40 protein-coding genes and 4 pseudogenes (1 of these 44 cut by a window edge) are annotated in these 57,671 nt (G+C 65.8%); 23 read left to right on the top strand and 21 right to left on the bottom strand.

Going from position 1 to position 57,671, the window contains the following annotated elements; translation table 11 throughout:
• Positions 1 to 32: 32 nt before the first annotated feature.
• From HT579_21795 to HT579_21765, 7 genes are all read right to left on the bottom strand, one after another.
• Positions 33 to 701 carry a hypothetical protein gene (locus HT579_21795; GenBank protein QKS31327.1) on the bottom strand — a complete coding sequence of 223 codons (669 nt, stop codon included), beginning with the start codon at positions 699 to 701 and terminating at the stop codon, positions 33 to 35.
• Positions 698 to 1,405 (bottom strand): hypothetical protein, encoded by a 708-nt coding sequence (locus tag HT579_21790; GenBank protein ID QKS31326.1) that lies wholly within the window; start codon positions 1,403 to 1,405, stop codon positions 698 to 700. The genes HT579_21795 and HT579_21790 overlap by 4 nt, the downstream gene beginning before the upstream one ends.
• Positions 1,406 to 1,414: 9 nt before the next feature.
• Positions 1,415 to 2,005 carry a hypothetical protein gene (locus HT579_21785; protein QKS31325.1) on the bottom strand — a complete coding sequence of 197 codons (591 nt, stop codon included), beginning with the start codon at positions 2,003 to 2,005 and terminating at the stop codon, positions 1,415 to 1,417.
• A 304-nt stretch (positions 2,006 to 2,309) separates the two neighbouring features.
• Positions 2,310 to 3,890, bottom strand: a complete 1,581-nt coding sequence (locus HT579_21780) for an AAA family ATPase (GenBank protein ID QKS31324.1) — start codon at positions 3,888 to 3,890, stop codon at positions 2,310 to 2,312.
• Positions 3,890 to 4,123, bottom strand: a complete 234-nt coding sequence (locus HT579_21775) for a hypothetical protein (GenBank protein QKS31323.1) — start codon at positions 4,121 to 4,123, stop codon at positions 3,890 to 3,892. The genes HT579_21780 and HT579_21775 overlap by 1 nt, the downstream gene beginning before the upstream one ends.
• A 156-nt stretch (positions 4,124 to 4,279) precedes the next feature.
• On the bottom strand, positions 4,280 to 4,804 hold the full coding sequence (locus tag HT579_21770) for a JAB domain-containing protein (GenBank protein ID QKS31322.1): 525 nt from the start codon (positions 4,802 to 4,804) through the stop codon (positions 4,280 to 4,282).
• A gap of 77 nt (positions 4,805 to 4,881) precedes the next feature.
• Complete coding sequence (locus tag HT579_21765; protein QKS31321.1) at positions 4,882 to 6,201, bottom strand: integrase family protein; 1,320 nt, start codon at positions 6,199 to 6,201, stop codon at positions 4,882 to 4,884.
• A 665-nt stretch (positions 6,202 to 6,866) separates the two neighbouring features.
• On the opposite strand from HT579_21765, the gene HT579_21760 reads away from it, so the two are divergent.
• From HT579_21760 to HT579_21700, 13 genes and pseudogenes are all read left to right on the top strand, one after another.
• Entirely contained in the window at positions 6,867 to 10,094 is a 3,228-nt protein-coding gene (locus tag HT579_21760; protein ID QKS31320.1) for an EAL domain-containing protein, read from the top strand.
• Between the two features lie 298 nt (positions 10,095 to 10,392).
• Positions 10,393 to 12,018: an efflux transporter outer membrane subunit gene (locus HT579_21755; protein QKS31756.1), complete on the top strand. Its 1,626-nt coding sequence runs from the start codon at positions 10,393 to 10,395 to the stop codon at positions 12,016 to 12,018.
• Positions 12,019 to 12,054: 36 nt separating this feature from the next.
• Positions 12,055 to 13,239, top strand: coding sequence for an efflux RND transporter periplasmic adaptor subunit (locus HT579_21750; protein ID QKS31319.1), 1,185 nt, complete (start codon positions 12,055 to 12,057; stop codon positions 13,237 to 13,239).
• Between the two features lie 17 nt (positions 13,240 to 13,256).
• Positions 13,257 to 16,469, top strand: a complete 3,213-nt coding sequence (locus HT579_21745; GenBank protein ID QKS31318.1) for an efflux RND transporter permease subunit — start codon at positions 13,257 to 13,259, stop codon at positions 16,467 to 16,469.
• A gap of 30 nt (positions 16,470 to 16,499) precedes the next feature.
• The gene (locus HT579_21740) at positions 16,500 to 19,655 is read left to right on the top strand and encodes an efflux RND transporter permease subunit (protein QKS31317.1); all 3,156 of its coding nucleotides are present in this window, start codon (positions 16,500 to 16,502) and stop codon (positions 19,653 to 19,655) included.
• Positions 19,656 to 19,993: 338 nt separating this feature from the next.
• A pseudogene (locus HT579_21735) lies at positions 19,994 to 20,176 on the top strand (SCP2 sterol-binding domain-containing protein).
• 94 nt (positions 20,177 to 20,270) lie between these two features.
• Positions 20,271 to 20,549: a type II toxin-antitoxin system RelE/ParE family toxin gene (locus HT579_21730; GenBank protein QKS31316.1), complete on the top strand. Its 279-nt coding sequence runs from the start codon at positions 20,271 to 20,273 to the stop codon at positions 20,547 to 20,549.
• Between the two features lie 9 nt (positions 20,550 to 20,558).
• Entirely contained in the window at positions 20,559 to 20,867 is a 309-nt protein-coding gene (locus HT579_21725; protein QKS31315.1) for a HigA family addiction module antidote protein, read from the top strand.
• Between the two features lie 320 nt (positions 20,868 to 21,187).
• Complete coding sequence (locus HT579_21720; GenBank protein QKS31314.1) at positions 21,188 to 21,358, top strand: hypothetical protein; 171 nt, start codon at positions 21,188 to 21,190, stop codon at positions 21,356 to 21,358.
• Between the two features lie 186 nt (positions 21,359 to 21,544).
• Positions 21,545 to 21,831, top strand: a pseudogene (locus HT579_21715) (DUF1778 domain-containing protein).
• A pseudogene (locus tag HT579_21710) lies at positions 21,831 to 22,327 on the top strand (GNAT family N-acetyltransferase). Before HT579_21715 ends, HT579_21710 begins: the two co-directional pseudogenes overlap by 1 nt.
• Positions 22,328 to 22,493: 166 nt before the next feature.
• The gene (locus HT579_21705; GenBank protein ID QKS31313.1) at positions 22,494 to 23,045 is read left to right on the top strand and encodes a Uma2 family endonuclease; all 552 of its coding nucleotides are present in this window, start codon (positions 22,494 to 22,496) and stop codon (positions 23,043 to 23,045) included.
• Between the two features lie 203 nt (positions 23,046 to 23,248).
• A complete protein-coding gene (locus HT579_21700) occupies positions 23,249 to 24,763 on the top strand; it encodes a DUF1254 domain-containing protein (GenBank protein ID QKS31312.1) in 1,515 nt (504 codons plus the stop codon).
• Positions 24,764 to 25,192: 429 nt separating this feature from the next.
• On the opposite strand, the gene HT579_21695 is transcribed toward HT579_21700, so the two are convergent.
• Positions 25,193 to 26,179 (bottom strand): WYL domain-containing protein, encoded by a 987-nt coding sequence (locus HT579_21695; GenBank protein ID QKS31311.1) that lies wholly within the window; start codon positions 26,177 to 26,179, stop codon positions 25,193 to 25,195.
• 507 nt (positions 26,180 to 26,686) lie between these two features.
• Between HT579_21695 and HT579_21690 the strand changes: the two genes are divergently transcribed.
• Both HT579_21690 and HT579_21685 read left to right on the top strand, forming a co-directional pair.
• The gene (locus HT579_21690; protein ID QKS31310.1) at positions 26,687 to 27,127 is read left to right on the top strand and encodes a hypothetical protein; all 441 of its coding nucleotides are present in this window, start codon (positions 26,687 to 26,689) and stop codon (positions 27,125 to 27,127) included.
• The gene (locus HT579_21685; GenBank protein QKS31309.1) at positions 27,120 to 28,439 is read left to right on the top strand and encodes a hypothetical protein; all 1,320 of its coding nucleotides are present in this window, start codon (positions 27,120 to 27,122) and stop codon (positions 28,437 to 28,439) included. The genes HT579_21690 and HT579_21685 overlap by 8 nt, the downstream gene beginning before the upstream one ends.
• Before the next feature lie 511 nt (positions 28,440 to 28,950).
• Here the strand turns inward: HT579_21685 and HT579_21680 are convergent.
• From HT579_21680 to HT579_21655, 6 genes and pseudogenes are all read right to left on the bottom strand, one after another.
• Positions 28,951 to 29,922 (bottom strand): annotated as a pseudogene (locus HT579_21680) (WYL domain-containing protein).
• Between the two features lie 83 nt (positions 29,923 to 30,005).
• Positions 30,006 to 31,952, bottom strand: a complete 1,947-nt coding sequence (locus tag HT579_21675) for a DUF1998 domain-containing protein (protein ID QKS31308.1) — start codon at positions 31,950 to 31,952, stop codon at positions 30,006 to 30,008.
• Between the two features lie 41 nt (positions 31,953 to 31,993).
• A complete protein-coding gene (locus HT579_21670; protein QKS31307.1) occupies positions 31,994 to 35,608 on the bottom strand; it encodes a hypothetical protein in 3,615 nt (1,204 codons plus the stop codon).
• Positions 35,605 to 37,329 carry an NERD domain-containing protein gene (locus HT579_21665; protein ID QKS31306.1) on the bottom strand — a complete coding sequence of 575 codons (1,725 nt, stop codon included), beginning with the start codon at positions 37,327 to 37,329 and terminating at the stop codon, positions 35,605 to 35,607. The genes HT579_21670 and HT579_21665 overlap by 4 nt, the downstream gene beginning before the upstream one ends.
• Positions 37,317 to 38,921, bottom strand: a complete 1,605-nt coding sequence (locus tag HT579_21660; protein QKS31305.1) for a hypothetical protein — start codon at positions 38,919 to 38,921, stop codon at positions 37,317 to 37,319. The genes HT579_21665 and HT579_21660 overlap by 13 nt, the downstream gene beginning before the upstream one ends.
• Before the next feature lie 2 nt (positions 38,922 to 38,923).
• Positions 38,924 to 39,934: a hypothetical protein gene (locus tag HT579_21655; protein ID QKS31304.1), complete on the bottom strand. Its 1,011-nt coding sequence runs from the start codon at positions 39,932 to 39,934 to the stop codon at positions 38,924 to 38,926.
• A gap of 372 nt (positions 39,935 to 40,306) precedes the next feature.
• Here HT579_21655 and vsr point away from each other — a divergent pair, with 372 nt between their 5' ends.
• Entirely contained in the window at positions 40,307 to 40,861 is a 555-nt protein-coding gene (vsr, locus tag HT579_21650; protein QKS31303.1) for a DNA mismatch endonuclease Vsr, read from the top strand.
• On the opposite strand, the gene HT579_21645 is transcribed toward vsr, so the two are convergent.
• Both HT579_21645 and HT579_21640 read right to left on the bottom strand, forming a co-directional pair.
• Positions 40,846 to 42,477: a DNA cytosine methyltransferase gene (locus tag HT579_21645; GenBank protein QKS31302.1), complete on the bottom strand. Its 1,632-nt coding sequence runs from the start codon at positions 42,475 to 42,477 to the stop codon at positions 40,846 to 40,848. The genes vsr and HT579_21645 overlap by 16 nt on opposite strands.
• Positions 42,478 to 43,706: 1,229 nt before the next feature.
• Positions 43,707 to 45,341 carry an ATP-dependent helicase gene (locus HT579_21640; protein QKS31301.1) on the bottom strand — a complete coding sequence of 545 codons (1,635 nt, stop codon included), beginning with the start codon at positions 45,339 to 45,341 and terminating at the stop codon, positions 43,707 to 43,709.
• Between the two features lie 161 nt (positions 45,342 to 45,502).
• Here HT579_21640 and HT579_21635 point away from each other — a divergent pair, with 161 nt between their 5' ends.
• Positions 45,503 to 45,775 (top strand): DUF2442 domain-containing protein, encoded by a 273-nt coding sequence (locus tag HT579_21635; protein ID QKS31300.1) that lies wholly within the window; start codon positions 45,503 to 45,505, stop codon positions 45,773 to 45,775.
• A gap of 267 nt (positions 45,776 to 46,042) precedes the next feature.
• Here HT579_21635 and HT579_21630 read toward each other — a convergent pair whose 3' ends face one another.
• Complete coding sequence (locus HT579_21630) at positions 46,043 to 46,834, bottom strand: polysaccharide pyruvyl transferase family protein (GenBank protein QKS31755.1); 792 nt, start codon at positions 46,832 to 46,834, stop codon at positions 46,043 to 46,045.
• An 86-nt stretch (positions 46,835 to 46,920) separates the two neighbouring features.
• Positions 46,921 to 47,778, bottom strand: coding sequence for a class I SAM-dependent methyltransferase (locus tag HT579_21625; GenBank protein QKS31299.1), 858 nt, complete (start codon positions 47,776 to 47,778; stop codon positions 46,921 to 46,923).
• Positions 47,779 to 48,230: 452 nt separating this feature from the next.
• On the opposite strand from HT579_21625, the gene ahpC reads away from it, so the two are divergent.
• A complete protein-coding gene (ahpC, locus tag HT579_21620) occupies positions 48,231 to 48,794 on the top strand; it encodes a peroxiredoxin (GenBank protein ID QKS31298.1) in 564 nt (187 codons plus the stop codon).
• A 125-nt stretch (positions 48,795 to 48,919) separates the two neighbouring features.
• Positions 48,920 to 50,479 carry an alkyl hydroperoxide reductase subunit F gene (gene ahpF, locus HT579_21615; protein QKS31297.1) on the top strand — a complete coding sequence of 520 codons (1,560 nt, stop codon included), beginning with the start codon at positions 48,920 to 48,922 and terminating at the stop codon, positions 50,477 to 50,479.
• A gap of 76 nt (positions 50,480 to 50,555) precedes the next feature.
• Here ahpF and HT579_21610 read toward each other — a convergent pair whose 3' ends face one another.
• The 3 genes from HT579_21610 to polA all read right to left on the bottom strand — a co-directional run bounded on the left by HT579_21610 (position 50,556) and on the right by polA (position 54,380).
• Positions 50,556 to 50,882 (bottom strand): hypothetical protein, encoded by a 327-nt coding sequence (locus HT579_21610; GenBank protein ID QKS31296.1) that lies wholly within the window; start codon positions 50,880 to 50,882, stop codon positions 50,556 to 50,558.
• A 133-nt stretch (positions 50,883 to 51,015) separates the two neighbouring features.
• Complete coding sequence (locus tag HT579_21605) at positions 51,016 to 51,609, bottom strand: DUF2242 domain-containing protein (protein ID QKS31754.1); 594 nt, start codon at positions 51,607 to 51,609, stop codon at positions 51,016 to 51,018.
• Between the two features lie 26 nt (positions 51,610 to 51,635).
• Positions 51,636 to 54,380: a DNA polymerase I gene (gene polA, locus HT579_21600; GenBank protein ID QKS31295.1), complete on the bottom strand. Its 2,745-nt coding sequence runs from the start codon at positions 54,378 to 54,380 to the stop codon at positions 51,636 to 51,638.
• 245 nt (positions 54,381 to 54,625) lie between these two features.
• Here polA and HT579_21595 point away from each other — a divergent pair, with 245 nt between their 5' ends.
• The 4 genes from HT579_21595 to HT579_21580 all read left to right on the top strand — a co-directional run.
• Complete coding sequence (locus HT579_21595) at positions 54,626 to 54,967, top strand: DUF2782 domain-containing protein (GenBank protein QKS31294.1); 342 nt, start codon at positions 54,626 to 54,628, stop codon at positions 54,965 to 54,967.
• A 52-nt stretch (positions 54,968 to 55,019) separates the two neighbouring features.
• The gene (locus HT579_21590) at positions 55,020 to 56,021 is read left to right on the top strand and encodes a homoserine kinase (GenBank protein ID QKS31293.1); all 1,002 of its coding nucleotides are present in this window, start codon (positions 55,020 to 55,022) and stop codon (positions 56,019 to 56,021) included.
• A complete protein-coding gene (locus tag HT579_21585) occupies positions 56,011 to 57,297 on the top strand; it encodes a class I SAM-dependent methyltransferase (protein ID QKS31292.1) in 1,287 nt (428 codons plus the stop codon). The genes HT579_21590 and HT579_21585 overlap by 11 nt, the downstream gene beginning before the upstream one ends.
• A gap of 84 nt (positions 57,298 to 57,381) precedes the next feature.
• Positions 57,382 to 57,671, top strand: the 5' end (the start) of a protein-coding gene (locus HT579_21580; protein ID QKS31291.1) for a hypothetical protein. The gene runs 448 nt beyond the window's last position; only the first 290 of its 738 coding nucleotides appear in the window; the start codon lies at positions 57,382 to 57,384; its stop codon lies beyond the right edge, outside the window.

Raw genomic sequence — 57,671 nt, 5'->3', positions numbered from 1 at the left:
GCACAAAGTTTGCCGCAACAGGCGCGGCAGGGCTACGTGGGTGCATCGGCCTTGCTGGCACAGGGTTTGCAGATGCCGCAGCGCGGTATGCCATGCGCTTCGCAGCCGGTATGCGCAGTGCATGTTGCCCTTATGTCTGAGGCATTCCCTGGCGTCATGTCGCAGCTCGCATTACCCGTGAGCAGGCGAGCAGGAAGGACCCGCAGAGGCACGCGGTCGCCGATGAAGTGCCGGCGCCGGGCAACCTCGGCGATCAGCAGCGCCTCGGCGCGGCCGTGATGCTTCGCCAGCTTCAGGTCTTGCCTGGCTTCCGGCCATGATCGAATGGCCAGCAGACGGGATGCGTCCTTGTCGCTGCCGGGCGGCAGGCCGATGATGCGGCGCCAGGACTGCGGCAGGATGTCATCATGCGGGATGCCGAGTGCCGCGAGGACGCCGAGCAATTCGCCGAACCCGCGGCCGGTGGTGAAGCTCGAGACCACGCCCTCGCCCGGCCTGGCGGACTGGCGCTCGAGCAGCGCGCGCGAAGGGTCGATGCCGCGCAGCAGGTGCGAGAGCGCTGCGAGGGAGAGCACGCGGCGGCTGCCCGCCACGTGGAGCACTGGCGTGTCGGCGAGGGCGACGATTGCGCCCTCGCGGTTCAGCGCGGCGATGGCGCCACTCAGGCCGGGGTCGATGCCGACTACCAACTCGCCGCTCATGCCGCATGATCCCAGAAGGTCAGGCGGTGCCAGCAGGCGCGCCCGGCGCGCACGTCGTCCGCGTTGTACTGGCGGATGCGCTCGAGGTCGCCAGCCTGCCACCAGCCCAGCACGTCGCCGCCGTCGCCGTGTGCTTTCGGCGAAGGAATGCCGAGGGTGCGGCAGAGCAGATCCAGGCTGATGCACTCCCGAGGGCTGCCGGTCCAAAGCGCCATGCTGTCGCCGAAGTCGCGGCCGGATCGGCCAGACACAGGCAGCGGGAACGGCGCCCGGATGCCATGGACCCAGCAGCGTCGCTGCAGAAACCCCAGGTCGAAGGGCGCGTTGTGCGCGACGAAGAACGGATCTCCTGCCGGCCAGGGGTTCCCGCCTGCGTCGACTGCGGACCACTGATCGACCAGCGCTTGCACGCCAGCCAGCGCGCGCTGCAGGAAGTGGTGCTCCGGTTCATTCGGCTCGCGCACCAGGGAAGCGGGCTCGCTGTCGTCGTCGGCGAACCCGACAGCGCACAGTTCGCCGAAAGCCGCATCGAGGGCTTGCCGGCGCCAGGCGCGGTCAACGGCCGCTTCGCCTTCGTCTGCCCACCAGGCGGCGATCGTCTCGGGTTTCTTGTAGTTCGCCGGCGGGCGGATGGTTGCACGGACTTGCTCGATGGCGCCGGGCGCCATGCTCGGCAGAGTCTCGATGTCGAGGTAAATGCGCATGGTATGTCCTCAGAACGGGATGTCGTCGTCAAGGTCGGCGAGAATGGCGCCCGGCGGCGCCTTGCGTGCCTGCCATTCGGGGCTGGCGGTGATCGTTGCCTGCAGCCCCTCGGAAAGCTGCTCGAGGATGCTCTCCGCGCGCTCGTCTTCGATCTCGAACACGATCGGATCGGCCACCAGGCCGGGCGCCACCATGCCGCGCGGCAGGGGCGACACGGCAACGACGTTGCGATACTCCTTGCCGTTTCGCTCGACGGCCACCAGGTTGAGCAAGCACGGTGCTCCAGCCAGCCGGCGGAGGTCGAACGCCTGCAGCTCGTCATCGGTGAACTGCCGGCCACGCCAAGCGACCAGGAATTGCCGCAGGGCGGCTTTCTCGTTCAACGACAAGCCGAAACGGCGGGAGATCACGAACGGGGTGCCGTCGCCGCGATGTTCGGCGAGCTCCCAGGTGATGAGCACCTTTCGCTGCGATCGACTCTCGCCTTCAAAGGTCGATTTCTGAGTTCCAAGGTCGATGATTCTCGAGCAGCGGGCGGCATGGGCGCCGGCGGGCGGAAGCTCGAAGGTCTGGGTCTGGTTTTCCGCTACGGTAAGCATGTGGGGTCCTCGGTTGAGTGTGGGGCGGTTCTCGGTCAGGGTCGGTGCTGGGGAAGGTAGATCGCTGGCCGAAGACGATGAATGCCGAAGGTCGAATCCTCGGCTCCTTTGGCCTTCGGGAAGCCTGGCCGGTATCCATCGGCAACAGGCTTGGTGCGCGATGGTGCGCGATGGTGCGCGATGGTTCGCCGGCGCACCAAAGGGACAGGGAACACAAGTCCGCGCGTTTTGGTGCGCGGAACTTGTTTTCCCTTAAGGGCCGCGGCGCAGCAAAACGTCATATTCGACCGCGCACCAAACGCATTCATTCGGCATTTTTGCCGTTTGGTGCGCGATTTGCCGTCCGCGCACCAAACAGGCCCAAGTAGTCGTGCCTGCCACCCCGGCCTTCTGGTCGAGGTGCTTGCATCGTCGCAATGCGCCCGGCCGCCCGGAGGTTCGCAACAGCATCCCGGACGTTGTCGCGGGTCAGGTTGCAAGACTTCGCCATCCCTTCAAGGGAGCGTTGAGTCGGATACCTGCCGGCGCGCAGTTCCTCGCCGATCAGTTGCTCAACTTGGTTGCAGACGGCCGCCAGCTCGGCGCCAGGGTCGCGGCCGGCAGGCTCGACGGCACGGAACAGGTAGCCGCGGCGCACCAGGAACAGGGGCGGCTGTGGTGGGCAGTAGCTCAGTTTCGGGCGGGCGAGAATCAGCCCGGTTTCGCCGTCGTCCAGTGTGCGGCCGGTTTCCCTGGCGAACTCGTCGGCCGTCAGCGATTGCAGGACGTGCACCATGCGGCAGCCGTCAGCAAACGCGGTGCCGCCGCGGCCGGCGTACTGGTCGATCAGCTTCTCTCTGGCGGATACCTGCCCGCTGTGGTGGATGAATTTGACGGCGCAGCCCAAGGCAGCACGGATCCGGCGGCCGGCCTCAACAAGCGCCTGCTCTGCGTCGTTCACCCGGCGCTCGCCGACACCGAACGAAATCGCCGGGTCGAAGACCACGAGCACGGGCGGATGCGGCCGGCAGGCGTCGATGATCTCGGCGACGCGATGGTTGACCGTGACGACATCCTCGAGGACACAGGTGATCTTCGCCGGTGCCGCCGAAAGGTCGGCGATGCGAACCCCATTCATGACCATTGCAACTTCGGCAGCGGTCAGCTCGAGGTCCTGGCAGATTTCGCGTAGCCGGGCAACGAGGATCTGTCTGGAGTCCTCCGCGGTGATGATCAGCACTGGCCCAGGTCGCCGCACTGGCAGCCCGAAAAGCGGCCGCCCGAGCACGATGTGCGCGGCCTCGAACACCTCGAGCGTCGTTTTTCCCATGCCGCCGGGCGCCACGCGCACGCCGACATCTGCCCAAAGCAGCCTGTCGACGATGCAGGGTGGCGCCAGCTCTGCGCGCTCCCACTCGTCGGCGCCGATCGGGGCGGGGTAAGTGAACTCTGCCGGAATGGGCGCCCCAGCAACGAACGCGGCCAGGGCCTCGCGCTTGCCAGCCAGCGGGTCAGCAGGGGTCGGTTCCCGATCCTGCGCGGCAAGGTCTTTGTAGGATTCGATCGGCGGCAGGCAGCCGGCCGGGGAGTCCAAGCACTCGATCGTCGCGATGTCGCGCCAGTTCTCCGGCGGTGGGTCAGGGTCGAGCGGCGGCGGGTCGGGGTCGTCGTCGGCCACGATGCCGCGGTATCGGGATGCGCGCAGTTTCTGCGGGTCAACGCCGCGGTTCAGCAAGATGCGAACGTCGTTGAGGGCGAAGCCGACACGAATCAGTTCGCGGTCACGGCTCGATAGGGCCTCGTCAATCGCCAGCAGCCGGTGATCGTCCGCCATCCCGGCCAGCACGGCGCCCAGCACGGGCGGCGCCGCTCCGACGAGGCGCACCAAGGCGGCGCGGGCGCCCACTACGAAACCTGGCTGTTGTCAGCGATCGCCTCGCCGCGCAGCAGGCGATGCACGTCGTCAGCCGGCCAGCGCAGGAATCTGTTTGGCAGCTTGACCGGCCGTAGCCCGGCATAGTGGCCGGCGATGCACATTTGCTTACGCAGGGTCTGAGCTGCAACTCCGAGAGCTTGGGCAGCCTCTTCGGTGGAAAGCGTCGCCGGAATGGCGGCGGGGATGACAGATCGATTCTTCATTGCGACGTCCTTGGTACGGGGTGCGTTGGGGAACGTCGCAATGCTGCGGTGTAGCGCGGGGAAAATTAAGGCAAAAAGTGTCCGCAGTTGGCAGTATGGTTATTCAGTCTGCCGGCGGGCAGGGGCCGGCAGACTGAGGTCAAACTTGTTTCGGGGTCACAACAGGCCGATCTCGGCGAAGGAAGTCATCGCGCCGCCGCCGCCGACGATAAAGTGATCCAGCAGGCGGATCTCGACCAGGCTCAGCGCGGCCTGCAGGTCGGCGGTCAGGCGCTCGTCGGCAGCACTCGGCATCAGCTCTCCCGACGGGTGGTTGTGGGCCAGAATGATGGCGGCGGCGTTGTGGCGCAGGCCGGTCTTGACCACCTCGCGCGGGTAAAGGGCAGCTTGCCAGATCGTGCCGGTCGAAAGCACGTCAAAGGCGATGACGCGGTTTTGCGAGTCCAGCCAAATGGCGACAGCCTCCTCCCGCTCGAGGCCGGCAAACTTGAGTGCAAGATAGGCACGAACAGACGCCGGGTCGAGCAGCGCCTCAGAGCGGTAGGTGGCGCTCTGCTCCAGGATCGCGAATGCCCGTTGGATGACGCGCCTTTGCCGATCGTCCAGCAAATGGATGCATGCCAGGGCGGGTTTCTCCGGGCGTGCTGGCGGGCGGGCGGTGGTACGATTGCGGGTAGCCATGATGTGAGCTCCTTTCACGTTGTGGTCAGGGCACGGCCGGCGCTAGCACGCTGGCCTTGCCCGCTTGCCTGAAGCCGTCAGGCGGCGGGGTTGCTCGATGCGACGCGCAGGCGAGGCTGCGCTTCGGCGGGCTGATCGATGCCGGCTTCGGCGAGGATCCAGCCTTCAATCTTCGTATGCCACATGCGCAGCAGATCCAGCGGCCGCACGCGGTAGTGCTTCTCGACGGTCGCCGATGGCTTGTGGCCCATGATCTGCGCAGCGACTCCGGCGGGACACTCCACCCACTCGGCCAGGGTGCCGAAGGAACGCCGCAGGCCATGAATGCTCAACGCGGGCAGGCCGGCGGCGGTCAATGCTCTGTTGTGCATGATGCGCGGCTCCTGCAGCCTGCCAGATGCCGCAGCGGGGCTGCTGAACACCCATTCATTCCGGCGGGGCAGTGCCACCAGCATCGACGCGACGTAGGGCGTCAACGGGATCGTGCGCTCGCCGTCGACCTTGTCCTTGATGGTCAGCGCTCGCCAAGTGAAGTCGACGTCCTCCCAACGGATGCCGGCCACCTCTTCACGCCGGGCGCCAGTGATCAGAACAGTCTGCAGATAGGCGGCAATGACGGGATTCGGGATCTGCCGCACGGCGGCGAACCACGCCGGGAGCTGCTCCCGCTGCAAGCAGTCGTCGCGGGCGGCGCGCTTCGGCAGTTCGTCGCGCGACAGTCTCGACGAGCAGGCGTCCACGTGCGCCAGGTGGCGATACTCGGGGCGATCGCCGCACCAGTTCAGGAACGCGCGCAGCAGCCGGAAAGCCAGCGCGGCATGTGTGGGCCGGGATGGGGAGTTCGCCTTCAACCAGGCGCGCACGCGGTCGCGGTCGATCTGCTCGAGCGGCAGCAGCAGCAGCGGCCGCAGGATGCCCGGCTGCGTCGTCTCAGCCTGGCCAGTGCGTCGGCCTCGTAACCGCGGCAAGCCTCCTTCCTTCGATGCGGTGTCGTGCGACTTGCGGTGAATCGCGCTCCAGCGGCCGGCGCGCTCGTCGACGTAGATCTTCCATGCATCGATGGCGGGCGCCTCAATGCGTGCCGCCTCGACACGCGATGCTTCGACCTTTGCGGCGCGCTCCGCCTTCTCCTGGCGGGGATCGATGCCTTGGTCGACCATCGTCTGCAACCTGCGCGCCTCGGCTCGAGCAGCCTGCAGCGTCCACGCGGCGGTGTCGCCGATGGTCTGCCGGATGGTCTGCCGGTTCAGCTTCGCCTCGAAGACGAATGCCTTGCTGCCGGCAGTCACGCGCACGGCCAGGCGCGGCGCCTCGGTGTCCCACCAGAACGACTGACTGGCGCCGGCAGGCAGCGTCAGACGCCGGATGCGCTCAGGGGTCAGGCGTTCTCTGTTCATGCTGTTTGTCTCCCGATGTAGTCAATTGGTCGCTTCATGTAGCCACCATGTAGCCAGATTATAGTAATTCGGGGCAACGCGAGTCAATGCCGATTTTCGGCAAGTGCCTGTTATTAAGTCGCTTCAGTCTTTCGGGGAATGTGGATAAATGCCAAAAAATCCCATTGATTGCAGATTTGTAATCATCAGGTCTTGGTTCGATTCCGAGTGGGGGCACCACTTGAGGAGGCGGTTGCGAGAACATCCGCGGCATGCTCCTCGTCTTCGGCCGCGGCAGCAGGCAGCTTTCGTCCACCCGCACCGTCGTCAGCAGAGAAAGGCCGGCGCGGTCCGCGATGACATGGTCGATGGTGCCGGGCACCCCGTCGACCAAGCCATCCGGTCCGCTTGATCTTCGATGGACGCGAAGGCCCGGTCGAGGCCCGCCTCTCAGTCCTGCACGCGCGTCCCTCCGCAGTGTGCAACCGACGTTTCCGCAATGGTCGTGCCGGCCTCCGGAGCGCTTTCCCGCCCGCCGGCAGCGAGCCGCCACCCGCCGCATCGTGTGGTTGCACCACCCTGGTGCGAGCGGTTTTTTCAGCGGCACCACCGGAGTGCCGTCACGAGCCACCTTGCCGTCTGGGCGTTGCCAGGCTGGCTGGTGCCAGCTCGCGGCAGAACATGGCATGATTCTTGCATACAGGCTCCAGCCACCGGAGCCCCTCATGCGCCGTCTTTTCCTGCACTTCATTGCTCGCCTCAGCGTCGCGCGGAAGCTCATCCTGATCTACGGGCTCGACCTTTCGGCGGTGCTCTTCGTCTCGATGATCCTGATCAACGAAAAGTTCATCGCCATCGACTTCGCGCGCAAGGAAATCGTCGGCAACGAGTACATTGGCGCGCTTCGCGCGGCAACGCTCGGCACCCTGGCAGGCGGCCGGCCGAGCGGCTCGGCGGACGCCGTGCTGGGGGCCGAGGAACGCCATGGCATGGCTCGCGGCAATCTGGGCAGCCGCCAACTTGCCCATGCCCTGGCCGCCCACTTGCGCCCACTGGAGGCTGGCGATGCCCGATCAGCGGGCCAGGAACATGCCGTCGCATCGGCAGTGCAGGCGCTGATCACGCGCATCGGCAATCAGTCCAACCTGATCCTCGATCCCGATCTGGACAGTTATTACACGATGTCGCTGGTTGTCCTGCGTTTTCCCGAACTCTTCGACCTCATTGGCCGCATCCGCGACCAGGCGCAGAGCGCGGCCGCGGCCGCGCCGAACCTGCGGGTGCGCGAGCAGAGTTCGTACCTCATCCTCGAAGGCCGACTCGATGCGGTGGTCGGCGGCATCGACAGCGATTACGCCGAAGCAGTGGCGGCCGGCACGCCGCAGCTCGGGGCAACACTGCAGCCGGCGCGGCACAAGCTGCTGGCTGCACTCGACGCGTTTCGTGCCAGTGCGCGCCAGTTGGCCATCGGACAGGGCGGCGTCCGGCACGAGACCGATCCCGACGGGCTGGCACTCGCCGCATGGCGGCAGCTCGATGCAGCGTGGGCTTCAGCCGGCACCGCTCTCAACGGCTTGCTGCAGGAGCGGATCGACGGGCTGTTCCAGCGCATGTGGCTGCACCTCGGTACCGCTGCTGCCCTGCTGCTGCTTCTGCTCAGCGTGGTCTATTTCGTTGCGCGGCAGATTGCGCTGCCGCTTCGGCGCCTCGCCGAGGTGGCCGATGGCGTACGCCGTTCGGGCGATTACACGCTGCGTGCGACCTGGCGTTCCGGTGACGAGATCGGCCGCCTGATCAACGCCTTCAACGACATGCTGGACCAGCTCGATCGCAGCCGCCGTGTCGAACGGGAACTCGCCGCGCAGGCCAGTGCCGCCGAAGCGCAGCGCCAATTGCTCGATGCCGTCCCGATTCCACTGCTGGTTACGGCGACGCCACGACACGAGGTGCTGCATACCAACGCGCAGGCGAACGCCTGGCTCGACGGCCGCCGCAGTGATCCCTGGGCCAACGGGCTGCTGGCGGAAGCTCGGGTGTCCTTCTTCCAGATGCTGGCCGACAGCGGCGCGGTGGACGAGTTCGAAGTCCTTTGGCACGGCGCGACGAGACGTGAATGGGCGCTGATCTCGGCGCGTCGCCTGCGCTATCAGGACCGCGATGCCGTCCTCACCGCCTTCACGCCGATTGGCCGGATCAAGCAGATGGAGGAACGCCTGGAACTGTGGGCCAGGGTCTTCGAGGCGTCCTCTGAAAGCATCCTGATCACCGACGCCACGCGCACGATCCTGACCGCCAACCGGGCGTTCTGCCGAAGCACCGCGTACGAGTGCCTCGAAGTGGTCGATGACACGCCCACATTCCTGCGCTCCGATCGGCATCCGGACGGCTTCTACGAGGAAGTCTGGCAGGTGGCCAGCGTCCGTGGCCACTGGCAGGGCGAAATGTGGATCCGGCGCAAGACGGGCGAAGCCCTCCCCGTGTGGGCCGCGCTGAATGCCGTACGGGACGAAGCCGGCCGCATCACCCATTACATCGCCACCTGGTTCGACATCAGCGAGCGCAAGGCCGACGAGCAGCGCATCAGCCACCTGGCGCAGCATGATGTGCTCACCGATCTGCCCAACCGCGCGTTGTGCGTCGAACGTCTGCGTCTTGCGCTGCAGCAGGCGGACCGCCACAAGCGGCGGGTGGCGGTACTGTTCATCGACCTCGACCGCTTCAAGAACATCAACGATTCACTCGGTCACCATATCGGTGACGGCGTCCTCCGTTCCGTATCCAGCCAGTTGCAGCGGGGTGTGCGCAGTGGCGACACGGTCAGCCGCATGGGCGGCGACGAGTTCGTCGTCATTCTCAACGGCGTCACCGACGTCGAGGAGATTCGCCAGATCGTCGAGTGCCGCCTGATCCGGCTGATGCGCCAGCCACACAACGTCGGCGGTGCCGAACTGCATGTCTCGTGCAGCATCGGCATCGCGGTCTATCCCGAGGATGGCGTGGAGATCGAAACCCTGATGCGCAACGCGGATGCGGCGATGTACCAGGCGAAGCAGCAGGGGCGCAACAATGCCCAGTTCTTCACCCTGGAGATGGACCGGCGCGCGCGCGAGCGAATGCAGATCGAGAACGACCTGCGCGTCGGCATCGAGCGCCAGCAACTGCGGGTCTTCTACCAGCCCCGGGTCGACTGCCGCAGTGGCAAGCTCCTCGGTGCCGAAGCCCTGGTTCGCTGGCACCATCCCGAAGAGGGACTGATCACGCCGGGCCGCTTCATTCCGGTGGCCGAGGACAGCGGCTTGATCATCCCGCTCGGCGCCTGGGTGCTCTCCGAGGCTTGTCGGCAGCAGAAGCGCTGGCGCACGACCGGCCAGGACCTGGCGATTTCGGTCAACCTCTCGGCAGGCCAGTTGCACGACCCCGATCTGCTGGCGACACTGCAGCGGGCGATCACCGAGCACGGCGTGAATCCGGCGATGATCGAGCTGGAACTGACCGAGTCGCTGCTGATGGAAGATGTCACCCTGACGATCGACCTTCTCCTGGCGATCAAGGCGCTGGGAATCTCGCTGTCGGTCGACGATTTCGGCACCGGCTACTCCAGCCTGAACTACCTCCACCGCTTCCCGATCGACAAGCTGAAGATCGACCAATCCTTCGTCACGGACATGCTCGACGATCCCAACGACCTCGCGATCACCAAGGCGGTGATCGGTCTCGGGCACACCCTGGGGCTGCGCGTGGTCGCCGAAGGCGTCGAGCAGGCCGAGGAAATGCGCGTGCTCGCGGCAGCCGGCTGCGACGAACTGCAGGGCTACCTGTTCGGCAAGCCGATGCCGGCGGACGAGTTCGCTCTCTGGCGCAAGGCCTTCGCGGATGGCAATGAGTGCTGGTGCCTGGATCACGACTCCCGGTGACCGTACGGCGAGTCGCGATTCACGCTGCACCGGAGCGCGCCGCTCTGCCGTCAAGGATGCGAAAGGCAACCGCAACGTGCCGAGAGTGTGAGTTCCTGTGAAACAGAGCCGATCTCGCACCTGAACCCGTGAGCCTTTGAACGGCGCCCTGAACGCCGCTCCACCGGGCGCAGCAGGATTCGGCTGACCTCGCATGCGTGCCCGCGAGCCAATCCGGGATTGACGCTGCTTCACCGGAACTCATACACTCTCCACGGTGCCGTTGGATTCCCTATCCCTTGTCCTGGGTCGCAGCATGATGGGCGCTCGGAGTTTCCTGACCTCACCGGCTGCCAGGCCTCGGCGCACGCGTTGGCGTGCCGAGTGCTGGCGGGCGGGAAGGGTGTCGATCGCCTGCGCGTTCGCCCTGCTGTCGTCCGGATGCATGATCGGTCCCGACTTCAAGCGGCCGTCGGTACAGGTCGCCGACGACTGGATGGACGCCGGCAGCGAGACGATCGATTCCCGCCGCGCGCCGTATCGCGAGTGGTGGTCGTCGCTCGATGATCCGGTGCTGTCGAAGCTGATCGACCTTGCCCATCAGCAGAACCTCAGCCTCCTCACCGCCGGCGTCCGCGTCCTCGAGGCACGCGCGCAGCTTGGCGTAGCCATCGGCGAGTTCTACCCGCAGCAGCAACAGCTCACCGCGACGGCGAGCTACGAGCGGATCCCGGTCGCGGCACCCTACGCCCCCCTCAGCAATACGTTCTGGCAGCTCGCCTTCGGCGCGCAGGTCGGCTGGGAGCTCGACCTCTGGGGCAAGGTGCGGCGCGGCATCGAGTCGGCCAGCAGCGCCTTTCTCGCGTCGGTCGCTGCCTACGACGATGTGCTCGTCACCCTCACCGGCGACGTCGCCAGCACCTACGTCAGGATCCGCACCATCGACGTGCAGCTCGACATCGCCCGCGAGAACGTCGCGCGCCAGCAGAAGGCGCTGGCGATCGCGCGCGCCCGGTTCGCGGGCGGCGTCGTGACCAGGCGCGACGTGTATCAGGCGGAAAACGTCCTCGGCGCGACCGCAGCGACGATCCCCCAGCTCACCATCGAGCGACGAAAAGCGACGAACGCGCTCAGCGTGCTGCTCGGCATGCCGCCGGCGCCGCTTGACGACCTGCTGGCGGGAACGTCCGGCATCCCGGTCGCGCCCGCGAGCCTGGCCGTCGGCATTCCCGCCGACCTGTTGCGGCGCCGCCCCGACGTTCGCAAGGCCGAACTCAAGGCTGCGGCGCAGTCGGCGCAGATCGGTCTCGCCAGGGGCGAGCTCTTCCCCTCGTTCTCGCTCATCGGCAGCATCGGCAGGCTGAGTTCCGACGTCGGCCAGTCGAGCCTCGGCGCCGGCAGCGTCGGCTACTCCGCCGGACCCGCGATCCAGTGGAACATCCTCAACTACGGCCAGATCACCAACAACGTGCGCGTGCAGGATGCCCGACTGCAGGAGCTGCTCGTCGATTACCGGAACCTGGTGCTCAAGGCGCAGCAGGAGGTGGAGAACGGCATCACGGAGTTCAGCCAGTCGCGCGCCGAGGCGGCCTTCCTGCAGACCAGCGTCGTCGCCGCGACCGGCGCGTTCCGGATCGCCCTCCTGCAGTACAAGGAGGGCACCGTCGACTTCAATGTCGTGCTGAATGCCGAGGAGAACCTCTACAAGGCGCAGAACAGCCTCGCGGTCGCGCAGGGCAACATCCCGCTCGGCCTGATCAAGGCGTACCGCGCGCTGGGGGGGGGATGGGAGTTGCGCGATGGTCGCGATTTCGTGCCGTTGGCGACGCGCGAAGAGATGGCAGCCCGCACCGATTGGGGGGCGCCGGAGCTGTTGCGCCCGCAAGCGCCCGGCCTGCCGGGTCCCGACGACGTCGGGCCACTGCTCCGGCCACCCGAGTGGTGAGCCGGTGAGCCGGCCCGCGTGTACAGGAGACCGGGAATGATCCGTTCGGGCGCGCGCCGCCGCCACGGTTGCCTGCACCTGTTCGCCGTCGTCGCGGCAGTGGCGTCGCTGCACGGCTGCAGGGACGTGAAGGAAACCGCGGCTCCGCAGCCGCCAGCCGTCACGGTGGCGAAGCCGGTCACCGAGAGGGTCGCCAACTACCTCGACTTCACCGGCAACACCGCGGCCACGCAGAAGGTCACGGTGGTGGCGCGCGTCGAGGGCTATCTCGAGAAGATCCACTTCACCGACGGTCAGCAGGTGAAGAAGGGCGATCTCCTGTTCACCATCCAGCAGGCGCAGTACCAGGCGCAGCTCAAGAAGGCGCAGGCGCAGGTGGCGGTGGAGAAGGCGGCGCTCTGGCACGCGACCACCGAGCTGCGGCGCTACACCGACCTGGTCCGGCAGGACGCCGCGACGCAGACGCAGGTTGACCACTGGCGGACGGAGAAGGAGCAGGCCCAGGCGAGGCTGCTCTCCGCGCAGGCCCAGGTCGAGATCGCGCAGCTCACCCTGAGCTACACGCTGGTCCGGGCACCGATCGCCGGGCGCATCGGCCGGCACCTGGTCGACGCGGGCAACCTCGTCGGCGGCATCGGCCAGCCGACGTCGCTCGCCGAGATCGAACAGATCGATCCCATCCACGTCTACTTCACCATCGACCAGCGCGAACTCCTGCGGCTGATCGAGCGCCAGAAGGCGCTGCCACGCGACGCCATCACCCGCGGACTCGTCCCCGCGACCTTCGGCCTGCTCACCGAGGAAGGCCATCCGCACGAGGGGCACCTCGACTTCGCCGCCATCGGCATCGCGCCGACGACCGGCACCCTGCAGGTGCGCGGTGTGTTCGCCAATCGCGACCCGCGGATACTGCCCGGCCTCTTTGCGCGCGTGCGGGTGTCCGCCCTGGAGCAGAAGGACGCACTGCTGATTCCCGGCGATGCCGTCCGCTTCGACCAGCAGGGCGAATACGTCCTCGTCGTCAATGCCGGGAACATCGTCGAACGCCGCGGCGTCAAGCTGGGCCTGCAGGTCGGCGACCGCCTCGTCGTCAGCGAGGGCCTCGGCGCCGACGACCTGGTGATCGTCGAAGGCCTGCTGCAGGCGGTTCCCGGTCGCGCGGTGAGCCCGCAGCCGGCGGCGGGCAGCGAGCGCGCGGCGCCCGCCCGAGCGGGCAGCTGAAGCGCGGGGCGGGCGGCGTGTCCAGATTCTTCATCGAACGGCCGATCCTCGCCAACGTCATCGCGATCATCGTCGTCGTGCTCGGGCTTGCCTGCCTGTTCACCCTGCCCGTCGCCCAGTATCCGCAGATCGTCCCGCCGACGATCCAGGTCGCGACCACCTACCCGGGCGCCAGCGCCGATGTCGTCGCGACGACCGTCGGAATTCCGATCGAGCAGGCGGTCAACGGCGTGGAGAATTCGATCGCCATGCAATCGACGAGCGGCAGCGACGGCAGCTACACGCTCACGCTCACCTTCGATGTCGGCACCAATCTCAACACCTCGATCGCGCTGGTGCAGAACGCGGTCAACAGCGCGCTGGCGCAGGTACCGCAGGAAGTCCAGGCGCAGGGCGTCAGCGTGCAGAAGGTGAGCACCAACGTCCTGCTGATCGGCAGCCTCTACGCCAGGGACGACCGCTTCGACGAGACCTTCCTCAGCAACTATGCGCTCATCAACCTGCAGAGCCCGCTCGCGCGCCTGCCCGGCGTCGGCCAGGTGCAGATCCTGGGCGCCGGGCCCTACAGCATGCGCATCTGGCTCGACCCGACGAAGCTGCAGTCCTATGGACTGACCGTTCTCGACGTCCAGAACGCGATCCAGAACCAGAATGTGCAGGTTGCCAGCGGGCAACTCGGTGCAGCGCCGGTCCCTTCCGACCAGATCTTCCAGTTCACCGTCCTGACGCTCGGGCGGCTGTCCGACGTCGAGCAGTTCGAGAACATCGTCGTCCGGAGCAAGCCGCCCGCGAGCCAGGCTGCGCAACTCCTGACGGCGACGCCAGCGGGCGAGACGGCCGCGATCGTTCGCCTCAAGGACCTCGCCCGCATCGAACTGAGCCAGCAGACGTTCAACACCTTCTCCGGTCTCAGCGGCCGGAAGGCGGCGCAGATCAACGTGTACACGCTGCCCGGGGCGAACGCGCTCAAGGTGGCGGAGGAGGTACGTCGATCGATGGCGCAGATGCGCGAAAAGTTTCCTCCGGGCCTCGAGTACACCGCACTGCTCGACAGCTCGGCGTTCATCAGCGATTCGATCGACGGCGTCTACCTGGCACTGATCGAGGCAGGGGTGCTGGTGCTGGTCGTCATCATGCTCTTCCTGCAGAACGCGCGCGCCATGCTGGTGCCGCTCGTCACCGTGCCGGTGACGGTCATCGGCGCCTTCGCGGCGATGGCCGCGCTCGGCTTCACCGTCAACCTGATGACCCTGTTCGCGCTCATCCTCGCCATCGGCATCGTCGTCGACGATGCGATCGTGATCGTCGAGAACAGCTCGCGCCACATCGAGCAGGGGCTCACGCCCAGGGACGCGGCCATCAAGGCGATGCGCGAGCTGACGGGGCCGATCCTCGGCATCACCCTCGTCCTTGCCGCGGTGTTCCTGCCGGCGTCGTTCCTGCCCGGGATCACTGGCCAGATGTTCCGCCAGTTCGCCCTCGTCATCGCTGCCACCGCCATCATCAGCGCGCTGATCGCGCTCACGCTGAACCCGGCGCAATGCGCGCTCTACCTCAAGGCCGACAGCGGTGAACGGCGGGTGAACGGCTTCTTCCGCGGCTTCAACCGGCTCCACGAAGCCGTCGAGAGGCGCTACATCGGCGTCGTGCGCTGGCTGACGGTCCATCCGCGCAGCATGGGCTGCCTGTTCGTGGCGATCGTCGCCGTCGCCGGCACGAGCTTCGCCCGCCATCCGACCGCCTTCCTGCCGGTCGAGGACCAGGGTTACTGCATCGTCGTCGCCCGCCTGCCGCCCGGGGCCGCGCAGCCGCGCGTCCGCGAACTGGCCGCCGACATCGACGCCGTGCTCGGCACGATGCCCGGGATCAAGGGCTGGGTGACGAGCGGCGGCTACTCCGCGCTCGACTCCGCGACGCTCGCCAACGTCGTCACCGTATACGTGATGTACGACGATTGGGAGCAGCGGCCAGCGGGTTTCTCGCAGGCGAAGCTCATCGCCGGGCTGCGCGAGCGGCTCGCCACCATCCGCAAGGCCGAGTTCGCCGTCCTCATACCGCCGCCGATTCCCGGGCTCGGGCAGGCGGGCGGCTTCGAGATGGTTCTCGAGGACCGCGGCGGCATGGGCCCGCGTCCCTTCCAGGACGTCGTCCGCCAGACCCTGTCGAGCGCGCGCGAGCAGCCGGAGCTGCGCGGCGTGACGACGACGTTCAGCGTCGACAGCCCGCAGCTCCATCTCGACATCAACCGGACGATGGCCGAGTCGCTGGGCGTCACCATCGACGATGTCTTCCAGACGCTGCAGACCTACCTCGGCTCGACCTATGTGAACCAGTTCAACAAGTTCAACCAGAGCCTGCAGGTCCGGGTGCAGGGTGCGGCCGCTCACCGCCGGCAACTGCAGGACATCGCCGACCTGCACGTCGCCAACCGCAGCGGGCAGATGGTGCCGCTCGGCGCGATCGTCAGCGTTCGCCGCACGCTCGGCCCGGAACTGGTCACGCGCTACAACCTCTATCCTTCCGCATCGCTCGTCGGCGCTGCGGCACCCGGCTTCAGTTCCGGGCAGGCACTCGATGCCATGCAGCGCGTCGCCGTCGCCAACCTGCCGCCGGGCGTCGGCCACGACTGGACCGGGCTCGCCTATCAGGAGCGGCGGGTCGGCAATCAGGCCTACTTCATCTTCGCGCTGTCGCTGACCCTCGTCTTCCTCACCCTCGCCGGCCAGTATGAAAGCTGGACCGATCCTGCGGTGGTGATCCTGTCGGTGCCGATCGCCCTCGTCGGGATCGTCGCCGCGCTCGCCATCCGCGGTTTTCCGGCCGATCTGTACACACAGATCGGCCTCGTCCTGATGATCGCGCTGGCGGCGAAGAACGCGATCCTCATCGTCGAGTTCGCCAAGCAGCTGCGCGCCGACGGCATGTCGGCGGCGGAAGCGGCGGTCGAGGCCGCGCGCCGCCGCTTCCGGCCCATCGTCATGACGTCGATCGCCTTCATCCTCGGCGTGCTGCCGCTGCTGACGGCGAGCGGCGCCGGCGCCGCCAGCCAGCAGGCACTCGGCACGGTCGTCTTCGGCGGCATGCTCGCCTCGACGCTGATCGCCATTCCCTTCGTGCCCGGCTTCTACGTCGTGATGGAGGAACTCGCCGAGCGCCGGCGCAAGCGCAAGCGCGCCGCTGCCGACGGCACCCGCGCACCGGCGCCGACGCAGGCGCCGGACGCGCCGTAGGCGAGCGCGCGGCGGCGGCGCTCGCGACCCATGTCGACCTTCTTCATCGACCGGCCCATCCTCGCCAACGTCATCGCGCTGGTTACGCTCCTGCTCGGCGCCGTCTGCCTGTACGGCCTGCCCGTGGCACAGTACCCGCAGATCGTCCCGCCGACGATCCAGGTGGCAACGAACTTCGCTGGCGCCAATGCCGAGACGGTGGCCAACACCGTCGGCATTCCGCTCGAGCGAGCCGTCAATGGCGTCGAGGACTCGATCTACCTGCAGTCGACGAGCGGCAGCGACGGCAGCTACACGCTCACCGTCACCTTCGCCATCGGCACCGACCTCGATACCTCGCTGGCGCTGGTGCAGAACGCCGTGAACAGCGCCGTGCCGCAGTTGCCGCAGCCGGTGCGGGCGCAGGGGGTGAGCGTGCGCAAGGTCAGCACCAACATGCTGCTGATCGCCAGCCTCTTCGCACGGGACGACCGCTTCGACGAGACCTTCCTCAGCAACTACGCGATCATCAACCTGCTGAGCCCGCTGGCGCGGCTGCCCGGCGTCGGCCAGGTGCAGGTCTTCGGCGGCGCGCCGTACAGCATGCGCGTCTGGCTCGACCCGGGCAAGCTGAAGACCTACGGCCTGACCACCGCGCAGGTGCAGCGGGCGATCGAGCGGCAGAACGCCCAGGTCGTTGCGGGACAGGTCGGTGGCCCGCCGGCGGCGGCGGAGCAGTTCTTCCAGCTCACCGTGAGCGCGCTCGGCCGGCTGTCCACCGTCGCCCAGTTCGAGGACATCGTCGTCCGCAGCGAACCGCCGTCGATGCGCGGTGCGCCACCCGGCAGCGGCGCGGGGCCGTTGCAGACCGCCTCGCTGGTGCGCCTGAAGGACGTCGCCCGGGTCGAACTGAGCCAGCAGGCATTCACCGTCTTCTCCAGCCTGAACGGCAGGAAGACCGCGCACGTGGCGGTCTTCGCGCTGCCGGGAGCCAACGCGCTGCAGGTGGCCGGCGAGGTGCGCGCGCTGATGGCCGGCATGCGCGAGGCCTTCCCGCCGGGCCTCGAATACATCTCGCTCTACGACACCACCGTCTTCATCCAGCAGTCGATCGGCGCCGTCTACGAGACGCTGCTCGAGGCCGGCGTGCTGGTGCTGGTCGTCATCCTGCTCTTCCTGCAGAACGCGCGCGCCATGCTGGTGCCGGCGACCACGGTGCCGGTGACGATCGTCGGCGCCTTCGCGGCGATGGCGGCGCTCGGCTTCACCGTCAACCTGATGACGCTCTTTGCGCTCATCCTGGCCATCGGCATCGTCGTCGACGACGCCATCGTCATCGTCGAGAACACCTCGCGCCACATCGAACAGGGCCTCGCGCCCAGGGAGGCGACGATCAAGGCCATGGGCGAGCTGACCGGTCCGATCCTCGGCGTCACGCTGGTGCTCACCGCCGTCTTCCTGCCGGCCTCGTTCCTGCCCGGCATCAGCGGCCAGATGTTTCGCCAGTTCGCGCTCGTCATCGCCGCCACCGCGGTCATCAGCGCGCTCAATGCGCTGACGCTCAAGCCGGCACAGTGCGCGCTCCACCTCAGGCCGCGCCCGCCGCAGCACCGCCCGAACGCCTTCTACCGCGGCTTCAACCGCGCCTATGGCGCAGTCGAGCAGCGCTACCTCGACCTCGTCGGCTGCATGGCGCGGCGGCCGCGCAGCATGGCGTGCGTCTTCCTGGCTCTGGTCGGGCTCGCCGCCGGCGTCTTCGCCGTCTATCCGACGGCGCTGATGCCGCTCGAGGACCAGGGTTACTGCGTCGTCACCGCCGAGCTGCCGCCCGGCGCGGCACAGCCGCGCGTGCGCGAGGTCGCTGCCAGCGTCGACGCCCTGCTCGGCACGACCGCCGGGGTTCGGGGCTGGGTGACGATCGGCGGCTATTCCGCGCTCGACTCGGCCAGACTTGCCAACGCGGTGACGACCTTCGTCATCTACGACGACTGGGACAGGCGCCCGCCCGGATTTTCCCAGTTGCAGCTGATCGGCGACCTGCAGCAGAAGTTCAAGTCGATCCCGCAGGCAAGGTTCGCCGTCCTGCCACCGTCGCCGATTCCCGGCCTCGGCGTCGCCTTCGGTTTCCAGATGATGGTCGAGGATCGCGGCGGCCTCGGCGCGCGCGGCCTGCAGGCGGCGACGAACGAACTGCTGCGCCGGGCGAGCGACGAGCCCGGCTTCCTCCGCCTCGGTTTCACCACCTTCAGCGCCGACAGCCCGCAGTTCCTTCTCGATCTCGACCGCGACATGGCCAGGGCCCTCGGCGTCCCCATCGACGAGGTGTTCCGGACGCTGCAGACCCATCTCGGCTCGAGCTACGTGAACCTCTTCAACCAGTTCAACCAGAGCTTCCAGGTGCGCGTGCAGGCCGAAGGGGAGTTCCGCCGCAGCCCGCAGGACATCCGCAATCTCTCGGTCGCCAACCGCAGCGGACAGATGGTGCCGATCGGCGTGCTCGCCGACCTGCGCCCGCTGCTCGGGTCGGAGCTGATCTACCGCTTCAATCTCTACCCGGCCGCCGCGCTCATCGGCATCCCGACGCCGAAGTACAGCTCGGGCGAGGCGCTCGGCCGGATGCACGATCTCGCCGCGGCGACGCTGCCGCCCGGCATGGCCTACGAGTGGACGGGGCTCGCGTACCAGGAGAAGCTGATCGGCAACCAGTCGTATCTCCTCTTCGCGCTGTCGATAGTCCTCGTCTTCCTCGTCCTCGCGGCACAGTACGAGAGCTGGACCGATCCACTCGCCGTCGTCCTGACCGTGCCGATGGCGCTCGTCGGCATCGTCGTCGCTCTGCTGCTGCGGCGCTTCCCGATCGACATCTACACGCAGATCGGCCTCGTCCTGATGACCGCGCTGGCGGCCAAGAACGCGATCCTCATCGTCGAGTTCGCGCGCCTGCTGACGGCCGCCGGCATGGCGCCGACCGAGGCGGCGATCGAAGCGACGCGGTGCCGCTTGCGGCCGATCGTCATGACCTCGCTGGCCTTCATCCTCGGCGTCGTGCCGCTGCTCACCGCTACCGGGGCGGGCGCCGCCAGTCAGCAGGCGCTCGGCACCGTCGTCTTCGGCGGCATGGTGGCGTCCACCTTTCTCGCCATTCCCTTCGTTGCCGTCTTCTACGTCCTCATGCACCGGCCCGCCGCGAGCGGGTCAGCGCCTTGAGCGAGCGAGCAGCGATGGCTGCGCATGGCTGGTGGCAGGGTCCCGGAGATGGTCGCCACGCTTGAGCAGTCAGCAGACAGCCCGCGCGGCGGTGCTGCCGGCGCTTGCTCGCGTGCTTCATGCTTCCGCCAATTCCTGCGACAACTCGGGGTGCCTGACGATCAGCCGCAGCAGGCACAGGACGTCCCCCCGGGGGCGCGAACCGGCCTTGTTCCCAATCTCGCGACGTTGCCACGGGGGTTTGAATGCGCGCAGCGAAGGCCGCTTGGGTCAGGCCGGACTTTTCCCGCGCTTGGCACACCAAGATCTGCCCTGGCGTTGTTGCCCGCCCGAGACCCGCCTTCGCCTCCAACCTCGCGGCCTACCTGCAACTCCTCGCCCGCCAGGAAGACCCGGACACACTCTTTTTCAACCGCGAACTGGAAATCACCGGCGACACCGAATTGGGCCTGCTGCTCAAGAACATGCTCGATGCGGTGGAGTGGCCCACGCTGCCCCGCCTGCCGCTACCACCGCGCTGACTTCGCGCACGACCGGACGAATGTCGCTGCCCACATCGGGCACAAGCAACAATTTCTGCTTGCCCTCCAACGGCCGTTAAGCTACGCTACACAGATGATCAACAGCTTCCGGCATCGGGGAATCGAAGCATTCTTTGCGACCGGCTCGAAAGCGGGGATTCAGCCTCATCATGCCGCGCGGCTGGCGCGGCAGCTTGAACAATTGAACCGCGCCAGACGAGCGGAGGACATGAACGTGCCGGGTTGGAGACTGCACGCTCTTTCGCATGACCGTGCGGGGCACTGGTCGGTGTCGGTCAATGGCAACTGGCGACTGACCTTTAGCTTTGAAGGCGAGGATGCGGTCTTGGTCGATTATCGGGATTACCCTTAGGAAGAATTCATGGGACGCATGTTCAATCCGCCGCACCCCGGCGAGACCCTCAAGGAAGACATCCTTCCTGCCCTTGGCCTGACCGTGACCGAAGCCGCCCAGCAACTCGGCGTCACCCGCACCGCCTTGTCCCGTGTGCTCAATGGACACGCGGCGATCTCACCCGAAATGGCACGCCGTATCGAAGCCTGGCTCGGCCCAGACCGCGGTGGTCGCGCCGAGTTGTGGCTGGGGATGCAACTGGATTACGACCTGTGGGTTGCCGAACAGAAGCCGGCCCCCAAGGTAGTTCGGGCGCCGGAATTGGTAAGTGCATGATTGCAGGGATAGAAGGATAAGAAATCCAACGGCACCGACGAGAGTGCATGAGTCTTCATCAAGCAGCGTCAATGTCGAATTTGGGCCCGGAAGCCCCTGAAAAGTCATCCGAATCCCGCCCCGCTCAGTGCCTGCATCAAGCAGCGTCGAGCTACCGCGTGCGTTCGTCGGTGATGTCGAAAGCGGCGTGAAAGGGACGTGCGCCGCCGATGCGCATCCTCGTCCGTGATGCACGGCCGCGAAAAAAAATCCAGTGGGCGCATCTGGTGAGCCCGGGGCCGCGCATCATGGGGCCATCCCAACACGACAGGAGCCCGATCATGACGCAGCGCCTCCAGAACTTCATCAACCTCCTCGCCGGGCTCGCCATCCTGGTCGCCGGCCGGCTCGCGACGGACCGCGCAAGCTGCACCGCCGGCAACCGCAGCTATACGGCGTACGAGAAGCCGGCCTATCTGCGTCGGCGGACACGCGTAGTGCGGGGCCGCTGACCGGGCGACCCGATAGCCCGGGAAGCCCTCGGCGTTCGTCCTACCCGGAGCCGCGGCCGGACGCCCTTGACTTTCTTCCAGCTTCGGGCAGTGGTGAGCAGCGGTGCGATATCGCGGGCGTCAGCGGATGGTGTGTGTCCCATGTACTAACATCACCGCGTCTCATCAACCGATCGAGGTGTCGCCATGACTGCCGTTCCATCTGCTTCGTCCCGCGCTGCTCGCCTCGGCTTGCGTGCCACGCTGGAGCAAGAGACTGTGCTGCGTCGTGCGGCCGCCGCGTCGCACAAGTCCTTGACCGATTTCATCCTCGACAGCGCCTGCCAGGCCGCCGAGCAAACCCTCCTTGACCAGCGCCTGTTCATGGTTTCGGGTAGTCGGTTCAGGCCCTGATGGAATTGCTGGAACGTCCGGAGCAAGCCAACGAAGGGCTGCGTGAGCTGTTTTCGCGCAAGGTCCCCTGGGATGGCTGATGAGCCTGTCGGCGCCGGAACCACTGGGCACGCAACACCGGCTGGAAGGGTTTGACTGCGGCAAGCCGTCGCTGAACGATTGGCTGCTGCGACACGCACGCCAGGCGCAGGGCAGCGGTTCCGCCAAGACTTTCGTCGTGGTGGACGACGAAAGGCTAGCGGGCTACCACAGCCTCACCGTCGGTCAGGTCGACACGCTGGATGTACCCGAGCGCGTGCGCAAGGGAATGGGCCACTACCCGGTGCCCGTCTTCATTCTGGCGCGGCTGGCGGTCGCCGCGCGCGATCAGGGTCGTGGTATCGGCCTCGGTCTATTGCAGGATGCCATCCGCCGCACGCTGCTGGTCGCCGAACAGGCTGGCTCCGGGCCCTGCTGACTCATCCCGTTGATGAAGATGCTGCGCGTTTTCACGCCCGCTTCGGCTTCATCGCTTCACCTTTGCGCGAGCAGCAACTGTTGCTGCTGCTCAAGGATGCGCGCCGCTGGGTCGAGTGATTCGGCGCGACTGTCGCCGACGGTCGGCAAGAGACACGGCGGTGGCATCAGCCGAAACACTCCCGCAATGCGAGGACCAAGGTTGACGGCCATCCATCGGGCTTCCTACACTGATGAGGCTCCGTTGGGCCCCGGTCCGTCCGCAAACGAAGGGAGTATTCAGGCCATGCCCAGGCGGCCAGCAATCGAAGCCTACACGGTGCAGGATTACCAGCAATGGCAAGCTGACTGGGAGCTGATTCACGGCCAACCGGCAGCGATGGCTCCGTTGCCCGGCTTCGATCATCAGCGGGTAAGCGCCGCCGCATTCCGGCAACTCGATGAATCGCTCGACGATTGCCCGCACTGCCACGCGGCCTTTGAAATCGACGTGGAGTTTGCCCAGGACACCGTCGTCCGACCCGACGTGCTGGCGATCTGCTACCAACCTGACGGCGACCGGCTGACCCGCGCCCCCGATCTGATTTTCGAAGTCACCTCGCCCAGGACTGCACGCCGGGATGAAATCGTCAAGTTCGATCTCTACCGCGCGGAAGGCGTGTCCCACTACGTGCTGGTCTACCCGGAGGCGAAAAAGGCCAAGGTGTGGCGTCTGGTCGACGGCCAACATCGCAAGGTGGGCGACTTCCACGACGAAACCCACCGTTTCGAACTGTCCCGGTGTGCCCTTGATTTCGATTTCGGCCGCCTGTGGAAGCGCAAGGGCGGCCAGGTGTGAAGTCCCCCGGACTTCGACGCGCCGTGCCCGGGCGGCGGCTTTCGCCAACTGGCCTGGGCCATCTCGCCCGAATCCGGCGGCAGGCCGCGGGTCCCTGAGCAGGGCTGTCGCCATCCGGCCGTGGCGCTCGGAGCCAACCAGTGGCGACGACATGACCTGTCGTGGTAGCTTTGCGCCTCCAAGACCAACAAGGAGATTCCACCATGTATGAACAACCCACAAGCAAGGGGCTGAAGTGTGCCTCGATCGGGCTGACCGTGCTTTCCCTTGTCCTGCTCGGTGCCTGCGGCAAGCAGGCGGAACCCCAGGTCGACCGCGTTGCTGCGGAAGCCAAGGCAAAGCTCGAGGCCGAAGCGAAGGCGGTCGAAGCGGCGGCGAAGGAAGCCGAAGCACGGGTGATCGCCATCGAGAGCTACGTCTACGCCTATCCGCTGGTCACGATGGAGATGACGCGACGCATCATGACCAACGTGGAGGCGCCGCAAGGCTCGCGCGCGCCGATGGGGCACTTCGTCCGGATGCGCAGCTATCCCGACGCCTCGTACCGCGATGTCACGGCGCCGAACGCCGACACGCTCTACACGACCACCTGGATCGACGTGTCCAAGGAACCCTGGATCCTGAGCCTGCCGGACATGAAGGACCGCTACTTCCTCTTCCCGATGCTCGACGGCTGGACCAACGTGTTCCAGGTGCCGGGCAAGCGGACGACCGGCACGAAGGCGCAGACCTACGCCATCACCGGACCGGGCTGGTCGGGCGAATTGCCCGCTGGCGTGACCGAGTACAAGGCGCCGACGGGCCTGGTCTGGATTCTCGGGCGCATCTACAGCACCGGCACCCCCGAGGACTACAAGGCGGTTCACGCGTTGCAGGACAAGATCTCGGTCGTGCCGTTGTCGGCCTATGGGAAGCCCTACACGCCGCCCGCCGGCACGGTCGACCCGGCCATCGACATGAAGACCGCCGTGCGCGAGCAGGTCAATGCGCTCGATGCCACCGCCTACTTCAAGCTCTTCGCGGAACTGCTCAAGACCAATCCCGCGGCCGCTGAAGATGCCCCGGTGCTGGCCAAGCTGGCCAAGATCGGCATCGTCCCGGGGCAGGATTTCGACGTCGCCAAGCTCGATCCGGCCGTCGCCAAGGGCCTCGCCGGGGCGCCCAAGCCGGCCCAGGACCTGATCATGGACTGGATGAAAGCCGGCATCGTGGCGGGCGACATGAAGCTCGAAAACGGCTGGCTGTTCACGACGAAGACCGGCCTCTACGGCACGAATTACGTGCAGCGTGCGCTCATCACCGCGATCGGCCTCGGCGCCAACCGGCCCGAAGATGCCGTCTATCCGACCTCGACGGGACCGGACATTGCCGCCAAGTACAACGGCGAGAAGAAGTACGTCCTGCACTTCGACAAGGGCCAGACGCCCCCGGTGAACGGCTTCTGGTCGCTGACGATGTACGACGCGGACTACTTCTTCGTCGACAACAAGCTGAATCGCTACACCCTCAGCCAGCGCAGCAAGCTCAAGGCGAACGCAGACGGATCGGTCGATCTCTACATCCAGAACGAATCGCCGGGCAAGGACAAGGAAGCGAACTGGCTGCCGGCACCGAAGGGTGACTTTGTCCTGATGATGCGTCTGTACTGGCCGAAGGAACAGGCGCCGTCGATCCTCGATGGCAGCTGGAAGGTTCCCGAGGTCAAGGAAGCGTCCTAGCCGGTGCCCGGGCAGGTCGGCTACCGCGCCCGCCGCTGAAGGACGGTCCGAAGACGAAGAGCCCGCCGGACGGCGGGCTCTTTCCTGTCGCGTGCGCGCATCTTCCGGTCCGCGGCCGATCGACCGCTGCAGCCGAACAGGCCCCCTCCATCTGCATTACCGACCACTGGCGCCATCGATTGCGTCGTCGCTGCTGCTGCCCAAGGGCGCGCCGCTGCGTCGAGTGAATCGTTCGGCACGCGGCAATCGCCGCACCGCCCGTCTCGCCACCCGGTCGGTCGGCACGGCCCTCGGCAAGCGGCCCGGGGCCTCTGCCCGAGCGGGCATCAACCAGAGAACGGCCCGCAGCGTCGACACCGATCACCCGTGCAGGATCAGCCGCGGACGAATCGTACCGCGCGCGGCGCCGAGGAACAGTTGCGCAGGCGATCAGGCCGTGCTTTCGTAACGTGCCAGCCCAGCCGCGAACTCGGCCGCCACCCGCGCCCTGAGCGTTTCCGGCCCGACGACCTCGCAGTCGCTGCCGTATTTCAGGATGTCCATGATCAACTCGCGGTCGTCGGCGTAGGGCACGCGCAGCTCGTAGCGGCCGTCCGCGAGAAACTCGCCCTCCTGATCCGCGTGCCAGCGCTCGCAAGCGACCCAGCGCGCCCGTTCCGGCGTGAAGCGCAATGCCGCCCAGGCGATGCACTCGCCCGAGAAGACGCCGTAGCCCGATCCCAGCACTTCGTCGAGGCGCTCATCGGCGACATCCAGGGCGCGTGTGTCGAGGATCTCGGCGTGTTCGATGGCGTCGACCGAGAAGGCGCGCAGGCCGTCCCGCAGATGGCACCAGGCGTCGAGGTACCAGTTCCCGCGGTGGTGATGGAGGCGTTGCGGCGACACCTCGCGTTCCGTCACCTCGTCGGTGCCGCGCGCATGGTAGCGGATGAGCAGGCGCTTTCGCCGCAGCAGGGCTGAGCCGACGCTCTGGAAGTGGTCGAGGTGCAATTCGCGCGCACCAACCGTCTGGATGCGGATGCGGCGCTGCACTTCCTCGGCCGGGTTGTCGGCGCTGCCGAGCAGGCCGGCGAGACGGGCGAGCAGGGGCTGGATCTGCGGCCCGAGGAGGCCGCCGGTGTCGAGGTTCGACAGGAGATGGTGCATGGTCAGCAGCGCATGGATTTCCTCGGCGCTGAACCACAGGCCGGGCAACTCATAGTGCGCGCCGACCCGCTGTCCGGCCTTTTCGAAGCGGTAGCCGCCGAGGTTGCGGTCGAAGCGGATCGGCGCGTTCAGGCGATCGCGCATGTAGGCGAGGTCGCGCTTGAGCGTGGCCCAGGAGACGCCGAGACGTTCCAGCAACTCCGCACGGGTGACGCAGTGGCGCGCGCCGAGAATCTGGTCGATCTGGTAAATACGTTCCATGTTGTTCATGGCAGTCCTCGAGTGATCCGCGGACTCGGTCATCGCCTTGCTGTGAGCCCGCCGCCTGACATCGTCGCACAGGACGGGAGGCAACGCAGGGGCCAGGCGCGTTTGCAGAAATCCGATACAACATCCGGTCCTTGGGCTCCGGTGCCTGTTCACGGCGAGCCGAGGTTGGCCGCGAGCGACCGGTCAGAAGCCGTCATAGGGCTGATCTGCGGATTCTTTCGACCTCCCGACCGCTCCTGTGCAGGAAGCGGCCACTGGGTGTAGGATGGCGGCGGTCGGTGACCGGCCGCTCGGCGCTGTAGTGGGTCGGCCTGCTTTTCGGCCAGGGCAGTCGTTGGCGGTGGCGAGGATGCATGGCTGAAGTCGAACGGATTGCTGTCGCTGTCAGCTTGAATGGCCTGACCGTTGGCGTTCCCGGATGACGAACGCGAACTACCGGTCCATTTTGGCCAGTACCATCGAATGGGCTGGTAGACTCAACGGCGGTACTTGTCTCCCCTGAACACGATGAAGCGTCGCTACGCCCAGTTCAATCCCAAGCGCAAACTACTCTCGCCCGCTGAGGTGGAGGTTCGCGTGGCTGAACTCCGGGCGTTGGCCAGTCGCGCTCGCTATGGCGGCAACCCGGAGCACAAGAAGAACCCCGGCGATTTTGGGCTCGTTCCACCTTCCGATCCAAGACAAGGGAAATCGCTGTGCGATTTCGCCAGGATTTTCCAGCGCAACGAAGCTGAAGCGCTGCTTCGCGCGGGACTGCGCAAGGGCCTTGTCAGCGACCGGATGGTTGGCGATTGGCCGAAGAACGTCTGGGCAGTCACTGACGACGGTCTTGCCGTGGAAGCGCAGCTTGAAAGCCCGGACTTGGGGACCTATCACGGGTACCCCATGCCTGAGACTGATCCGCTGTCGCTGGAAGTCATTCGTCGCTGGCGGTGCCTCAATGGCTGAGCTACGCATCAACGCAAAGTGGATGGCATCAGTATCCGGGGAACCGGAAGTCATGGCCACGGCAGCCTGTGTCGAGATGTATGTCGACAACATCAGCCTGACTCGGAACCAGGACATCTGGGCGGAGACCGTGCGTGACAACGTCTTTGTCTCTGCCTACCCGCTGGCCATGTGGTTTGCGAGTTCGTGGTGGCGCCTCAACCATGAGCCCCGGCCAACGCAGCAGCCTCGCCATGACTGGCGTATGGTCCATGAACTCGGTGCAGCCAATCACGGCTTCGTATGGCCGCGCGTCATCTTCATCCCGGATGGTGAGGCGATTCACGTGTGGGCCGGGACGTCGATGATGCCGGAGCAGTCGGTGCAGTACCTGCAAGCGCTGGAGGTACCGAAAATGATCACGTTGACCGGCTTTCGGCAGAGCGTCGAGCGCTTCATATGCAGCGTGCTGGCCCGCCTGGATGCCAAGGGGCTCGCTGGGTCGAATCTGGCGCACCTGTGGGCTCTCGTGCAGGAAGACTTGGCCGACCCCGAGGCGGTCCGCCGGCGGAAGCTGGAGGCCGAACTGGGATTTGATCCCGAGGAGTGCCCGGAGCAAGCGCTGGACGCGGCACTGCAGTGGGAGAGCAAGGTCGGAGACGCGGCACTGTCAGAGCTGGCACCGGCGATTGCAGCGTCGGGAGCCACCCCGGATTTGGCGCTGATTGGGCAGCTGGCCAGCGCCGACGGCATTGTTGGCAGCCCCGATGTCGCGCCTGGCAGCATCGATCACCTCGACTATGGCGCACCCTGGGAGCGCGCGGTTCATGACGCTCGTGCGCTTCGCAACAAGATTGGCAATGTCAGAGGCCCAGTTCCCGACCGCAGTCTGCATGACCTGCTTGGCATGAGCAGTGAAGCTGCTGCCAAATACTCGGTGCCGGTTGGACGGTCGCCAGTCGCGGTGGCGATACCGACGAACGATCACCGGTTGAAGTTCGTTCCGCGCAAACGCAACCCTGGCGGGAAACGCTTCGAGTTGGCACGTTTCCTGGGCGAGTACCTCCGTCCCGCGGCTGACGAATTGCGTTGGCTTGTATCAACGGACCTATGGACTTTCCGTCAGAAGTACCAGCGCGCTTTCGCCGCAGAGTTTCTTTGCCCCATCGATTCATTGACGTCTTTCCTGAACGGTGATTTCTCTTCCTACGCCATCGAAGAAGCCGCCGCCGAGTTCGACGTCAGCGAGCAGACGATAACGAGCCTGTTGCGCAACAATGGCTACATGCACGATCACTGGACCGATGGCATGCCGTATCGAATGGCAGCCTGATCCGCTTTTCGTGATCTCAACTTCACCTTGGGGTCGAGAGTTCGCGTTCCCCCGGGTAGTAAGCTGATTTTCATCCGACCCAAGCCGCCAACGAACGTGGCGGCCTGCTCGGTACCCATGGCGCTGTTCATCTCGATGGGCATCCGCGCCCTACGGCATGGCAACGCCTGAGCCATGGTAGCCGTCCGAGCCTTGCGAAGCACTGGCGCGCCGGCAGCAGCGTGCAGGCGATGTGGCGGCCATGTGGCAGTCGGTTCGAACTGCCGCACTTCCCCAACCGCAGGATCGCCCGTGCTGACCCGCGCAGCGGCAGAGCAGGCGCCGAGGAGCACAAAGCCGTGCCGGTCGAGCACGGCCGACTCGATCCCCAAGGGCATTTCACCGCGCGCGCGAGGCCACTCGATGTGGGGTGGAAAGCAGCGCGCACGGCCAAGCGTGGCGGCTCGGCCGAGACAGCGGCGTGAAGCCGCGGATTGGCGCGACCGCGATGCCCCGGCCGGTCCTGGTTTCCGTAGCGCGCCAGCGCCGCCGCGAACTCGGCAGCCACCCGTACCCTGAGCGCCTCCGGCCCGACGACCTCGCAGTCGCTGCCGTACTTCATGATGTCCATGACCAGCTCGCGGTCGTCGGCGTAGGGCACGCGCAACTCGTAGCTGCCGTCCGCGACGAACGCGCCCTCTTGGTCCTGGTGCCAGCGCTCGGTGGCGACCCAGCGCGCCCGTTCCGGCGTGAATCGCAACACCGCCCAGGCGATGCGCTCGCCCGAGAAAACGCCGTAGCCCGATCCCAGCACTTCGTCGAGGCGCTCGCCGGCGACATCCAGGGCGCGCGTGTCGAGGATCTCCGCGTGCTCGATGGCGTCGACCGAGAACGCGCGCAGGCCGTCCCGCAGATGGCACCAGGCGTCGAGGTACCAGTTGCCGCGGTGGCGATGGAGGCGCTGCGGCGAGACCTCGCGTTCCGTCACCTCGTCGGTGCCGCGCGCATGGTAGCGGATCAGCAGGCGTTTTCGCCGCAGCAGGGCGGAGCCGACGCTCTGGAAGTGGTCCAGGTGCAATTCGCGCGCACCGACCGTCTGGATGCGGATGCGGCGCTGCACCTCCTCGGCCGGATTGTCGGCGCTGCCGAGCAGGCCGGTGAGACGGGCGAGCAGGGGCCGGATCTGCGGCCCGAGCAGGCCGCCGGTGTCGAGGGTCGACAGGAGATGATGCATGGTCAGCAGCGCATGAATTTCCTCGGCGCTGAACCACAGCCCGGGCAGCTCATAGTGCGCGCCGACCCGCTGTCCGGCCTTCTCGAAGCGGTAGCCGCCGAGGTTGCGGTCGAAGCGGATCGGCGCGTTCAGGCGGTCTCGCATGTAGGCCAGGTCGCGCTTGAGCGTGGCCCAGGAGACGCCGAGACGTTCCTGCAACTCCTTGCGGGTGACACAGTGGCGCGCGCCGAGAATCTGGTCGATCTGATAGAGTCGTTCCATGTTGTTCATCGGCAGCCTCGGAGCATCTGCAGGCTCAGAGGGATCCCATGTGTCGTGTGGGCAGGACTCGTCGTAAACGGTGCTGCCTCATTTCACCAAGAGAAGGCACTGATCAGCCCGAACATGAATCCAACACCCCGATTGTCCGGGGTACCCACCACCATCGCCCGATCGAGACCGTGATTGATCGTCTCGCATGATGTTTCCGGCAGCAGGATGCAGGCATGGCAGGCTGCAAGATTGGCGAGCTGTGATCCTTGTCCCCCCATTTTCTCGGAACACACGGGGTCGGCCGAACACCACGATGCCCGCGCAAGGGCGCGCCTGATCAGCGGCGACAGGCTCTCCGGCCGAGCGAGCCTCACCAGCCCGCCGAGCGTGCCTTCCGCATCGCCTGCAGCAGTGTAGATCATGAAGCTCGCCATCGGTGCGACCGCATCTGAGGAGACGAAAAGTCGTTCGCGAAGTGCGGCGGTGCTGTAGCCGCACTCGAAGACAAACTGATTGATCAGGACATGCGCGAGGCTATGGACGAGGAGATAGCGCGATGCCCAGTCCCGATTGATTTCGCCAGCCGGAGGCAGTGTCTGATAGACGCCCTGCACACGGACCAGAAAGCCGTCGTCGAGCCGGTGCCCCAACCATTCGGCATTCTGCTGCTGCCAAGCGGCGATCCCTTCCTCGGCCAGCTCGATGTAGATGCCCTCGCCGAAGACCTCAACGGCCGGGAGCCACATTTCAAGCGGGTCCTGCGGCGGCGATCTGAAGAGCTGCTTCGCAGCCGACTCGGGCATGTCGGGCAGTGGATTCCGGTTCGGTTCCAGACGGTCAAATCCAAAAAAGACCCGCGTCTCCCTCAGTCGCTCGACAAGATTGACCTTCGCGATCCAAGGGCCCAGATCGGCGGGGACGGCTGCATTGATGACCCTCAGATCCGGAACATGGTCGGGATCGTTGATACTGCGTCGAAGCATATTGAACTCCGAACGGCGAAACGCGAGCAGTTCGGATTCGGGTGCCGCCGGCTTGATATCCTGCTGCGAGGCGCCTGCGGGATTGTCAAAAACGTTCTCTAGCGCCCTTTCAATGACCGCATCGTCGACTCTCATGCCGCGTTTCCCGAGGGAATCGCGCATGACCGAAACAGCGAATGTCTTCTGGATTTTCCACAGTGTCTTTACCGTCCCGCACGCCGGATCGTTGATGATTTCGTTCCGCAGCGCGACGATTTCGTCATCGGCCTCGGCAAGATCAGGCAGCAGAATCGCCGATACGGTCCGAGGGAAATAAATGTTGGTCTGGTTGATGAGCGCCGCAACGAGCGGGTACGAGCAGCTTTCTTCGGTTGCCTCGCTCCCCAGCCACGGGCGCTCGCCGGGGCATCTTATGGCCTCCTTTTCGAAGGCAGTCGGTTTCTGCTCGGCCGGATTCGGCCGCACCGTCGTTCCCGACAACGACTTCCCCTTGCGCCCCGGAGATCCCTCGGGGCAACTGTCGCAGCTCACCCGGATGCTGCTGAGTTCGGACCCGCCAAAATCGAAGAGATGAAGACCGTCGTCGTTCGGGCAGGTACAACCGATCCAGTCTTTCCACGGAAACTCGTTGAGATGCCCGCCCTCGCAAACGGAAACAAAGCGCACCGGCTGCCAGCGCCCGCCGCCTTGGGCGGGCGGAATTCTCCCCGCATCCAAGTTGAATTTTTTCATGCGGCCGGTGGTTGTATGTCGGTACCAGCTAGGGAACCTGACGGCCGGAACCGTCAGCAAAGCATTCGGAGGCGCTTGGTCTCCCCTGCGCACGGTGCGAAAATCCGGCGGCGACCGGAACTGGTGGACGTGCAGCAGCGCCGCAAGCCGCGGTTCGAAACGCTGAAATTCAGAAATGTCCTCGCAGGCCAGAAAGCCTCTTGCATCATCGTATCGGTGAAACCAGTGATCCAGTCCGCAGACGACATGCGGCACCCCACGGCGATCGGTATAGATGCTGCCCGGTCCGAACGGCGCTATCAGCTGCCCGATCCTGATCTGTTTTCCGCCCATTGAATCTCTTCCTCACATGAATTTTGATCGGCCTCCCGTGGCTATACGGGCGTGATCCGCAATTCGGCGCTGCCGTCGACCTGCCGCATGCTGCTGGCAACCGTGACGCCGCGGTCCTTTTGCAGGCGGGTGGCAAATTGCCCCGGCCAGAGCATCAAGTACTCGCCGTTGACGCGCGGCGGAAATTCCTCCCACTGTTGCGGATTCCTTGCCCACTTTGACTGCAGAAGCCTGCCCACCCGTTCGAGTTCGGCAAGCGAGCGTTCGACGTCCTCCGCCGGCTGGACGGCCCGGCATCGATCCGAAAGAAGCTGCAGTCCTTCGTCGAGCAGCGGTCCATAAACGTCCGAGCGTCCCACGTCATCGGAGGCACGCTGCCTCGCCCAAGCCAGAAGCGCGCCCGGAAGGCCGCGCTGAATCGCAGACACCGAGAACGGCGTCGCCGTCGTCGGCTCGACGCGCTCGTAGAGTCGGGCGTGATAGCTGTAGAACTGCTCGAAGTGCGAACGGTCCCGGCTCTTCGCCGGGCTGTAGACGGTCAAGATCAGGCCAGGACGCTCGTCCCAGCGGCGCCCCACCCGGCCGGTCACCTGAATGTACTGTGCGGTCGTCTTGGGCTGTCCGACGACCCCCATCACTGAAAGACGATCGATGTCGACACCGACCTCGATGATGTTCGAGGCAAGGCAGGCGTCGACGACCTCCGCATGGCCCTCTGCATACGGCACGGAAAGGCGGTCCATCATCCTCACAATTTCGGACTGCGAGAGGCGACTTGTCAGCTCTTCGACGATCCGCAGGTTTCTCCGCGACTCCCCTGAAATGCCTTCGCGGTTGAACATGAACTTGAGGCGCGAACGGATATCCGAGTCGAACAGGGTCTTCGCGCCCCCCAGTTCGCGGATGCTGTTGTAGAACACCAGAAGCGTCCACCAGGGATCGCGCATCTCGCTGGCGAGCGCCTGCGGCCGGAAGCATGCGGAAGAGAAGAGCCGGACCTGGGTCGTGAGAATGGATCCGTAATCGCTGGCGTGAACTCCGAGATACATGCGCCCATTTTTGAGTTTGCCATCCTCGTGACGCGCATAGGTTCCGAAGAACGAATCGCCCATCGTGAGGCCGGGGCTCGGAAACAGGCGCGTTTCGCGACGGTCGTAAAGCGCGTTGACCTGCGACTCCGCGCCGCGAATCGTGGCCGTGGAAGCGATCAGTTTCGGCCGGATCATCCCGGTGCGGCTGTTGACCGAGCACAGACGCTCGACGATGCCTTCGTAGAGCGCATACATTGTTCCGAGCGGCCCCGAAATCAGGTGCAGTTCGTCCTGGATGATCAGCCCGGGCGGAATCCGTTCAGCCGCTACGCCATCATTGTCCACGCGGTTTCCGAACAGCGCCCCGGCCTTCGGACGGTAGGCGATCATCGCGAACTTGTCGGCAGTCGCGATCACCAGCGATGGAGGATTGGCGTATATGCGTTCGTCGATCACCTCTACCGGAAGCCACTTTCGCTCATCGGCCGTTCCGAAATCGCACGCCGGATCCGTGCAATGCAGGCGCGGCCCCAGTTGGGTATCCGAAATGCCCCGGACGCGCAGGTCTCTCCATGCCGCTGCCCTCAGCCCTCTCGGCGCGGACCCGTCGAGGCGCCCGATCTCCGCTCTGCACCACGGACATTCAGTCAGCACCATGGGGTTGCCGGATTCGGCCTCCTCACGATAGCGCCGGATTGCCGTCCGTGCTTCGACGTTGCTGTTCGGCGAACCTTCGGAGCCGATCCAGAGTCCCACCGAAAACCTGGATCCCGGCATGGTTGCGGGGGAGACTTCAGATTCACGGCGACGAAGCACTTCCATCGCGCATATCAGCGCTGCGGCACGCTGGAACTGCTGCGTGGTCAGCATCCGGAGCGTGTAGCGCATGAACGCGTTGGTCCCGTCGCGCAGCTCACCGGGCCGCCCGATCATCAGGAAGCGCTCGTGGAACAGATATAGCGCAAGGACACCCAGATAGGCTTCCGTCTTGCCGCCACCCGTCGGAAACCAGATCAGGTCGACCAGTTCCCTGTCCGGTGAACGGCCATCGGCCACGCCCCGGAGCGACATCAGCAGAAAGGCAATCTGGAACGCTCGCCACGAGCCGACGCGCGAACCTTCGCGACGTTCGTTAACGATTGTGGCCGGCGACTCGAAAGCGCCGAGGGGAAAAACGGCTCTCCCGACAGGGTCCCAGGACAGGGCGCGTCGCGAAAGGCGCTTGGTCGCCACCTGCTGCAACAACATCGCCTCGTTTGCCAGCCGAAAAGCCCGGCGAACCGTCGAATTGTCCCTCAGCAGGGCTATCCCGGCGGAAATCCTCTTATGGCATTCGGAGCACCGGGCGAGGTGCGCGAAAGCCACCTCGCGGAGGTGCGGCGGAAGCGCATCGGCATCCTCTCGCCGCTTCCCGATCCACTCGAGGTACCGCGCCGCCAGATTGTCGATGGCATTCCACGCGGGCCCCTGGCCGTCATCGGAGAGCCCGGACAGCAGCCGCATGGAAAGTTCGAGCGGATTGCCTGCGGCATCCCGGATGTCGGCGGTGACGCTCGGGAGTTCCGTTGCCGGAAACACGTCGGCACGCAGGAAATCGGGAACGCAGCCCGGCGGGGCCTCCCAGCCGGCGGCGCAGCCATGGCCGATGCCCCAAGTCGCCGATTCCCGATAAAGCAGTGCCAGCGACTTTTCTTCCTCGTCAAGGTCATGGAACGGCCGTTGGCTCTCGGGATACTTCTCGAAAAGTCCGCCTTCGAGCGCCACCTCGAAATGTGTCTGGTAGAGAATGCATTCCCGAGGTTCCTGGTCGGGCGCGAGCTCCGACACGTTTCTGAGCACGACCGTGATCAGCCAAGCGTTGTCGGCCAGTCTCCGTGGATACGCCTCGATTAGCAGCTTCAACGGCGATCCGGGAACACCTGCGACCGGAACGGAAATCTTCCTGCCATCGACCAAGGCGTCCGCGCCGATGCTTGGCCGGCAGCCTTCCGGAGTGGCTGGCTGCCGGCGCCACGCTGGCTGCGACCCGCCGTCGGCTAGGCGACGAATGCATTTCTCGTAGCGGCCATTCAGTGCAAACGGCGGGCTGCCTGACGCTTGCCACGCAAACGTCCGCTCCCTCGGCAAACAAATCACAAGCTTGCCCGAATCCCCGAAGCGCGCACAGAACGATACCCCAAGGGTCGACGGATGCCGGACGTCCGGACTGCTGACGTCGAAGTCGTCTGAGCCGGCCACTTGGCTGGCACCCTCGTCTTCGGTGCTGGCACCTTCGTCTCCCGCGACGTCGCTTTCCGCTTCCTCGATATCAACGCCTTGCGTGTCACCGGCGGCGGCAGCCTGCATCGCCTGCGGATCGTCCTCCGTGACCGCCGCCATCGGAACGCCTGCTGGATGCAGCAGTCCCGCGCCGTATTTCCGGTGCGGGGTTTCCCGCTCGTAGTAGAGTACCTCCTCGGGCGCCGATTCCGCCTGCGGCCTCCATGCCAGGGGACCCTTGCGTTTCGAATCGCCATCGTAGAATTCGCGCTCTTTGAACGCTGCGATCGAAAAGTCCCTGAGCCATCGCGAAGGACCGACGATCTCGCCTCGAATCCATTCCATCAACTCCGGACGTTCGTTCATTGTTTCTCCCCAAGGCCAAGCCACTGCAGAAGTTGCGCCTGAAATTCCGTGCTGCAGAGAACACGGAGGGAGTCGGTAGCGCGGGTCATCCCGATGTAGAATAGGTCTCTGCGGGAGTCGCCAGCGCCAATTTCAAGGTCGGTTAGAATGACCGCCTTGCGCTCCATGCCCTTGAAGGCATGCACCGACGACTGCACGATTCGGCGCGAAGTCTGCCAAGCAGGCGCAACCCTGATGCCATCGTTGCACAGGCGATCAACGAGCTTCTGGCAGCGGGCCGACCCCGTCAGTATCGCGATTTCCCGGTCCTTGTAGCCACCAGCACGAAATTCCAGGATCACTCTCTTCGCCTCGGCAAGCTGTTCGTCCCCGCTGGAATAGAACGCGATGTCGTAAGACCGATGACCGCCTGTGCGCATGAATCCGGAATACACTTCCCCCTGCATGCCGCTCAGGCGCACAGCCGTTTCGCCGATGATTCGGTAGTTCCTGCAGTTCTCCATCAACATCCATCTGGTCGGCCGGGCGATTGCTTGCAGCGACTTCAACTCTGCCTCCATAGATTCGCGCATCCCAAGGACCTGATGCGAAAAGTCGCCGAACAGCGCAAATTCTCCGTGTTCGAAACCTCCGGCGACGAGCCGCTTCAGAGACGACCACAGTACCGGCCTAGAGAGAATGTCTTGGGCCTCGTCCACGATCAGGACATCGAAAGTGGCGGCTGCCCTCAAATCATCGTCGGCGAGCGAGGCCTCGAACTGCGCCGGAAACTCCACTTCCCAATAGTCGGCGTCTGGCGCCTCCGGAATCGGGATCCCGGCAAGGTTCGCCATCACCTTGATCGCACGACCCGCAATGAGGTTGGGCAATCTCGGTTCGATCGATTCGACCTGCTGCACGATCCAGTCACCAATCAACTGGTTGAAGCACAGGAGGGCTACACGTTTCCCGGCAAGCGCCTTCCGGCGCGCCAATTCCATCGCAATCAGCGTCTTCCCCGTGCCGGCCGCCCCCGTGACGACCAGCCGCGAATTCATGTCCGCCAGCTGAAGCACCGGCTTCTGCTGCTCCCGCAGCAGGCGGTCAACTTCCTGTTCGCGGCGGCTGATCTCCTCGCTCGCGTCCGGGCGGAACCGCCTGATCGGAACGCAGCTGGCGACGATTCTGTCCACAGCCTCCGCCGAAAGCCTATTGCGTAAGGGCTTGATCTGCTTGTCCGCGGCAATGGCTGCCCTAACGCGCCCGACCAGCGCTTCGGAAAAGGCGCCGGCGTCCGAAACCGAGCGGAAGAGACGCTCGTCGATCAGCTCCCATGGTTGCACCGAAAGGTTTGGCTGCAGATCGAATCGCGCGCGCGGAAACACGCACATGTGCACGACAGGGATGGCCTTGAACCCTTCGACGAGCTCGATCAGTCGCCGCCGAAAGATGAAGCGACCGTCGGCTGCTTGCTTGAACGGCGAACGCAAAATTGTGTTCGGAATCCAGCGGCCGTCCTCGAACGCGATTTCTTCATGTGACTTGACCTCGATGCAAAGGATTCCCGCTTCGGGGATTACCAGCACGAAGTCGATTTCGGTCCTCAAGCCCCGGTTCCAGGGCGCGAGGTCCAAAGAATGGATTGCCACCCAGTCGTCCGGAGCCCTCGCCAGCATGTTGAAGACGTCGCGTTCGCCCGGTGGTGTCTTCTCCTCGAAGAACGTCGGGATCATGCGCGCCATCGTTCCAACTCGGCCATCTCGCGAACCACCCTGAGTTCCGATTCCGGAGCCTTGTAACCCCTGTCGATGGAGATGACCCTGTGAAACATCACGGTTCCGTGAAGAGAGGGTCCCTTCGGCACGGGCATGCTGAATCCCGCGCGTGTCCTTGCCAGTTCGCGGATTTCATCCGAAACGGAGCGCAGCCATTCGATGAGCATGTCTTCCGACCTTTCGTTTCCTTCCCTTCCGGCGTGAATTGCCTCGCCACGACCCCTGGCGATCTCGCTCCATGCACGTGCTGCCCATGCGGCCACGTTCTCCGCCCCGTCGATCGGCACATCCAGCGTGTGAACGAGGATCTCGAAATGCGCACGCTTCTGGGGCGCGTGGATCACCGTGCTGGGCTCCCTTGCCCAATGTTCAAGGGCCGCGCCGATGTTCGCTAGATCGATTCCCGCCCTGGCAAGTCGGGGCCCGAGCGTTTCCTTTCGCCAGAGCATCTCGTCGCGAAGGCGGTCCTTCCAGATGCGGCTGTAATGCCCGTGAGATGACTGGACTGCCGCCCCCTTCGGCTCGTCGTCCAGAACGGCCATGATCAGCAGCATGCCTTCTGCGAGCGTCTCCCCCGGAATCCTCCGGTCGATGATTTCCTCGTCGATGCTGCCGCTCAGACTGTAGCTGACGATGTTCGACAGCGGAGGGTAAAGAATTCCGTGATGATCATCGATCTGAACCAGAACTGCAGGCCTGTGGCCATCCGCAACAGATCGCTGCCGTTCGGCCAGCAAGCTGAAATCGTCCACCGAATGGACTCCCTCTACAAGAGTCGGGCACACGTCGCCGCGATGGAACGTCTCAGTGCGCAAACCGGCCCGTGCCCGTGCTCGTGCCCCAGAGTCGTCAGCAGCATCCGCGCTTTCCCCTTCCGGAAGCCCCGCTGGGTCGTACCCGAAACCCGCCTCGTTGCTACTCCCGCGCCACACGATCTGCCGCAGAGTCCGGAATCGGGGGGCGGTGAACACCGCATCAGGCACGGATCCCCAGCCCTTTCCGCGCAGCGGCCCGACCTTTATCAGAACGTCGAATGGCAATGCCGATCGATAGTCCCCGAGCGAATGAAGGAAATCCGACGGTTCGATCGGTTTCGACACGGGAAGAGAAAGAAAGGCTGGCACCACGTTGCGGTGACAGCAGATCCGGAAATCCTCGCCTGCATGCCGAAGCGCATCGATGACCTCAGCAACGACAACACGCAACGGACTTTCCCTTTTGGCGAGGCGTCCGGCGGCAGACAGGGACTCCGCCTGCAGCGATTGGATGTCACTGCCCCAGCGTCGCCGTACCTGATCCGGGGCGCCGATCGAACGCAGCGCACTCTCGACCGAGCCATCCAGAGGGAGCGGCGCCGACAGCCATTCAAATAGGGATATCCGCAACCGCTCCGCGCAATCGACGGCGTGAATGTCATCGCTTTCCTGAAAGGCGATGATCATCTGCCGCAGTGCGCGCCGCAACACGGAGAAATCAGACGAGTCGATTTCATACCGTTCGACGAGGAGCGAAGGGTTCTGGTCGATGAAATCGAAAATCTGCGTCGCAGTCGCCGTCATTGTTAGTTTCTCTTTCGAATCACGGTTGCCGAGACGCTTCGCGGCATTCCGGCCGGAACTTTCGGAAATTCCTCGCGCTGGTACCACTGCGAAAGGCTCGCCAGTTTCGAGCCGACGGCCTCGAGCGCATCGCGATCGAGCGTTCGCGGAACAACAGCGAGGATATCCGAATTCCTGAACTCTTCCTGTTCGAGTGCCCTGAGAAAAGCGGCGTCCCCCTCTGTCACCACGAGTTCCGGCTTGCGCGTCTGCCGATCGAGTTCCCTTGTCCTAGAATTGAAATAGGAAACGCGGGACACGGAACCCGGCGACCACTGATGAACCGAAAGCAGCGTGGCCAGATCGGACTCGGCTCCACGCACGCGAAAGCGGGTTCCTGCAAACATCTCCCGCGCTGCCGCCTGCCCCAGCGAACGTCCGCCGAGGCACACCGCGGAATCCGACAGTGAGAGATTGCGCTTCAGCACCTCAAGGCTCATCAGACCGGAAATCCCGCCGTACAATGGCGCCTTGGGGAGTGCCAGCCCGTCCTGAATTCCTACGGGCGGCTCGCCGTCCACCGTCCAGTTCCCCGCGGTATGGGGCGTGATCGTCTGGCGTGTCGAGTGTCTCGAGTCCAACTGGCGCACCCACACCATCCCCGGTTCCTGCTCGCCATCGGCGACGAAGCGGGCTCGCCTGCCCCCCAGCCTCCTCAGAACGACGGTTTGGTTACGTTCCGTGACCAGCGATTCGATCCGAGTGAAATGGGCTGCCTGATCGTTCGCATCGGCGAGCGACAGGCGCCGGCACATGGCCCCGAGACAGATCAGCCCGGCGGCTGACGAATCGCAGGGCGTCGTCACAAGCGCGATCCGGCGCCGGTCCTTTGGCCCGGCGGACCAGACCGCCCCGAGACAAATCATGAATCGCACCCAGTTGGGGATCGTTCTCCAAGCGGTCTCGCCCTCGGCATATTCCAGCAGATCGCAACTGTCCACTGCCGCTACGGCTAATTCGGAAATCACGCTCATGGTTCCCCATTCCCCTCTCCATGCAGGGCTTGCCCGGTATCCTGGAACCTGGAAACAGGCTGCATCGAACTTGCCTGCAAGCCCCCACTGTTGACAGCTCCTCATGTTCGACCATGTGACCCCTTCGCATCAAGCAAACCGTCGTCGGTCATGCCTCGGCCATTGCCGACGATGATTGCCATGGGCGGCTCGCCGGACAAATGAAAGAGGGCCTCCGCACCTGCCGAATTGCTGTTGTCGGTCAGAAAGGGAATCGCAGTGTAAAGCGAGCAACCAAGGCCCCGCATCGATCCCGAGAGCCAAGCAGCACTCAGAGAATGAAACCGATCGTGAGCCATCAGCCGCACTTGACTCTGCTTCTGAGTCAGGCACATGGTAAGCTCGAAAAACTTGCCTCGCCGCCGTTATCCGCTCGCACCGACGGGCAGACGCGCGAGGCTGCTGTTTCTCTGGATATCCAAGCGGAAGGTAGCCAAGACAGTGCGCGTCCCGACCACGCCGCAGCGCAGCCGCATGATGTCGAGCATTCGCGGCAAGAACACCAAGCCGGAACGGGCGCTTCGTGCCCTTCTTTTCGCCAGAGGATTTCGCTACCGAATTCATGTGACGACGTTGCCCGGTTCTCCCGATCTCGTCTTCCCCAAGCATCGGGCAGTGGTGTTCGTCCACGGTTGTTTCTGGCACCGACACGAAGGCTGCCGCTACACGGCTAGTCCCAAGGCCAATGCGGAGTTCTGGCGGCAGAAATTCCACGAAAACGTTGCCCGTGACTCCCGCCATGCCGAGATGCTTCACGGACTTGGCTGGCGCGTGGCTGTCGTCTGGGAGTGCGCCTTGAAGCACTCGGTCCAAGGCACAGCGGAGACTGTCGAGAGGTGGCTGCATGGGAACGAGGACGTTCTGGTGATTGGTCAGGTTACGTGCTGATCCGCTTCGGCAAGCACCGGAACCTTTGTCGACAGCTTCCGCCATTCTTGTTCCGCTTGCTCCTTCAGGACAGAGCCGTTCGTCCGCGTCCCTTTTCGCCTGTGCATCTCGTTTAGGAGGCTGCGCAAGATCCTCGCCAGCCTGTGGGCAAGTAGGGGGGGCACTGCGTTGCCGACTTGCGTGTACTGATCCGTGCGATTGCCCGAAAAGAAATAGTTGTCAGGGAATGTCTGGAGGCGTGCAGCCTCCCTTACCGTGAGACTTCGGCACTGGGTGGGGTCATAATGAATATAGTAGTGCCCGTCCTTCGCAATATGTGCCACCACCGTAGTGGCGGGTTCGTTTCTGCACTGCACGCGGAAGCGATCGTTGAACGGGATGGCTTCCGATCCCTGTTCACCATGAACATTGATGTGATCGGGAAGCAGCTTGGGAGGAAAGATGTTCAGCCGTGGGGAATAACTCGTGGAATGAGCAAAGCTGGCCGAGAACAGGTAGCGGGCGAGATCGGATGCCATGTGGGCGCGTGCTTCATGTTGCAAGACTCCTTTCAAGCTCGGGTCATGCACCCACCGCTGAAGTTGGGTCGGCTTCTTCGGCCTTCTGCAGTCTCGCGAGACGAATGCACCGCCGCTCGTGGTGTTGGTCGCGGCAGTGCCAAAGACGCGCATTGTCTCGATCATGGCACACTCGTTTTCCGTCCGCCATCCCTTGACATAGGCAGGCGCAGCTTGGACAGCATTGCGCCAAGCCTCCACTGAGTCACCCCGCGACAGCCTGCTGCGGATTGGCGGAAGATCATCGATGGCGTGTCCGACCGTGACCGGTGGAGATACGGGTGTCAGCAAATTGTGCTGTGGGATGCCCAGACCCTTTCTGACCCCGAGCAGTATCACTCGGTGCCTGTTTTGCGGAATCCCGTAACGCTCCGAAAGGATAAGGTAGTCGGCGGGTTCCAGCGAACCGCCCTCACCCCTCTTGGTGAAGGAGCGAATTTCGTATTCAAGTCCATCGGTAGGCATGGACAGATCCGCAATGATCCTCTCGAACATCGGGTTGCCGGCGTGCTTCGATGAGAGCAGTCCCTTGACGTTCTCCATCACGAAGAGGGTGGGTCGATGCACTTGAATTATTCTCAGGTATTCCTTGTAGAGAAAGTGTTTTTCGTCCCTGTGAAAGTCGTTGTCCTTGGCGCGTCTGGAGCGCCCCGCCAAGGAATACGCTTGACAGGGCGGGCCCCCGATGAGTACCCAGGTTTCCTGTCCTTGCAGTGCAGCGCGAATCGCGCTGTCGATGCAGCTCTCATCCGACTTGCCCAGTTCCAGGCATCGCGCTTCAGCGGCAGCCTGGACGAAGGCACTAGCTACGGCAGGAATCCCGCGGAAAGTGCCTTCGTCCATCTCGCCCCTTAGGTAGCTGTAGTAGTGCCTTACATGGCTGGTGCCGCGCAGGCGCCTGAACAGGGCCCTGAGCGTGAGTGTGCGGTGTGCCACAGGATCCTTTTCAATGGAAAGTCCGATCTCGAAGAATGGCTGGCGCTGGTGGTCCCGCAGAGAGGCGAATCCCTCCGCGAGTCCACCCGGGCCGGCAAAGAGATCAATTACCGGGACCGCCATGCCCTACCTTGTGGAAAGTCGTGTTTTGGGTGATCCTCCTTGAGCCCGCTCGTGGCACAGGGAGACGGCGCAAGTTCGTGCGGCAAAGGAGCCTCTCTACTTGACGCTGAGGGCGCGAGTGCTGCCCTTGCGGTTACGCAAGAGCGTTTTGTCCTCACGCCACGGGACGGGCAGGTGGCGCCAAGCGTTGCAGGGCTGCAGCATGATTGATAAAGGCGGAATTCGAGAGTACGGACCGTCGAGAGCCGAATTTGGCGCCGCACTTCATCGACCGGCTTGCCGGCGCTGCCGATTGGGGCGATGCAACGCGCGAGCGTGGGCCGGAGCTGCGGGCCGACTAGGCCGCCGACGTGGAGGTTCGACATGAGCTGCCGCATGCTCAGCACAGCACGGATGTCCTGGGCGCTGAACCGCAGGCTAGGCAGTTCATATTGCGGGCCGACCATCTGTCCCACCTTTTCGAAGCGGTGGTTGGCGATACGCTCCAGCAACTGTTGGCGCGCGCCAGGAATCTGGTCGATTTCGTAGAAACGTTCCCTGTTGCTCATGGTCTGACCTGCTCTCCCGCGTCACTGCTCGGGATCCGTCTCTGGTCTTGGGCCGCCTCAACTCGTCTGGTGTGGGCTAGGCAGCCGGTCGGAAGGGCTTGTAACGTCAGGATGGTGATCATTCGCGGGCTGATCCCCTTCCCCGGGATGCGTCGCGTACGACCATGGCCAAGTCGTCTTCATCCACGACCCGTGACTCTGGGAGGCTACAGAATGGGCACGACCAAGCGGGAGGCACGACGCTGTCTCTCGTTTCAGTGGCAAAGGTTTCTGGCGACGAGAAGCGATTGTCGCCTAAAAAGGGCCGCACGGCAGCACCAGTCTCGACAATTTTCTCGGTTCGGCGAGGCTGGAGCGATCAGCCACAACGAGTGCGGGGACGGCGACGCTCCAGACCGCCGCATATTCTGATGCGGGATAGCGACAACTTCTCTTTGAGAATGGTGGTATCGCTTGCGTACCTTCGTCGTACTCGCCGGCGCATCGAGGGCCTGTACACGGATCAGGACCGGACGCTTCCGCGCGTCGCCGGCCATGAGGGCCACCTTGAGCGGCTGCATGGGCTGTCGAGGGTGCTGTGGCGGTCACCGAACTTCCTGTCCTTCCCGCGCCGCTGCCGGCCGATGCCGGCAGGCCAACCTCCGCCAAGCCCGCGCGATGAGCCTCCCGCAGAAGAATCGCTCAGCCCATGCACTCGAGCAGCCGCGCGGCCGACCTCTCGTGCACGACGAGGATCAGCTTCATCGAGCTGCGCGTCGCACCGACGAAGAGCTTGCGCACCGCCTGGTCGTCGAGCGCCTCGAAGTCGATCTCGGCGAGGATCACCGCCGGCGCGGACTGGCCCTTGAAGCGGTAGACCGACTCGACCAGCACGTCGCCATCCGTGTAGACCGGCTGCCCGAAGAGATCGTAGTCGCCGGTGAAGTGGCGCAGGCTGGTCTGGCCGAGCCGGTCGAGAGCCATCAGGTGCGACCGCTCGCGGCCGTGGTAGCTGACGATGGCGAGGTCGTGCTTCCTGAAGCCCGCCGAGTAGCAGATGCGGATGGCTTCCTTGACGCGTGCGAGCAGGCCGGCGCTGTCGGCATAGTCGAGGCACTCGATCTCGTCGGCGGCGATCGGCGAGGCGGCCTCGATCGCGGGTTCGCCGGGGAGCAGGCGACGCAGCAGTTCGACGACCGGCCGCGGGCTGCGGTAGTTGCTCTGCGAGCGCAGCGTCACCCAACCGGGCAGCGGCGTCGGCGGGCGCCCGTAGAGGTTCTGCATCGGGTCTTCCAGCCAGAGGAGGCGCGCATCGGCCCGGGCGTGGCGGAAGATGGAATCGCGCCACGTCTCGGAGATGTCCTGGCCCTCGTCGACGATGATCGTGTCGAAGACGAAGGCGGCGCTTGCCGGCAGTGCCGCGGCGCTCTGCTGCAGGCGCTCGAAGGCGTCGGGCGCGGTGAAGTCCGGTGTCTCGCCGGCGTCGCGCAGCCGCTGGTCGCAGAGCTGGTGGTAGGTGCAGGCGAGGCCGCCGGGCGGGGCGATGCGGTTGAAATGGTCGGCCAGCGGGCGGTTGAAGCAGACGTAGAGGGGTCGCTTGCCGGCCTCGATGGTGGCGCGGTATTCGGCCAGCGCGAGCTGCGTCTTGCCCGAGCCGGCCGTGCCGGTGATGCGCAGCCGGAAGGGCTCGAATTCGAGCCGCCGTGCCCACCGGGCGAGGCCGCCGGAAACCCGCGTGACGAGGTTGCGGGCATGCCCCATCAGCGCGCTGACGTCGGTGTCGAGCTGGATCAGGTCGCGCAGGAAGGCGTGGATTTTCGGCGTGGCGGACGTCTTCGCGTGCGCCGGCAACAGTTCCTGGATGACGCGGCAAAGGTGCTCGCGCGCGCTGGCGTCGACGATGCGCTCGCGAGCGAGGCCGGCGGTTTCCGGGTTCCTGACCGTGTAATCCGGGCAGTAGAGCAGGGCGTCGGTGTGCACCGAGGGGATGTCGGCGCGGCTGGCGAGCTTGCCGCGCAGGTTGCCGACCATGCGCGAGATCTGCACGGGGACGCTCTTCGAACGGCCGGGGTATTGTTTGACCAGCCCCGCAGCGGTCTCGCCGAGGAAACCGCTCTTCTGTTCGATCAGCAGGATGTCGCCGGCGAGGTTGACCACGGCGAAGTCGATCTCGCCGAAAATGGCATGGCGCCCTTCGGTCGCGGTCCAGTGCACGGCGTGGTACACCGAATAGGCGTCTGGCAGGCCGTCGGCGAGGATGGCGAGGGTTTCGATCTCGCGCTGCGCGCCTCCGGTGACCGCGAGTTCGCGCCAGCCGTCGGGGATGATGCGGGCCATGCGGGTCTCCTGCCGAGCGCTGTCTGTCAGCACGGGATGGTACGGCAGGTCGGGGCGATCGGTGCACTCCGCCGGCAACCGCGGTCTGGCACCCCGGGATTTACGGGAAATCGAGCGGCTTGTCTTTGAAAACGACCAACCATTGCCCGACAAATACCATAATGAATACCATGATCACTGAAACCGAACTCGTGGCCATCAGGGCCTGGTCTGAAAAGCGGTTCATCTATCTCGAACTGACTGACGGAAGGGTATTCGGTTTTCCGGCAGATCGTTTTCGCATTCTTTGCCAGGCGTCTGAAGATCAGCTCAAGGAGGTTCGGGTCGAAGTCGATGGACATGCGCTGCGCTGGGAAGAGCTTGACGAAGACCTGACGGTCGCCGGTGTCGTTGCGGGCAGATTTCAAATTCCCCTGCCCAGACAGGTGGCCTGATCCAGCACGCAGGGCAAGGTGACGTTCCGGTCACACGAAGGCGCTCGCCCGATGAGCGCCGCTGCCGGAGGTTGTGAATCAATCCACTGCGCGACCGATCTGCGGCGCAGCCCACGCGCTCACGCCCACGGCCGGCTGGCTACGGCGGCGCACAACATGCTGCGCAACACCCCGCCTTCGCCTTCGTCTGCCCATCTGGCAGGCCTCGTCGTTCGCTCGCTCGCGCCGGGCATCCCCGACTGCTCGCGCCGGTTCCGTCGCGACCGCTCAGACGACGTCCGGAAACGATCGCAGCAGTTCGGCGCAACGGCTGTCGACGTCGGGTCGGCGATAGTCGCCGACGAGGCTCTCGGGGCTTTCGTTGCCGCGCAGCAGCCGCGCGTCGAGCGGGGTCGGTTCGGCGAGGCCGAAGGCCGAGTAGTAGTCGGCGAACTTGAGGCTCGAGCGGATGTTCTCGGAGATGATCATGCGCCGGTTCGGGACATCGAGCGCGTCGCTGATGATCAGACCGTGCAGGCTCGATGACAGCACCAGCGCGCAGGACAGCACCTCGTGCAGGATTTCGTCGATCGGCGCAAAGACGTTGATCAGCCGTGCGCCGGGTTTGCGCAGCAGCTCGGCGACGGCGGCGCTGTCCTGGTCGACGAAATGCGGGATGACGCCAAGCGCGTGCCGCTTCGGCGGCCGCGGCCGGCCGCTCCAGTAGTGGCCGACGAGCAGTCCGGGGTCGCCGAGCGCTGTCCCCTGGCCGCGGCCGGCGATGGCGGCCAGCGTGTGGCGGCCGCGGACGGCGTGATAGTGGTGGCGGCCGGGGAATTGCTCGCTGGCGTCGCCGGCGCCGCTGCCCCAGATGTGCAGACGGCGCGGCAGCAGGAATCGCCGCGCCTGTCGTTCCCGCTTCAGGATCGTCCCGATGGCGAGCATGTCGGCGCTGGCGACCGGCGCATGCACCACCGGCCGCCCCGACACCATGCCGACGATCAATGGCGACAGCCAGTCGCCAAAATTCCGCTGCGCGGGATCATCGCGGCCCTCGCCCTGCCACCAGTAGAGTCTGATCGGCTTCAAGAGTCTGTTTCCCGCCTGTTTCTGCTTTCGTCGCAGCTCGCCCTGCTGCGGGCATTCGGGGCCAGCCGGCCTCCCTCTCAGGCGGTGGCAGCGGCGACCATGACGTTGATGTCGCCGTGCTCGGGCCACGCCCGCTTCGATGCGAAGTAGGTCCGCCAGGCGCGCATTCCCCAGCGCGGCCGCGTCAGCGTGCGGCGCAGCGAGGGCGCCGAGTGATCGACGTCGAGTACCCGGAAGGCGGCGAAGCCCGCACGCGTGACGACGGTTTCCAGGCTGGCCGGCGAGAAATAGAAGTGGTGGTCGAGGAGGTAGAGGCTCCAGCGCTCGCCCTCGAGGATCCGCCGCCAGTTCTCGTAGTTGCCGGTTTCCATCAGCAGCACGCCGTCCTTGCGCAGGCGGCCGTGCAGCAGCTGCAGCACCGCCAGCGGGTCGCGCAGGTGCTCGACGACGTCCCACATCGTGATCACGTCGAACTCCTCGTCGGGCAGCGAATCCGTCAGATCGACGCCGTAGTACTCGCGCGCGCGGGCGATCGCCGCTTCGCTCTGTTCGACGCCGACCGCCTGCCAGCCGGCGTCCAGGCTGGCACGGACGAAGGCGCCGGAGCCGGCCCCGAAGTCGAGCAGCCGGCCGGGCAGGGGCCGGACTTCCTGGACATGCGTCAACTTCGCGCGCGCCGCGCGGCGCTTGTTCTCCGAATCGGTCACGTAGCTGTCGCCGGACGACCAGCGCCAGTTCATGTAGGCGCGCGAGGCTTCCTCGGACGGCGGCGGCGTCTGGTAGGCGAGGCGGCAGGCGGGGCACTCGGCGACCGATGTCAGCATGCTGAAACGGGCGGCGATCACGCGCGGCGGGCCCTGCTTGCCGCAGAGCGGGCAGGCGATCGGGTCGAGCCGCGGATAGCTGACCCCATCGATGACATCGACCATGCTCATCGCTTGGGCATCGCCAGTGCGTTCGCCGGCTGGCCTGCCGGCAAGGGTGGTGCAGGGAAAGCGAGATTCACCGGTCCTGATCCTGAAACGAGGTTGCCTGCGGCGAACGGCCGCGTGCCGTGCTGCTGCCCGGGCCGGCCCCGGTCATCCCGCAGGTGCCCGGCCGGCATGCCCTGGCGGTCACCATGCCGAACGGGGTCTGGTGGTCATCGACAGAGCCCCGAGTATCACGGAAATCGTCGGCAGCCGTCAATGCGGACGCCGATCCGGCTTCCCGGTCCGCCGCTCGCCCGCCCTGCGGCGCGCGCCGGATCCGTCCGTTCCCCGCTGCGCTGCCGAATAGCCCCGGGCTATGGCACGAATTACGAGAATCAATTGGAACAATTCTGCCCGCTGCACTACGATTCGTCCGTCGCTTCTTTTCATCCACCGAACTCGAAGGAGAGCTCACGATGTCCTTGATCAATACCGAAGTCAAGCCGTTCAAAGCCACCGCTTTTCACAATGGCAAGTTCGTCCCCGTCTCCGATGCCGACCTGCGGGGCAAGTGGTCCGTCGTCGTCTTCTACCCGGCCGACTTCACCTTCGTCTGCCCGACCGAACTCGGCGACCTGGCCGATGAGTACGCGGACTTCCAGAAGATCGGCGTCGAAGTCTATGCCGTGTCGACCGACACCCACTTCACGCACAAGGCGTGGGCCGATGCTTCCGAGACGATCAAGAAGATCCGCTATCCGATGATCGGCGACCCGACCGGCAACATCACCCGCAACTTCGACGTCATGATCGAGGAAGAGGGCCTGGCGCTGCGCGGCACCTTCGTCGTCAATCCGGAAGGCGTCATCAAGGTCTGCGAAATCCACGATCTCGGCATCGGTCGCGACGCCAAGGAGCTGCTGCGCAAGGTGCAGGCGGCGCAATACGTCGCCAGCCACCCGGGTGAGGTCTGCCCCGCCAAGTGGACTCCGGGCGAGGCCACCCTGGCACCGTCGCTCGACCTCGTCGGCAAGATCTAGCCGCCGCTGCACGCCCTGCTGCCGGGCCCGCAGTCCGGCAGCATACGCGGGTGCCAGCGCAAAGGGGCCGTGAAGCACAGCTTGGCGGCCCCTTTTCCATGCCACTCGTCAATGGAGAAACAGTCATGCTCGACAGCAACATCAGGAACCAGTTGCGCGCCTACCTGGAGAAGATCCAGCAGCCGATCGAACTCGTCACCTCGCTCGACGACAGCCCGCAGTCGCGCGAGATGCTCGCTCTGGTGGAGGAAATCGCCGAGCTGTCGGCCAAGGTCCATGTCCGCCAGGACGGCGATGCCGCGCGCCGGCCGTCGTTCGCCGTCGCCCGCGTCGGTGAGGCGGCGCGCATCAGCTTTGCCGGCATCCCGATGGGGCACGAGTTCACCTCGCTGATCCTCGCCCTGCTGCAGACCGGCGGCCATCCGCCGAAGGTCGAGGCGGGCGTGCTCGACGAGATCCGCGCGATTCCCGGCCGGTTCCACTTCGAGACCTTCATCTCGCTGTCCTGCCACAACTGTCCCGACGTCGTGCAGGCGCTCAACCTGATGTCGGTGATCAACCCCGGCATCAGCCACCAGATGATCGATGGCGCGCTGTTCCAGTCCGAAGTCAGCGAGCGGCAGATCATGGGCGTGCCGACCGTCCTGCTCAACGGCGAGCACTTCGGGCAGGGGCGGATGACGCTCGAGGAGATCGTCGGCAGGATCGATGTCGGTGCCGCGCAGCGCGAGGCGGAGAAGGTCTCGGCGCGGGCGCCCTTCGATGTCCTCATCGTCGGCGGCGGACCGGCCGGCGCCGCGGCCGCGATCTACGCCGCACGCAAGGGCGTGCGCACCGGCGTCGTCAGCGAGCGTTTCGGTGGCCAGGTGCTCGATACGCTGGCGATCGAGAACTTCATTTCGGTCAAGGAGACCGACGGTCCGAAGCTGGCTGCCGGGCTCGAGGAGCACGTGCGCGAGTACGAGGTCGACATCATGAACCTGCAGCGTGCCGAGGCACTGGTCGCCGCCGGCGACGACGGCCTTGCCGAGGTACGCCTGGCCAGCGGCGCCAGCCTGCGCAGCCGGACGGTGATCATCGCCACCGGCGCCCGCTGGCGCGAGATGAACGTCCCCGGCGAGAAGCAGTACCGTGGCCATGGCGTCGCCTATTGCCCGCACTGCGACGGCCCGCTGTTCAAGGGCAAGCGGGTGGCCGTCATCGGTGGCGGCAACTCGGGCGTCGAGGCGGCGATCGACCTCGCCGGCGTCGTCGGCCATGTCACGCTGCTCGAGTTCGAAGCCAGCCTGCGCGCCGACGCGGTGCTGCAGAAGAAGCTGTTCAGCCTGCCGAACGTCAAGGTGATCACGCAGGCGCTGACCACCGAGGTCACGGGCGACGGGCAGAAGGTCAACGGCCTCATCTACACCGATCGGGCCAGCGGCGAGTCGCAGCGCATCGACCTCGAGGGTGTCTTCGTGCAGATCGGCCTGCTGCCGAACAGCGACTGGCTGAAGGGAACGCTGGCCCTCTCGCGGCACGGCGAGGTCGAGATCGACGCGCGCACGCAGACCTCGCTGCCCGGCGTCTTTGCCGCCGGCGACGTGACGACCGTGCCCTACAAGCAGATCGTCATCGCCATGGGCGAAGGTTCGAAAGCCGCACTGAGCGCCTTCGATCACCTGATCCGCAGCTCCGTCGCCTGAAGACTGCGGCGTCCCGGCACGTGCCGGGACGCCGGCCGGGCTGCCGCCGGCGCCCGCCCGCCGGCAGCGCCAGGCATCAGCCGAAGAGGATGACCTTCAGCTTCTCGTACCAGCTGAGCCCAGACCACCAGCGCATGCCGTTGTCGCGCAGGCGGTGGCCGGCCGGCGTCAGGTTGAGGGTGTGGGCGCCAAACTCGGTGCGCCCGGTCTTGACGATGAAATGTCCCCGCATCAGGTACTGCGCGATGCCCGGCTGCACCTGCTGTCCGCCGAGGGTCCAGCGCGTGCCATAGCCGTCCTCCGCTCCGGGAAGCATCAGCATCGGTTCGCGCTGGTGCAGGCAACGCAGCACCATCAGCGTCTCGTAGCGGGCCGGGATTTCGCTTGTATCGCGTGGGTTCATCACGCTGTCGATTATCCACTACACTGGCGCGGAAAGTTGCGCCCAACCGCTGTCGAGAGACTTCAATGGGCGGCTGCGCGGGGTCGCCCGGCGGCAATCGTGCCCGATGCGCCGATCCGCAGTTGCCCGCCGCCTAGCGACCAGCCGCCTGCGGCGCCAGGTTGCGCTGGATCAGGGCGAAGAAGCGGTCGTAGAAGGGGCCGGCGGGGATCGTCTCGCTGGCGACCTTGACCAGCGAGTCCTCGTTCGACCCGAGCGGGATCGACAGCGAGCCGATGGCGGCGACGCCGACGCTCGCCGAGTTCGGGTTCTTCTTCAGCGTGTAGCGGTCCTCGATGGCGCTGACGTAGGCCGTCGCCAGCCTGTCCTGGCCGGGCTCGCTGGTGCACACGACGTTGAAGACGATCTGCACATGCACCTCGCCCTGCGGCTGGAAGTGCTTGCTGGCGCTGACCGCGTCGGGCTTCACCGCCGTCAGCAGGTAGCCCTGGCTGAGCAGCGCGCGCCGGGCCGCTTCGCAGGTCGCTTCGGCGCTGGCGTCGAAGAGGCGTGAGAAGGTCTCGTCGGCCGCGAAATCCTCGCTCTGGTAGACGGAGGGGCCGCGTGCTGCGCCACCGCACGCGGCGAGTCCGCATGCCAGCAGTGCCGCCAGCAGCAGGCCACGCGCGCCCCGGCGCAGCGGGCACCGCCGGTGCGGCGCGTGCGGCTGCCGCGAGGCGGGGCGCATGCTGCCGGCAGCCCTGCCGCTGCGGCTCAATGTGCCTCGTCCCAGTTGGCGCCGACGCCGATGTCGACGACCAGCGGCACGCGCAGGGTGGCGACCTCGCTCATCAGCCGCGGCAGCTCGCCGCGCACGCGCGGCAGTTCGTCGGCCGGCACTTCGAGGACGAGTTCGTCATGCACCTGCAGCAGCAGGCGGGTGCGCAGGCCTTCGCTGTCGAGCCAGCCCTGGACGGCGATCATCGCCGACTTGATCAGGTCGGCGGCGGTACCCTGCATCGGCGCGTTGATCGCCGCGCGTTCGGCGCCCTGGCGGCGGCCGGCCTGGCTCGAGCGGATTTCGGGCAGCCACAGGCGGCGACCGAAGACGGTCTCGACGTAGCCCTGGCTCTTCGCCGCCGCGCGCGTCGCTTCCATGTAGGCGGCGACTCCCGGGTAGCGGGCGAAGTAGCGGTCGATGTACGACTGCGCCGCGCCGCGTTCGAGGTCGAGCTGGCGCGCCAGGCCGAAGGCGCTCATGCCGTAGATGAGGCCGAAGTTGATCACCTTGGCGACGCGCCGCTGGTCGGCGCCGACTTCATCGGGTGCGACGCCGAAGATCTCGCTCGCGGTCGCCCGGTGCACGTCTTCGCCGGCGGCGAAGGCGGCGAGCAGCCGCGCGTCCTGCGACAGGTGCGCCATGATGCGCAGCTCGACCTGCGAATAGTCGGCGGAGAGCAGATGGCTGCCGGGCGGGGCGACGAAAGCGGCGCGGATGCGGCGGCCCTCGGCGGTGCGCACCGGGATGTTCTGCAGGTTGGGGTCGCTCGAGGCGAGACGGCCGGTGACCGCCACCGCCTGCGCGTAGCTGGTGTGCACGCGGCCGGTGGTGGCGTTGATCATCTTCGGCAGCTTGTCGGTGTAGGTGCCCTTGAGCTTGGCGAGCTGCCGCGTTTCGAGCAGGATCTTTGGCAGCGGGTAGTCGAGGGCCAGCTCGGAGAGCACTTCCTCGTCGGTCGATGGCGTTCCCGATGGGGTCTTCTTCTTCACCGGCAGCCCGAGCCGGTCGAACAGGATCTCGGCGAGCTGCTTCGGCGAATTGAGGTTGAAGGGTTGCCCGGCGGCGGCATGCGCGCGTTCCTCGAGTTCGAGCAGGCGCTTGCCGATCTCGTGGCTCTGCTGCGTCAGCAGGTCGGCATCGATCAGGATGCCGGTGCGCTCCATGCGGAAGAGGACGTCGCGCACCGGCATCTCGATCTCTTCGTAGATCCGCCGCAGGCCGGCGTCGCCGTCGATCTGCGGGTACAGCCGCTGCTGCAGGCGCAGGCAGAGGTCGGCGTCCTCGGCGGCATAGGCTGCCGCCTGGTCGATCGCCACCTGCTCGAAGCCGATCTGGTTGACACCCTTGCCGCAGAGCGCTTCGTAGGGAATCGTCTGCAGTCCGAGGTGGCGGCTGGCGAGCTGTCCGAGGTCGTGCCCGCGGACGCCGTCGCGACCCGATTCGAGGACGTAGGACTGGAGCAGGGTGTCGTGCCGCACGCCGGCGAGGCGGATGCCGTGGTTGGCGAGGACGTGCTGGTCGTACTTGAGGTTCTGGCCGATCTTTGCCCGCGCGGGGTCTTCGAGCCACGGCTGCAGGCGTGCCAGCACGGCGTCCTGCGGCAGTTGCGATGGTGCGCCGGGGTAGCGGTGGGCGAGCGGCAGGTACGCCGCATCGCCCGGCGCGACCGCCAGCGACAGGCCGACGAGGCGGGCGGCGAAGGGGTCGAGGCTGGTGGTCTCGGTGTCGAGCGCGCAGAGTTCGCAGTCGCCGATCTTCTGCAGCCAGCGGTCGAAGGCGGGCCAGTCGAGGATCGTCTCGTAGGCGGCACGGTGGGCGCCGTCGGCGGCCGCGGGCGCGGCGGCCGGCGGCGTCGCTGCCGGCGGCGCCGCAGCGGCGTCGGACGTTCCCTGCACCTCGCGCAGCCACGAGCGCATCTCGTAGTGGCGGAACAGCTCGAGCAGCCGCTCGCGGTCGATGGGGCGTGGCTGCAGTTCGGCGAGCGTCAGCGGCAGCTCGAGGTCGCAGCGCACGGTGACGAGGCGGCGCGCCAGCGGCAGGAAATCCAGTGCGCGCCGCAGGTTGTCGCCGACGGCACCGCCGATGCCGGCGGCGGCGGCGATCACCCCGTCGAGCGAACCGTACTGCTGCAGCCAGCGGACTGCGGTCTTCGGTCCCACCTTGTCGACGCCGGGGATGTTGTCGACGCTGTCGCCGACGAGCGCCAGGTAATCGACGATGCGCCCGGCGGGGACGCCGAAGCGGCTGACGACGCCGGCCTCGTCGAGCGTTTCGTTGCTCATCGTGTTCACCAGTCGCACCTGTGGGCCGACGAGTTGCGCCAGGTCCTTGTCGCTGGTGGACACCACCACCTGGATGCCCTGCGCCGCCGCCTGCGTCGCCAGCGTGCCGATGACGTCGTCGGCCTCGACGCCGTCGACGACCAGCAGCGGCCAGCCGAGGGCGGCGATGGCGCCGTGCAGCGGCTCGATCTGGCGGACGAGGTCGTCGGGCATCGGTGGCCGGTTGGCCTTGTAGAGCGCGTACCAGTCGTCGCGGAAGGTGCGTCCCTTGGCGTCGAAGACGCAGGCCTTGTAGTCGATTCCCGACGCCTGGTGGTCGCTCTCGAGCCGCCGCAGCATGTTGAGCACGCCGTGGATCGCGCCGGTCGGCTCGCTCTGCGTCGTGCGCAGATCGGGCAGGGCGTGGAAGGCCCGGTAGAGGTAGGAGGATCCGTCGACCAGCAGCAGGGTGGGCATGGGCGGGGGCAGGGCAATGAGGGTGGATGGTCAGCGGGCCAGGCTGTCACGGCGCGTGACATGCAGCATGTCGTGCCGTCGCCAGCGCAGCCGCCACGAATCCTCTGCATTATGGCAGAGTTCGGCGTCCGGCCGCGCCGTCTCGGACGGTGTGCCGGAGTCGCTGGCAGCGCACGATTCTGTACTACAATCAGGGCTGGCCGGTGCCATGCCGGCCAGCCGATCAATCATCCGGAAGACCGCTGATGCGCCGCACCCATGCCTTCCTGGCCATGCTGGCTCTCGCCACGGCGCCAGCGCTTGCCCAGACTCCGCCCGATTTGCAGCCCTTGCCGGCCGTGCCGCCACCACCACCGGAAATGGCGCCGCTCGACGCTGCGATGGAGCCGGAAGTGACGATCGTCCAGCGGGACGGCGACACGGTCGAGGAACACCGGATCGGCGGCAGGCTCTACATGATCAGGGTGACGCCGGCGCACGGGGTGCCGTACATCCTGGTCGACCACCAGGGTGACGGGAATTTCGCGCGGCAGTCGATCGGCGGCCCGCCGATCAGCGTCCCGATGTGGACCATCGGCACCTTCTGAACGGCAGGCCGCCAGTCCTCCTGCCGCTGCCTGCCCGACATCGCACGCGCCCATGTCGGTGTTCACCGAACTCAGCGCCAGCGCGGCGGCCGCCTGGCTTGAGAACTACTCGCTGGGAACGCTGCAGCGCCTCGAAGGAATCGCCGAGGGCGTGCAGAACTCGAACTTCTTCCTTCGCACCAGTGGCGGCGAATACGTCCTGACCCTCTTCGAGCAGGTGCCGCACGCCCAGCTCCCGTTCTACACGCAGCTGCTGGCGCATCTGTCGGCGTGCGGGATTCCCTGTCCGGCACCGGTCGCCAATCGTCGCAACGCGTATCTCGGCGAGCTCGCCGGCCGGCCAGCGCTGATCGTCAGCCGCCTCGACGGTCTTTCCGTGACACGGCCGACGCCGGCGCAGTGTGCGGCGATCGGCGCCGCGCTGGCCGAACTCCATCTGGCCGCACAGTCCTCGCCGGTGAGCCAGCCGCACCCGCGCGGCACCGCCTGGTGTGTCGAGGTCGCCGCGCAACTCGTTCCGCACCTGGCGCCTGACGCAGCCGCACTGCTGGCGGACGAGTTGCGGCAGCAGGCGTCACGCCCCGGCAGTCTGCCGCGCGGCATCGTCCACGCCGACCTCTTCCGCGACAACGTGCTCTTCGTCGGTGATCGCGTCAGCGGCCTGCTCGACTTCTACTTTGCCGGCGTCGACGATTTGCTGTTCGACCTGGCGGTCGTGGCGAACGACTGGTGCACCGCCGCCGGCGGCGAGGTCGACGGCGAACGCTGCCGGTCGCTGCTGGCTGCCTACCAGCGGCGGCGGCCGCTGACCGCCGGCGAACGGGCGGCCTGGCCGATGCTGTTGCGCGCGGCAGCCCTGCGTTTCTGGCTCTCGCGCCTGCAGGATCAGCTCCTGCCCAGACCTGGCGAGGTGGTGACGCAGCGCGATCCCCGGGTTTACCAGGAGATCCTGCTGGCGCACCGGGCGAGCGGCGATCGACCAGGACTGGGCACGCCGCCCGTCGAGCCGCTGCTGGCGGAAGCGGCACCACAGGTGGCGTGGCATGGACGGTAGTTACCTGCCACAGGTCAGGGCGCAGTACGAAGCGCTGCCCTATCCGCCGCGCGACCCGAAGGAGGAAGGCCAGCGGCTGCTGCCGACCTGGCTCGACTCGCTGCCGATGATCAACCACTATTGCTTTGCCGGACAGCAGGATTTCGGCCACGGCTGGCGCGTGCTGGTCGCCGGCGGCGGCACCGGCGACGCGACGATCTACCTGGCCGAGCAGCTGCGCAGCACCGATGCCGAGATCGTGCACCTCGACCTGAGCGCGGCGAGCATCGCCATCGCCCGCCGGCGGGCCGAGATCCGCGGCCTCGGAAACATCCGCTGGCTGCAGGAGTCGCTGCTCGAGCTGCCCAGGCTGGAGCTGGGCGAATTCGACTACATCAACTGCTCGGGGGTCCTGCACCACCTGCCGGACCCCGATGCCGGTCTGCGCGCACTGCTCGGCGTGCTGGCGGCGGACGGAGCGATCGGCATGATGGTCTACGCGACCTACGGCCGTACCGGGGTTTACCAGATGCAGGAGCTGCTGCGGCGGATCAATGGCGGCTGCGAGCGCATCGGGCAATGCCTCGACAATGCCCGGCAGGTGCTGGCGGCACTGCCGCCGACGAACTGGTTTGCCCGTGGCGAGCAACTGATTTCCGATCATCGGCGCGGTGACGCCGGCATCTACGACCTGCTGCTGCATTCACAGGACCGCTCGTACACGGTCGAGGAACTGTACGCGTGGCTGCACGACGCGCACGGTCTGCACATCGAATTCTCCGACGTCGGCCGCGGGCGTGCTCCATACCTGCCGGATCTGGTGCTGGCACCGCGGCAGCCGCCGTTCCTCGACGCCGTTGCGCGCCTGCCGCCGCGCGAGCAGCAGGCGATCGCCGAACTGCTTGGCGGTACGCTGGTGACGCATTCGTTCTATCTGTGCCGCGGGGCGCGCGTCGCCCCCTACGGCGACCCGGAGTACGTTCCGTTCTTCTGCCACGAACCGGTCACCGGCCCCGAGCTGTCGGCCATCATCCACCGCAGCCGGGAGGTTCCCTTCGTCATGCGCCACAGCCATACGGGCATCAGCACGCCGCTCGATGTCGGTCGCTTCGGCAAGTTCATCCTCAAGTACATCGACGGCCGGCGCAGTTTTGCCGAGATCTTTGCCCTGGTGCGCGGCGAGGAGAAGTTCCGCCGCTCGCCGCCGGACGATGCCACGCTGTTCGCGGACTTCGCGCCGCTCTACCGCTTTCTCAACGCCATCGAGCGCATGCTGCTGACGCGCTGCCGCGCCTGAATGCGGCGCCGAGCCGCACGGCTTGCCTCGTTTCCTGCGGACCGCTAGCATCTGCTACCCATCGTGATCCGGACGATCCCTGCCATGGAGCAATTCCCGATTCCCGCCCCTCCCCATGACGGCTCCAGTCGCCTGCTCGGGCCGGGCAGCGTCTTCAACTGGTTCTGCCAGGGCTGGGCGATCTTCGCCGTCAACCCGGCCGTCTGGATCGCCATGATGGTCATCGTCATCGTCATCTACGTCGGGCTGGCGGTCGTCCCGGTCATCGGCTATCTCGCGGCCTACCTGCTGACACCCTTGCTGGCGGCGGGAATGCTGATCGCCTGCCGCAAGGCGGCGATCGGCGAGTCACTCGAGATCGGCGACCTGTTTGC

The organism is Candidatus Accumulibacter similis (assembly GCA_013347225.1).
Classification (GTDB): Bacteria; Pseudomonadota; Gammaproteobacteria; order Burkholderiales; family Rhodocyclaceae; genus Accumulibacter; species Accumulibacter similis.
The sequence above is the reverse complement of the archived record's forward strand: the minus strand, read 5'-3'. Positions and strand labels throughout refer to the sequence as shown.

Coding starts and splice junctions, on each gene's coding strand:
- HT579_21755 (QKS31756.1), top strand. CDS start 10,393: ATGGGCGCTCGGAGTTTCCTGACCTCACCGGCTGCCAGGCCTCGGCGC.
- HT579_21605 (QKS31754.1), bottom strand. CDS start 51,609: ATGCGCCCCGCCTCGCGGCAGCCGCACGCGCCGCACCGGCGGTGCCCG.
- HT579_21790 (QKS31326.1), bottom strand. CDS start 1,405: ATGCGCATTTACCTCGACATCGAGACTCTGCCGAGCATGGCGCCCGGC.
- HT579_21645 (QKS31302.1), bottom strand. CDS start 42,477: ATGGCGGTCCCGGTAATTGATCTCTTTGCCGGCCCGGGTGGACTCGCG.
- vsr (QKS31303.1), top strand. CDS start 40,307: ATGGTAAGCTCGAAAAACTTGCCTCGCCGCCGTTATCCGCTCGCACCG.
- HT579_21660 (QKS31305.1), bottom strand. CDS start 38,921: ATGACGGCGACTGCGACGCAGATTTTCGATTTCATCGACCAGAACCCT.
- HT579_21695 (QKS31311.1), bottom strand. CDS start 26,179: ATGAACAACATGGAACGTATTTACCAGATCGACCAGATTCTCGGCGCG.
- HT579_21690 (QKS31310.1), top strand. CDS start 26,687: ATGAAGCGTCGCTACGCCCAGTTCAATCCCAAGCGCAAACTACTCTCG.
- HT579_21675 (QKS31308.1), bottom strand. CDS start 31,952: ATGGGCGGAAAACAGATCAGGATCGGGCAGCTGATAGCGCCGTTCGGA.
- HT579_21670 (QKS31307.1), bottom strand. CDS start 35,608: ATGAACGAACGTCCGGAGTTGATGGAATGGATTCGAGGCGAGATCGTC.
- HT579_21625 (QKS31299.1), bottom strand. CDS start 47,778: ATGAGCATGGTCGATGTCATCGATGGGGTCAGCTATCCGCGGCTCGAC.
- polA (QKS31295.1), bottom strand. CDS start 54,380: ATGCCCACCCTGCTGCTGGTCGACGGATCCTCCTACCTCTACCGGGCC.
- HT579_21595 (QKS31294.1), top strand. CDS start 54,626: ATGCGCCGCACCCATGCCTTCCTGGCCATGCTGGCTCTCGCCACGGCG.
- HT579_21765 (QKS31321.1), bottom strand. CDS start 6,201: ATGAACAGAGAACGCCTGACCCCTGAGCGCATCCGGCGTCTGACGCTG.
- HT579_21685 (QKS31309.1), top strand. CDS start 27,120: ATGGCTGAGCTACGCATCAACGCAAAGTGGATGGCATCAGTATCCGGG.
- HT579_21785 (QKS31325.1), bottom strand. CDS start 2,005: ATGCTTACCGTAGCGGAAAACCAGACCCAGACCTTCGAGCTTCCGCCC.
- HT579_21610 (QKS31296.1), bottom strand. CDS start 50,882: ATGAACCCACGCGATACAAGCGAAATCCCGGCCCGCTACGAGACGCTG.
- HT579_21590 (QKS31293.1), top strand. CDS start 55,020: ATGTCGGTGTTCACCGAACTCAGCGCCAGCGCGGCGGCCGCCTGGCTT.
- HT579_21655 (QKS31304.1), bottom strand. CDS start 39,934: ATGAGCGTGATTTCCGAATTAGCCGTAGCGGCAGTGGACAGTTGCGAT.
- ahpC (QKS31298.1), top strand. CDS start 48,231: ATGTCCTTGATCAATACCGAAGTCAAGCCGTTCAAAGCCACCGCTTTT.
- HT579_21775 (QKS31323.1), bottom strand. CDS start 4,123: ATGAAGAATCGATCTGTCATCCCCGCCGCCATTCCGGCGACGCTTTCC.
- HT579_21740 (QKS31317.1), top strand. CDS start 16,500: ATGTCGACCTTCTTCATCGACCGGCCCATCCTCGCCAACGTCATCGCG.
- ahpF (QKS31297.1), top strand. CDS start 48,920: ATGCTCGACAGCAACATCAGGAACCAGTTGCGCGCCTACCTGGAGAAG.
- HT579_21725 (QKS31315.1), top strand. CDS start 20,559: ATGGGACGCATGTTCAATCCGCCGCACCCCGGCGAGACCCTCAAGGAA.
- HT579_21770 (QKS31322.1), bottom strand. CDS start 4,804: ATGGCTACCCGCAATCGTACCACCGCCCGCCCGCCAGCACGCCCGGAG.
- HT579_21705 (QKS31313.1), top strand. CDS start 22,494: ATGCCCAGGCGGCCAGCAATCGAAGCCTACACGGTGCAGGATTACCAG.
- HT579_21635 (QKS31300.1), top strand. CDS start 45,503: ATGAATACCATGATCACTGAAACCGAACTCGTGGCCATCAGGGCCTGG.
- HT579_21750 (QKS31319.1), top strand. CDS start 12,055: ATGATCCGTTCGGGCGCGCGCCGCCGCCACGGTTGCCTGCACCTGTTC.
- HT579_21720 (QKS31314.1), top strand. CDS start 21,188: ATGACGCAGCGCCTCCAGAACTTCATCAACCTCCTCGCCGGGCTCGCC.
- HT579_21730 (QKS31316.1), top strand. CDS start 20,271: ATGATCAACAGCTTCCGGCATCGGGGAATCGAAGCATTCTTTGCGACC.
- HT579_21640 (QKS31301.1), bottom strand. CDS start 45,341: ATGGCCCGCATCATCCCCGACGGCTGGCGCGAACTCGCGGTCACCGGA.
- HT579_21700 (QKS31312.1), top strand. CDS start 23,249: ATGTATGAACAACCCACAAGCAAGGGGCTGAAGTGTGCCTCGATCGGG.
- HT579_21795 (QKS31327.1), bottom strand. CDS start 701: ATGAGCGGCGAGTTGGTAGTCGGCATCGACCCCGGCCTGAGTGGCGCC.
- HT579_21585 (QKS31292.1), top strand. CDS start 56,011: ATGGACGGTAGTTACCTGCCACAGGTCAGGGCGCAGTACGAAGCGCTG.
- HT579_21760 (QKS31320.1), top strand. CDS start 6,867: ATGATTCTTGCATACAGGCTCCAGCCACCGGAGCCCCTCATGCGCCGT.
- HT579_21665 (QKS31306.1), bottom strand. CDS start 37,329: ATGGCGCGCATGATCCCGACGTTCTTCGAGGAGAAGACACCACCGGGC.